54 protein-coding genes (1 of these 54 only partly in view) are annotated in these 56,346 nt (G+C 61.0%); 22 read left to right on the forward strand and 32 right to left on the reverse strand.

The window, feature by feature from the left end; genetic code table 11:
• On the forward strand, window positions 1-1,148 hold the 3' portion of the coding sequence (locus ACE3SE_RS09715; protein ID WP_374554922.1) for a lactate utilization protein B. The gene continues 244 nt to the left of window position 1, outside the view; 1,148 of the gene's 1,392 nt are visible here — the last part of the coding sequence; the start codon falls outside the window, past its left edge; it ends in the stop codon at window positions 1,146-1,148.
• Window positions 1,145-1,711 carry a LutC/YkgG family protein gene (locus tag ACE3SE_RS09720; protein WP_374554924.1) on the forward strand — a complete coding sequence of 189 codons (567 nt, stop codon included), beginning with the start codon at window positions 1,145-1,147 and terminating at the stop codon, window positions 1,709-1,711. The genes ACE3SE_RS09715 and ACE3SE_RS09720 overlap by 4 nt, the downstream gene beginning before the upstream one ends.
• A gap of 121 nt (window positions 1,712-1,832) precedes the next feature.
• On the opposite strand, the gene ACE3SE_RS09725 is transcribed toward ACE3SE_RS09720, so the two are convergent.
• From ACE3SE_RS09725 to ACE3SE_RS09765, 9 genes are all read right to left on the reverse strand, one after another.
• Window positions 1,833-3,251: a DEAD/DEAH box helicase gene (locus ACE3SE_RS09725; RefSeq protein WP_374554926.1), complete on the reverse strand. Its 1,419-nt coding sequence runs from the start codon at window positions 3,249-3,251 to the stop codon at window positions 1,833-1,835.
• A 121-nt stretch (window positions 3,252-3,372) separates the two neighbouring features.
• Window positions 3,373-4,293: a CobD/CbiB family protein gene (locus ACE3SE_RS09730; RefSeq protein WP_045845491.1), complete on the reverse strand. Its 921-nt coding sequence runs from the start codon at window positions 4,291-4,293 to the stop codon at window positions 3,373-3,375.
• Between the two features lie 98 nt (window positions 4,294-4,391).
• A complete protein-coding gene (locus ACE3SE_RS09735; protein WP_374554928.1) occupies window positions 4,392-4,856 on the reverse strand; it encodes a flagella synthesis protein FlgN in 465 nt (154 codons plus the stop codon).
• A gap of 24 nt (window positions 4,857-4,880) precedes the next feature.
• Window positions 4,881-5,180, reverse strand: a complete 300-nt coding sequence (flgM, locus tag ACE3SE_RS09740) for a flagellar biosynthesis anti-sigma factor FlgM (protein ID WP_062788124.1) — start codon at window positions 5,178-5,180, stop codon at window positions 4,881-4,883.
• A gap of 70 nt (window positions 5,181-5,250) precedes the next feature.
• Window positions 5,251-5,925: a flagellar basal body P-ring formation chaperone FlgA gene (gene flgA, locus ACE3SE_RS09745; protein ID WP_374554930.1), complete on the reverse strand. Its 675-nt coding sequence runs from the start codon at window positions 5,923-5,925 to the stop codon at window positions 5,251-5,253.
• Window positions 5,926-6,098: 173 nt separating this feature from the next.
• Window positions 6,099-7,508: a threonine synthase gene (thrC, locus tag ACE3SE_RS09750; RefSeq protein WP_131355682.1), complete on the reverse strand. Its 1,410-nt coding sequence runs from the start codon at window positions 7,506-7,508 to the stop codon at window positions 6,099-6,101.
• A gap of 67 nt (window positions 7,509-7,575) precedes the next feature.
• The gene (locus tag ACE3SE_RS09755) at window positions 7,576-7,923 is read right to left on the reverse strand and encodes a hypothetical protein (RefSeq protein WP_131355684.1); all 348 of its coding nucleotides are present in this window, start codon (window positions 7,921-7,923) and stop codon (window positions 7,576-7,578) included.
• Between the two features lie 52 nt (window positions 7,924-7,975).
• Complete coding sequence (locus ACE3SE_RS09760; RefSeq protein ID WP_374554933.1) at window positions 7,976-9,286, reverse strand: homoserine dehydrogenase; 1,311 nt, start codon at window positions 9,284-9,286, stop codon at window positions 7,976-7,978.
• 138 nt (window positions 9,287-9,424) lie between these two features.
• A complete protein-coding gene (locus ACE3SE_RS09765; RefSeq protein WP_131360836.1) occupies window positions 9,425-10,654 on the reverse strand; it encodes a pyridoxal phosphate-dependent aminotransferase in 1,230 nt (409 codons plus the stop codon).
• Window positions 10,655-10,899: 245 nt separating this feature from the next.
• On the opposite strand from ACE3SE_RS09765, the gene ACE3SE_RS09770 reads away from it, so the two are divergent.
• Complete coding sequence (locus ACE3SE_RS09770; protein ID WP_045845718.1) at window positions 10,900-11,268, forward strand: Mth938-like domain-containing protein; 369 nt, start codon at window positions 10,900-10,902, stop codon at window positions 11,266-11,268.
• A gap of 75 nt (window positions 11,269-11,343) precedes the next feature.
• Here ACE3SE_RS09770 and ACE3SE_RS09775 read toward each other — a convergent pair whose 3' ends face one another.
• Window positions 11,344-11,703, reverse strand: a complete 360-nt coding sequence (locus ACE3SE_RS09775; protein WP_199102013.1) for a carboxymuconolactone decarboxylase family protein — start codon at window positions 11,701-11,703, stop codon at window positions 11,344-11,346.
• Between the two features lie 131 nt (window positions 11,704-11,834).
• On the opposite strand from ACE3SE_RS09775, the gene ACE3SE_RS09780 reads away from it, so the two are divergent.
• The 5 genes from ACE3SE_RS09780 (at window position 11,835) to ACE3SE_RS09800 (ending at window position 17,189) form a co-directional block, all read left to right on the forward strand.
• A complete protein-coding gene (locus ACE3SE_RS09780) occupies window positions 11,835-13,250 on the forward strand; it encodes a sigma-54 interaction domain-containing protein (protein ID WP_374554935.1) in 1,416 nt (471 codons plus the stop codon).
• A gap of 293 nt (window positions 13,251-13,543) precedes the next feature.
• The gene (locus ACE3SE_RS09785; RefSeq protein ID WP_045845482.1) at window positions 13,544-14,935 is read left to right on the forward strand and encodes a GntP family permease; all 1,392 of its coding nucleotides are present in this window, start codon (window positions 13,544-13,546) and stop codon (window positions 14,933-14,935) included.
• Window positions 14,936-14,996: 61 nt separating this feature from the next.
• Window positions 14,997-15,773: a 3-hydroxybutyrate dehydrogenase gene (locus tag ACE3SE_RS09790; RefSeq protein ID WP_062788137.1), complete on the forward strand. Its 777-nt coding sequence runs from the start codon at window positions 14,997-14,999 to the stop codon at window positions 15,771-15,773.
• A 19-nt stretch (window positions 15,774-15,792) separates the two neighbouring features.
• Complete coding sequence (locus ACE3SE_RS09795) at window positions 15,793-16,506, forward strand: CoA transferase subunit A (RefSeq protein WP_045845717.1); 714 nt, start codon at window positions 15,793-15,795, stop codon at window positions 16,504-16,506.
• A gap of 2 nt (window positions 16,507-16,508) precedes the next feature.
• Entirely contained in the window at window positions 16,509-17,189 is a 681-nt protein-coding gene (locus tag ACE3SE_RS09800; protein ID WP_374554938.1) for a CoA transferase subunit B, read from the forward strand.
• A gap of 78 nt (window positions 17,190-17,267) precedes the next feature.
• Here the strand turns inward: ACE3SE_RS09800 and ubiB are convergent, their stop codons facing one another.
• The 6 genes from ubiB to queA are packed head-to-tail and all read right to left on the reverse strand — an operon-like array spanning window position 17,268 to window position 22,227.
• On the reverse strand, window positions 17,268-18,794 hold the full coding sequence (gene ubiB, locus ACE3SE_RS09805) for a ubiquinone biosynthesis regulatory protein kinase UbiB (RefSeq protein ID WP_374554940.1): 1,527 nt from the start codon (window positions 18,792-18,794) through the stop codon (window positions 17,268-17,270).
• A gap of 19 nt (window positions 18,795-18,813) precedes the next feature.
• A complete protein-coding gene (locus ACE3SE_RS09810) occupies window positions 18,814-19,392 on the reverse strand; it encodes a ubiquinone biosynthesis accessory factor UbiJ (RefSeq protein WP_374554942.1) in 579 nt (192 codons plus the stop codon).
• A 26-nt stretch (window positions 19,393-19,418) separates the two neighbouring features.
• On the reverse strand, window positions 19,419-20,048 hold the full coding sequence (locus tag ACE3SE_RS09815; protein ID WP_374554944.1) for a LysE family translocator: 630 nt from the start codon (window positions 20,046-20,048) through the stop codon (window positions 19,419-19,421).
• 11 nt (window positions 20,049-20,059) lie between these two features.
• Window positions 20,060-20,794: a bifunctional demethylmenaquinone methyltransferase/2-methoxy-6-polyprenyl-1,4-benzoquinol methylase UbiE gene (ubiE, locus tag ACE3SE_RS09820; RefSeq protein ID WP_045845476.1), complete on the reverse strand. Its 735-nt coding sequence runs from the start codon at window positions 20,792-20,794 to the stop codon at window positions 20,060-20,062.
• 2 nt (window positions 20,795-20,796) lie between these two features.
• Window positions 20,797-21,168, reverse strand: a complete 372-nt coding sequence (locus ACE3SE_RS09825; protein WP_045845475.1) for a gamma-butyrobetaine hydroxylase-like domain-containing protein — start codon at window positions 21,166-21,168, stop codon at window positions 20,797-20,799.
• A 27-nt stretch (window positions 21,169-21,195) separates the two neighbouring features.
• Window positions 21,196-22,227: a tRNA preQ1(34) S-adenosylmethionine ribosyltransferase-isomerase QueA gene (gene queA / locus ACE3SE_RS09830; protein WP_374554947.1), complete on the reverse strand. Its 1,032-nt coding sequence runs from the start codon at window positions 22,225-22,227 to the stop codon at window positions 21,196-21,198.
• A gap of 300 nt (window positions 22,228-22,527) precedes the next feature.
• Here queA and aroQ point away from each other — a divergent pair, with 300 nt between their 5' ends.
• The 7 genes from aroQ (at window position 22,528) to ACE3SE_RS09865 (ending at window position 28,080) form a co-directional block, all read left to right on the forward strand.
• Window positions 22,528-22,977: a type II 3-dehydroquinate dehydratase gene (gene aroQ / locus ACE3SE_RS09835; protein WP_045845473.1), complete on the forward strand. Its 450-nt coding sequence runs from the start codon at window positions 22,528-22,530 to the stop codon at window positions 22,975-22,977.
• Between the two features lie 34 nt (window positions 22,978-23,011).
• A complete protein-coding gene (gene accB / locus ACE3SE_RS09840) occupies window positions 23,012-23,476 on the forward strand; it encodes an acetyl-CoA carboxylase biotin carboxyl carrier protein (RefSeq protein ID WP_045845472.1) in 465 nt (154 codons plus the stop codon).
• 98 nt (window positions 23,477-23,574) lie between these two features.
• Entirely contained in the window at window positions 23,575-24,933 is a 1,359-nt protein-coding gene (gene accC, locus ACE3SE_RS09845; RefSeq protein WP_045845471.1) for an acetyl-CoA carboxylase biotin carboxylase subunit, read from the forward strand.
• Window positions 24,933-25,829: a 50S ribosomal protein L11 methyltransferase gene (gene prmA / locus ACE3SE_RS09850; protein WP_045845470.1), complete on the forward strand. Its 897-nt coding sequence runs from the start codon at window positions 24,933-24,935 to the stop codon at window positions 25,827-25,829. The genes accC and prmA overlap by 1 nt, the downstream gene beginning before the upstream one ends.
• Window positions 25,826-26,992, forward strand: a complete 1,167-nt coding sequence (locus ACE3SE_RS09855) for a DUF3426 domain-containing protein (protein ID WP_374554950.1) — start codon at window positions 25,826-25,828, stop codon at window positions 26,990-26,992. The genes prmA and ACE3SE_RS09855 overlap by 4 nt, the downstream gene beginning before the upstream one ends.
• Window positions 26,993-27,116: 124 nt before the next feature.
• Window positions 27,117-27,662, forward strand: coding sequence for a thiol peroxidase (locus ACE3SE_RS09860; RefSeq protein ID WP_374554952.1), 546 nt, complete (start codon window positions 27,117-27,119; stop codon window positions 27,660-27,662).
• A gap of 187 nt (window positions 27,663-27,849) precedes the next feature.
• On the forward strand, window positions 27,850-28,080 hold the full coding sequence (locus ACE3SE_RS09865) for a hypothetical protein (RefSeq protein ID WP_374554954.1): 231 nt from the start codon (window positions 27,850-27,852) through the stop codon (window positions 28,078-28,080).
• Between the two features lie 84 nt (window positions 28,081-28,164).
• Here the strand turns inward: ACE3SE_RS09865 and ACE3SE_RS09870 are convergent, their stop codons facing one another.
• The 10 genes from ACE3SE_RS09870 to ACE3SE_RS09915 form a co-directional block, all read right to left on the reverse strand.
• Window positions 28,165-29,169, reverse strand: coding sequence for an NAD(P)H-dependent glycerol-3-phosphate dehydrogenase (locus ACE3SE_RS09870; protein ID WP_045845466.1), 1,005 nt, complete (start codon window positions 29,167-29,169; stop codon window positions 28,165-28,167).
• A gap of 3 nt (window positions 29,170-29,172) precedes the next feature.
• Entirely contained in the window at window positions 29,173-29,619 is a 447-nt protein-coding gene (locus ACE3SE_RS09875) for an SH3 domain-containing protein (protein WP_374554956.1), read from the reverse strand.
• Window positions 29,619-30,071 (reverse strand): protein-export chaperone SecB, encoded by a 453-nt coding sequence (gene secB / locus ACE3SE_RS09880; protein WP_045845464.1) that lies wholly within the window; start codon window positions 30,069-30,071, stop codon window positions 29,619-29,621. Before secB ends, ACE3SE_RS09875 begins: the two co-directional genes overlap by 1 nt.
• 147 nt (window positions 30,072-30,218) lie before the next feature.
• Window positions 30,219-30,476: a glutaredoxin 3 gene (gene grxC, locus ACE3SE_RS09885; protein ID WP_045845463.1), complete on the reverse strand. Its 258-nt coding sequence runs from the start codon at window positions 30,474-30,476 to the stop codon at window positions 30,219-30,221.
• A 26-nt stretch (window positions 30,477-30,502) separates the two neighbouring features.
• Complete coding sequence (dacB, locus tag ACE3SE_RS09890; RefSeq protein ID WP_374554959.1) at window positions 30,503-31,915, reverse strand: D-alanyl-D-alanine carboxypeptidase/D-alanyl-D-alanine endopeptidase; 1,413 nt, start codon at window positions 31,913-31,915, stop codon at window positions 30,503-30,505.
• Entirely contained in the window at window positions 31,916-34,090 is a 2,175-nt protein-coding gene (locus ACE3SE_RS09895) for a primosomal protein N' (protein ID WP_374554961.1), read from the reverse strand.
• A gap of 490 nt (window positions 34,091-34,580) precedes the next feature.
• Entirely contained in the window at window positions 34,581-35,642 is a 1,062-nt protein-coding gene (gene hemE, locus ACE3SE_RS09900; protein WP_374554963.1) for a uroporphyrinogen decarboxylase, read from the reverse strand.
• A 62-nt stretch (window positions 35,643-35,704) separates the two neighbouring features.
• Window positions 35,705-36,625 (reverse strand): fatty acid desaturase, encoded by a 921-nt coding sequence (locus ACE3SE_RS09905; RefSeq protein WP_374554965.1) that lies wholly within the window; start codon window positions 36,623-36,625, stop codon window positions 35,705-35,707.
• Window positions 36,626-36,700: 75 nt separating this feature from the next.
• Window positions 36,701-37,222, reverse strand: a complete 522-nt coding sequence (locus ACE3SE_RS09910; protein WP_045845459.1) for a chromate transporter — start codon at window positions 37,220-37,222, stop codon at window positions 36,701-36,703.
• Window positions 37,216-37,779, reverse strand: a complete 564-nt coding sequence (locus ACE3SE_RS09915; RefSeq protein ID WP_374554967.1) for a chromate transporter — start codon at window positions 37,777-37,779, stop codon at window positions 37,216-37,218. The genes ACE3SE_RS09910 and ACE3SE_RS09915 overlap by 7 nt, the downstream gene beginning before the upstream one ends.
• A 76-nt stretch (window positions 37,780-37,855) precedes the next feature.
• Between ACE3SE_RS09915 and gcvA the strand changes: the two genes are divergently transcribed.
• Window positions 37,856-38,743 (forward strand): transcriptional regulator GcvA, encoded by an 888-nt coding sequence (gene gcvA / locus ACE3SE_RS09920; RefSeq protein ID WP_062789528.1) that lies wholly within the window; start codon window positions 37,856-37,858, stop codon window positions 38,741-38,743.
• Window positions 38,744-38,759: 16 nt separating this feature from the next.
• On the opposite strand, the gene ACE3SE_RS09925 is transcribed toward gcvA, so the two are convergent.
• From ACE3SE_RS09925 to mltA, 4 genes are all read right to left on the reverse strand, one after another.
• A complete protein-coding gene (locus ACE3SE_RS09925; RefSeq protein WP_374554969.1) occupies window positions 38,760-39,614 on the reverse strand; it encodes a hypothetical protein in 855 nt (284 codons plus the stop codon).
• Window positions 39,615-39,731: 117 nt separating this feature from the next.
• Window positions 39,732-42,866: an efflux RND transporter permease subunit gene (locus tag ACE3SE_RS09930; RefSeq protein ID WP_374554971.1), complete on the reverse strand. Its 3,135-nt coding sequence runs from the start codon at window positions 42,864-42,866 to the stop codon at window positions 39,732-39,734.
• A 10-nt stretch (window positions 42,867-42,876) separates the two neighbouring features.
• Window positions 42,877-43,953, reverse strand: coding sequence for an efflux RND transporter periplasmic adaptor subunit (locus ACE3SE_RS09935; RefSeq protein WP_374554973.1), 1,077 nt, complete (start codon window positions 43,951-43,953; stop codon window positions 42,877-42,879).
• Between the two features lie 76 nt (window positions 43,954-44,029).
• Window positions 44,030-45,277 carry a murein transglycosylase A gene (mltA, locus tag ACE3SE_RS09940; protein ID WP_374554975.1) on the reverse strand — a complete coding sequence of 416 codons (1,248 nt, stop codon included), beginning with the start codon at window positions 45,275-45,277 and terminating at the stop codon, window positions 44,030-44,032.
• 260 nt (window positions 45,278-45,537) lie between these two features.
• On the opposite strand from mltA, the gene ACE3SE_RS09945 reads away from it, so the two are divergent.
• On the forward strand, window positions 45,538-45,837 hold the full coding sequence (locus ACE3SE_RS09945; RefSeq protein ID WP_045845453.1) for a BON domain-containing protein: 300 nt from the start codon (window positions 45,538-45,540) through the stop codon (window positions 45,835-45,837).
• 407 nt (window positions 45,838-46,244) lie between these two features.
• Window positions 46,245-47,363, forward strand: a complete 1,119-nt coding sequence (locus ACE3SE_RS09950; RefSeq protein ID WP_374554977.1) for a porin — start codon at window positions 46,245-46,247, stop codon at window positions 47,361-47,363.
• A gap of 174 nt (window positions 47,364-47,537) precedes the next feature.
• On the opposite strand, the gene lysA is transcribed toward ACE3SE_RS09950, so the two are convergent.
• Window positions 47,538-48,773 (reverse strand): diaminopimelate decarboxylase, encoded by a 1,236-nt coding sequence (gene lysA, locus ACE3SE_RS09955; RefSeq protein ID WP_045845451.1) that lies wholly within the window; start codon window positions 48,771-48,773, stop codon window positions 47,538-47,540.
• 117 nt (window positions 48,774-48,890) lie between these two features.
• Here lysA and ACE3SE_RS09960 point away from each other — a divergent pair, with 117 nt between their 5' ends.
• The 4 genes from ACE3SE_RS09960 (at window position 48,891) to ACE3SE_RS09975 (ending at window position 54,916) form a co-directional block, all read left to right on the forward strand.
• On the forward strand, window positions 48,891-49,796 hold the full coding sequence (locus ACE3SE_RS09960) for a LysR family transcriptional regulator (RefSeq protein WP_374554979.1): 906 nt from the start codon (window positions 48,891-48,893) through the stop codon (window positions 49,794-49,796).
• 181 nt (window positions 49,797-49,977) lie between these two features.
• A complete protein-coding gene (locus ACE3SE_RS09965) occupies window positions 49,978-51,567 on the forward strand; it encodes a methyl-accepting chemotaxis protein (RefSeq protein ID WP_374554981.1) in 1,590 nt (529 codons plus the stop codon).
• A gap of 165 nt (window positions 51,568-51,732) precedes the next feature.
• A complete protein-coding gene (locus ACE3SE_RS09970; protein ID WP_374554983.1) occupies window positions 51,733-53,592 on the forward strand; it encodes a sensor histidine kinase in 1,860 nt (619 codons plus the stop codon).
• Window positions 53,585-54,916: a sigma-54-dependent transcriptional regulator gene (locus tag ACE3SE_RS09975; protein WP_045845448.1), complete on the forward strand. Its 1,332-nt coding sequence runs from the start codon at window positions 53,585-53,587 to the stop codon at window positions 54,914-54,916. Before ACE3SE_RS09970 ends, ACE3SE_RS09975 begins: the two co-directional genes overlap by 8 nt.
• Before the next feature lie 196 nt (window positions 54,917-55,112).
• On the opposite strand, the gene ACE3SE_RS09980 is transcribed toward ACE3SE_RS09975, so the two are convergent.
• Window positions 55,113-56,189: a type II asparaginase gene (locus tag ACE3SE_RS09980; protein ID WP_082696095.1), complete on the reverse strand. Its 1,077-nt coding sequence runs from the start codon at window positions 56,187-56,189 to the stop codon at window positions 55,113-55,115.
• Window positions 56,190-56,346 lie beyond the last annotated feature (157 nt).

Consider the following 56,346-nt stretch of genomic DNA (forward strand, 5'->3'; position numbering starts at 1 on the left):
TACACTGGGCAGCCGATGCCGACGAGCACAATCGCATCGTGCACGGCATTCTGGCAGCAAAACAGGTGAAGAAGCTGGTCAAGTCCAAGTCCATGCTGACCGAAGAGTGCGGGCTGAACCCCTATCTGGAACAGCGCGGCATCGAAGTGGTGGATACCGACCTGGGCGAGCGCATCGTGCAATTGCGCCACGAAGCCCCCAGCCACATCGTGATGCCGGCGATCCACCTGAAAAAAGAACAGATTTCCGAGCTTTTCCACAAGGAGCTGGGCACCGAGGCCGGCAATAACGACCCCACCTATCTCACCCACGCGGCACGGGCCAATCTGCGAGAGCACTTCCTGACGGCGGATGCCGGCCTGACCGGGGTGAACTTTGCCATTGCCGAAACCGGTGGCGTGGTGGTGTGCACCAATGAAGGCAATGCCGACCTGGGCACCAGCCTGCCGCCCATTCACATTGCCAGCATGGGGCTGGAAAAAATCATTCCCAAGCTGGAGCACTTGGGCGTATTCACCCGCCTGCTGGCCCGCTCGGCCATCGGTTCCCCGGTCACCACCTACACCTCGCACTTCCATCAGGCGCGCCCCGGTGGCGAGATGCACATTGTCATCGTGGATAACGGCCGTAGCGAGATTCTGGGCAATGAAGACTTCTACCAGAGCCTGCGCTGCATCCGTTGCGGTGCCTGCATGAATACCTGTCCGGTCTACCGGCGCAGCAGCGGCTTCAGCTACAGCTACATCATTCCCGGCCCCATCGGTTCCACCCTTGGCCCCAGCCGCGACATGAAAAAGCACGGCAGCATGGCCTTTGCCTGCAGTACCTGCGGCTCCTGCTCCAATGTCTGCCCGGTCAAGATCAACCTGCACGAACAACTGGTGCTGCATCGCAAGAAGGCGTTTGACCAGAACCTGCTGCCCGCCGGCAAGAAAATGGGCTTGCTGGCCATGCGCTTCCTTACCCAGCATCCGGCGCTGTTTGACCTGGGCGGCAAGGTGATGCGCAAGGTAGTGCCCATCATTCCGGAAAGCCTTACCCGCCACAGCGCCTGGAGCCGTGCCGGGCGCGATGTGCCACCCATGCCGAGCCAAAGCTTCAAGGAGCTGTACCAACAGCGCAGTAAGGACAAGGAGGGCCAACAATGAGCGCCCGTGACAAGATACTGGCCCGCATTCGCCAGAACCGGCCGCAAGCATCGGCCCTGCCGGATATTCACGCCGTACCGTTCATCCGTTACGACAACCAGTTTGAAGCGTTTGCCACGCTGATCCGCAATCTGGGTGGCGACGCAGTCCAGTTGCAGGATGGCCAGAGCGTGGCCGATGTCGTGGCCGCACGCTGGCCGAATGCCGGTCGCACCGTCGACCTGACCGTGGCGCAGCACGAAGAAGTGGATGATCCGCACGCATGGCACGATGTCGACGTCGCCATCGTCCCCGGCCAGCTGGCCGTGGCGGAGAATGCCACGGTGTGGGTCAGCCATCCGGACAACCGTTTCCGCTCGATTTACTTCCTCACCCAGAAGCTGGTCCTGGTGGTGCCGCGTGAGGCCATGGTGGACACCATGCGTGATGCCTATGCCCGCATCCAGCTGGCAGAGCATGGCTTTGGTGCCTTCATTTCCGGCTCGTCGCGTACCGCGGACATCGAGCAAAGCCTGGTGATGGGTGCTCATGGTGCCATGGCAGCCCTGGTGATATTTGTCTGATTTCTACGTATGGAGCATTTGCTTCCTTGGGCCCTGCGGGGCCTTTTTTTATGGCACGTCACCATGAAAAAACCGCCAGTCACAGGACAGGCGGTTTTGTGGTGTCACTGCAGTCAGGCGATCAGCGGCTGACTTCCACCTTGTAGCGCGGCGGCAGCAGCAGGGCCGGCACTTCGCGCTGCGCCTTGCGGCTGCGGCGGCTGCTGCCGACAGGCTTGATGGTTTTCAGGCCTTCGCCGGACTTGCCCGCCATCAGGGCCGATGCCGGTACCGACATCGGATCGCGCTGGCTTTCACGCGCCGGAGTACGGGTGCCCGAACGACTCTGTTCACGACCAGCATCACGGTCACGATCCCGCTCACGACGATGGGAAGACTCCTCGCGCGGCGCAGTCGAACCAGGCTCAAAGCCAGCCATCACTTGCGGCGTCAGCGTCTGGCGCGTCAGCTTTTCAATGGCTTCATGCTGACGGGTTTCTGCCGGGCTCATCAGCGAAATGGCCACACCACTGGCACCGGCACGACCAGTACGGCCAATGCGGTGTACATAGTCCTCCGGTGAGTTGGGCAGCTCGTAATTCACCACAAAGGGCAGTTCGCTGATATCCAGGCCACGTGCCGCTACGTCGGTAGCCACCAGCACACGCAGGCTGCCTTCCTTGAATGCCGACAAAATTTCCAGACGCGAGGCCTGTGCCTTGTCGCCATGAATGGCTTCGGCCACCAGGCCGTCGCGCTTGAGGTCACGCGCCAGCTGGTCGGCGCTGAGCTTGGTCTTGCAGAACACGATGACCTGGCTCATGTCACGGCTCTTGATCAGATGGCTCAGCAGATAACGCTTGCGACCGGCATCGACGGAATACACCAGTTGCTCGACTTGCTCGTTGGTCGCATTCTGGCGGGCCACTTCCACCGTTTGCGGGTCTTTCATGAAATCCGCAGCCAGCCGTTTGATTTCCGGCGCAAAAGTGGCCGAGAACAGCAGGGTTTGCCGCTCTTTGGGCAGCATGCTCATGATCTTGCGGATATCCTGGATGAAGCCCATGTCCAGCATGCGGTCGGCTTCGTCCAGTACCAGCACTTCCACCTTGTTCAGCTGTATGCTTTTTTGCTGGATGTGGTCCAGCAAACGTCCAGGGGTGGCAATCACCACTTCCATGCCACGACGCAGCTCGGCAGTCTGCGGGTCCATGTTCATGCCGCCAAACACGGTGGTGGCACGCAAAGGCAAATACTTGGTATAGGTTTTTACATTCACGCCAATCTGGTCGGCCAGCTCGCGCGTGGGCGACAGTACCAGCGCCCGCACCGGGTGCATGGCCGGGGAAACACTGGTATTGGCAAACTTTTTCAGCCGCTCCAGGATGGGGAGCATGAAGGCGGCAGTCTTGCCGGTACCGGTTTGAGCGGCAGCCAGCAAGTCACGACCGGACAGCACCAGCGGAATGGCCTTGGCCTGGATCGGTGTGGGCTCGGAATAGCCCTGTTCTTCAATGGCACGAAGAATCTCGGGCGACAGCCCGAGTTCGGAAAACAGCATGTGTGTGCTCCTGCAATTCGGTTGGGCGATGACATCGCAGCATGCGACGCATCCCCTTGTTCATGAACATGGCCTGGCCCAAATGGCAACGCCGCCCATCAGGGGCGGCGGCAGGCAGGCATCAGGCCATGTGGTTGGCAACGCTGAGCAACAGGATGACAAACAGCCATAGCAAGGCTGAACGCCAGACCAGGCCGACTGCGCTTTTCAGGAAGCCCGGATCGGCTTCGTCACCAAGGCCCAGTTCCGGCCGGAACTTGATGGTGTAATCCTGCCTGAGCGGATCGCCCAGCTTGACACCAAGAGCACCGGCAGCGGAGGCCAGCAGAATGCCATTGGCGTAGTTACCCCAGGTCCGGGCCTGGGAACGCCAACAGTAGACTGCATCTTCAAAATCGCCCATGACGGCAAAGCTGGCAGCGGTCAGACGCACCGGCAACCAGTCAAGCCAGGCAGCGGCACTGCCGGCAAAACGACCAAAACGGTCTTCATCGCCCTGACGGCTACCCCATTTCTGCCCCAGCATGCTGCACAGCCGGTACAGCAAGGCACCGGACGGGCCCGGCAGCAGGACAAACCAGAACATGGTGCCAAACACATGCCGGTAACTGTCCACCACACCCTGCTCGATTGCCAGGCGGGAAATCTCGCCAACGGACAATTCGGCAGAAGGATGCCCGGTCCAGCGTGTCAGCGCCATACGTGCATCCAGGTCACGCCCTTCGGTCAAGGCCAGCGAAATCTCGGAAAAGGCGCTGGAGAAATGACGGAAACCCATGGTGAGGTAGAGCACCAGCACATTCCAAAGAATGGCCAGCAGCGGGTTGGCCGCGTACAGGGCGTAGTACACCCCAAGGCTCAACAACACCGGAGGCAGGATGGCCAGCATCCACGCAAAGACACCATGCCGGTTGGCACCGGCATTCAGATTGCGTTCCAGATGATTGGCATAACGGGTGAAAACATGCCAAACGCGGTTGCGGTTGCCCAGTGGGCGCAGCTGCTCAAGTGCCAGCGCAATGATCAGGGAAATCAGGGTCATCAGAATTTGAATGGTGGTTTGCTCAGGCCCAGTGGCGAAGATACCACAAAGGGACAGGTACGCCCACCACATCGCATGTGGCCAGCCCTATGGGCAAGTCAGGCAGAGCCGAGAAAACGGCGTCCGCCGGCAGGTTGCGGCTGCTGTCCGCCACGGTCATAACTGAGCGTGGAAGCAGCCGCCTGACGCAGCGCGGCCAGGGAAGCTTCTACCTGGCCTAGCTGCTGCTCGATGAAAGTACCATTGAGCTGGTTGATGCCCTGGGCACGATGGATGAGATCTTCCAGTGCCAGCCAGGCCTGGCGTTCTTCGGGCTTGTCGGCCAGCCAGATGTATACGGTGTCGCTGTCGGACAGGCCAAGTGTCTTCATCAGCCGGGCGCGAGACTGAGAATGCATGGCCAGTTCATCCAGCACTTTGCTCTTGCTGTCCGCCAGGTCTTCCAGGCGGTGCACCTGGCCTGCAATCATCACCTGCTGCTCTTGTTGCAGCAGGTCGATCAAGCGTGTCACCTGCTCGGCTTCAGCACGGCACAGCTGGGCAAAACCTTGTTCTTGCGTCATTGCTGCCACACCCATCTGCAGTACTTACTGGTTCAGCAGTTCTTGGGTGGAGGCGATCAGGCTGTCGGCGATCTTGTCCGGATTCACCGAAAAGGTGCCCGCTGCGATCGCGTTCTTGATGGCATCAACCTTGGCCGCATCAAAGGCAGGCGTGGTATCTGCCTGGGCAGACAGCGCACTGATGCTGCTGGCCAGCGGATTGATCTTCACGCTATCGGTCGGGGTGGACCCGGATCCGGCAGCCGGAGCGCTGGTATCGCGCCGGGCCAGCTTGCTCTGACTGGCATAGGCGCCAACGGCACTTCCCGAGTTGTCGATTTTCATGGCGTGGCCTTCCAAACTAGCTAGGGGTTTCTCTATTATCGGCTGAAAAAGCAAACTCTTGAAATATTTATCAGTAACTCAGACTGACGCTGCCATCCGGCTGCACCATGCCGCGCACCACACGCCCACTGGACAGCCGCACCGACACCGCATCACCAACCGCAGCATTGTTATTGGCAATGCCTTCTGACAACACGCTAAAGCCGTCTCCCCCCGCCACCACCTTGACCGGCTGGCCGGCACGAATGGCATAAGGGGCATGAACCATGAAGCTGCGCAACCAACTGCCGGCAGGTGCACCGCTGCGCATGGTCTGGCCAATTGCCAGAGCCGGACTGGTCAGCACATTGCGCGCCATGGCCGGATTGGCCACCTCCACCAGTTTGACATCCCCTTCCTGCAACACTTCACCGGCGCTCACCGAGCGGGTCAGTACCACACCCAGTTGCTTTTCGTTGATGCTGACTGGCAGGCGTATGCTCCATCCGCTATCCGGACAGACAATCACCAAAGCCGTGTTGCCCGTGGTCTGCGCCGCATTGGACCAGTCCACCCGTGGCGATGCACAGGCAGGCAATACCAGTCGCCGGTCCAGTTTGCCCAGCTTGTAGCTGGCCTGACGCGGGGCCATTTCCTGCTGCATGAAACGGTCGGCCAGTTTTTCCAGCGCGGCCATATCCTGGCTGGCGGCTGCCTGCACAAGGCCGGGCAGCAGCCAGGCCAACATCAGAGGGGAGAATTTCATCCTGCCATTGTATCCGCTACGATCCTGCCTGCGTATCGCTACCGGCCCATGCGGTGATTGCCAGGCGGGACGGCCTTGCAAGCACAGCATTCTGAGTGAGAAATCCGCCGACAGTTGCGCCGACAGATAAAAAAACAGGCCACACGGGCCTGTTTTTTCAACAACACCAGCGCTTACTGCGCCAGTGTCTGTTCGACAAATGCCTTGACCTTGGCGGCATCGGCATCGAATACCACCACTTTTTGCGGCAGGTCTTCCAGACCATCAAAGCCGGCGGGGCGCGGCGGGTCACGATCCAGCGCTTCGCGGATGGTGTCGGCAAACTTGGCCGGCAGCGCGGTTTCCAGGCAGACAACGGTTTCACCCGGCAGACGCAGCTCGCGTGCCACCTTGATCCCATCAGCAGTATGAGTATCCACGACCACGCCATCCGTGGCGTCCACCGCACGGATGGTGGCCAGACGGTCGGCATGGCTGCTCTTGCCGGAAACAAAACCGAACTTATCCGCCGCCTCGGCCAGTCTGGCCGACAGATCAAAGCCCTTGCCGGCATCCACATCGGCCCACAATGCCTTCACGGCAGCACCGTCGCGACCGACCAGATCGAACACGAAGCGTTCGAAGTTGGAGGCCTTGGAAATATCCATGGACGGGCTGGAGGTGACATAGGTATTGGCCGTGCCGCGCGGACGGTAAGCACCGGTGCGGAAGAACTCGTCCAGTACGTCGTTTTCATTGGTGGCCACGATCAGGCGCTGCACCGGCAGGCCCATCTGGCGCGCGATATGACCGGCGCAGACATTGCCGAAGTTACCCGACGGTACGCAGAAGCTGACTTGTTCGTCATTGCTGCTGGTGGCGTTGAAATAACCCTTGAAGTAATACACCACCTGCGCCACTACGCGGGCCCAGTTGATGGAGTTGACGGTGCCGATCTGGTACTTGGCCTTGAAGGCGTGGTCGTTCTGCACCGCTTTCACGATGTCCTGACAGTCATCGAACATGCCCTTGATGGCGATGTTGTGGATGTTGGCATCCTGCAGGCTGAACATCTGCGCGCGCTGGAAGGGGCTCATCAGGCCATCCGGGCTGAGCATGAACACGCTGATGCCCTGCTTGCCGCGCATCGCATATTCGGCGGCGCTGCCGGTGTCCCCGGAGGTGGCACCCAGAATGTTCAGCGACTGGCCTTTTTTGCCCAGCACGTATTCGAACAGATTACCCAGCAACTGCATGGCCATGTCCTTGAAGGCCAGCGTCGGGCCATTGGACAGCTCCAGAATCACCAGGCCATCGGACAGGCGCTTGACCGGGGTGATGGCTTCGCTGCCAAACACTGCTGCGGTGTAAGTGCGGCTGACGATGTCCTTGAGGTCGGCCTCGGGAATATCGGTGGCGAACAGGCGGATGATTTCAAACGCCAGTTCGGCATAGGACAGACCGCGCCAGGCATCCAGCTGGCTGCGGCTGATCTGCGGGTAGCTTTCCGGCAGCGCCAGGCCACCATCGGGAGCCAGACCCATGAGCAGGATGTCGCTGAAACTTTGCGGCTGCATGCCGCCACGTGTGCTGATGTACTTCATGTGATGTGATTCAACCTGTACGAATGCAGAAGACGTTGCAAGAAGGATGGCCGCGGACAGATGAGCGTCAATCGGCGGCGCTGGCCTCCAGATGATGACTGCAAGCAGCGGAAGCTTCGGCCAGGCGCTTTTTGCCGCGCGGGTCGTCCTTGCGGATTTGCCCGGTCAGCACGCCCATGACTTCTTCCGAGCTGAAGGTATTGGCCAGATGCTCGCTGGCACACTGGCAGTACTTCTGGATCTGGACATCCGAGCGCTCGCTGGCACCATCCGATGCCGGCGTGCGCTTGATACAGCTGCGCATCAGGAAACCCTGCAGCAGATTATGCTGACCCGGTGTCAGTGGTGTTGCGTGCAGGGCCGATGCAGTCAGCGCACAGGCCATGCCCACTCCATTCATCCAGTACCTTGCCATTTGCAGCCATCCTGTCACCACCCCGCGCCCAGGCGCGGGGATGGCAACTGCTTTAGTCGTTGAGTTCTTCCATGCGCAGACGCACCACCTTGCCCGATACGCTTTCCAGCGCTTCGATGGCGGCGATGGCTGCATTGATGGCGCGTTCCTGCACACGATGGGTGAGGATCACCACTTCGGCATTGCCCTCGCTGGCCGAACCCTTCTGGATCAGCGCTTCGATGGAAATGCCGTTTTCTGCCAGCAGGCCGGTGATATTGGCCAGCACACCAGCGCGGTCGGCAGCACCGATGCGCAGGTAGTAGGAGCTGTAAACCTCATCAATCGGCAGGATGGGCAGGTTTTTCAGCTGGTCCGGCTGGAAGGCCAGATGCGGCACGCGATGTTCCGGGTCGGCGGTCAGCAGGCGGGTCACGTCGACAATGTCGGCCACCACGGCAGAAGCTGTCGGCAGTGCGCCGGCACCGGCACCGTAGTGCAGGGTCTGGCCGATGGCATCGCCCTTGGCCAGTACCGCGTTCATCACGCCGTTGACGTTGGCGATCAACTGGCTGGCCGGAATCAGGGTCGGGTGCACGCGCAGTTCCACGCCGGCATCGGTGCGGCGGGTAAAGCCCAGCAGCTTGACGCGGTAGCCCAGTTCTTCGGCGTACTTGATGTCGCGGCCATCCAGCTTGCTGATGCCTTCCAGATAGCAGCTGTCAAACTGCATCGGGATACCAAAGGCCAGCGCGGCCATGATGGTGAGCTTGTGACCGGCGTCGTGGCCTTCGATGTCGAAGGTAGGGTCGGCTTCGGCATAGCCCAGGCGCTGCGCCTCGGCCAGTACGTCAGCAAAGCTGGCACCCTTGTCGCGCATTTCGGTCAGGATGAAGTTGGAAGTGCCGTTGATGATGCCGGCGATCCATTCGATGCGGTTGGCCGACAGGCCTTCACGCAGCGCCTTGATGATGGGAATGCCTCCGGCAACCGCAGCTTCGAAAGCCACCATCACGCCCTTTTCCTGGGCGCGGGCAAAGATTTCATTGCCATGCACGGCCAGCAGCTTCTTGTTGGCAGTCACCACGTGCTTGCCGTTTTCGATGGCCTTGAGCACCAGCTCCTTGGCGATGGTGTCGCCACCGATCAGCTCGACCACGATGTCGACTTCCGGATTGTTGACCACCAGCATGGCGTCATCCACCACCGGGACGCCTTCGCCCAGCACTTCGCGGGCGCGAGCCACATCGCGGTTGGCGGCCATGCATACGCGGATGGGGCGACCGGCGCGGCGGCTGATTTCCTCGGCGTTACGCTTGAGTACGGTGGCGGTACCGCCACCGACTGTCCCCACTCCCATCAGGCCAATATTGATCGGCTTCATAACATTCTCCATGTCTGTCTCTAGTGTTTTGTCCCGGGCCGACGGCCTCTTGGCAAAACGGCGGTAGCCGGCTTGCCAGGAGGTCTTCAGTCTGAAAAACCCAGCCGACGGATGTGTATCCGTCGGCTGGATAGCGCATCAGGCGGTGCCGTGACGCTGGCGGTAACGCGCCAGGAATCGGGCAATGCGGCCTATCGCTTCGATCAGGTCATCCGAGTTAGGAAGGAATACCACGCGGAAGTGATCCGGCGCAATCCAGTTAAACCCGCTGCCCTGCACCAGCAACACTTTTTCTTCCTGCAAGAGTTCCAGGATGAACTGCTGGTCGTCGCTGATGGGGTAGATTTTCGGGTCCAAGCGCGGGAACAGGTACAAGGCCCCTTGCGGCTTGACGCAAGTCACACCCGGAATATCGGTGAGCAGCTTGTGCGCCAGGTCGCGCTGGCGGGCCAGGCGTCCGCTTGGAGCCACCAGGTCGTCGATGCTCTGGTAACCGCCCAGGGCAGTCTGGATGGCAAACTGCGCCGGCACATTGGCACACAAGCGCATCGAGGCCAGCATGTTCAGGCCTTCGATATAGTCGCGCGCGTGTTTTTTCTCGCCGCACAGAATCATCCAGCCGGCGCGGTAGCCACAGGCGCGATAGTTCTTGGACAAGCCATTGAAGGTGACCACCAGCAGGTCCGGCGCCAGCGAGGCGATGGAGGTGTGCTTGACTTCGTCGTACAGCACCTTGTCGTAGATTTCATCGGCGTAGATGATCAGCTGGTGCTGGCGCGCCAGATCGACAATCTGCTGCAACAGCGCCGGCGGATACACCGCACCGGTAGGATTGTTGGGGTTGATCACCACGATGGCGCGGGTATTGGGGGTGATCTTGGCGCGGATGTCATCGATGCTGGGGAACCAGCCCTGCTCTTCGTCACAGACATAGTGCAGCGCCTTGCCACCGGCCAGGCTGACGGCAGCCGTCCACAGCGGGTAGTCCGGTGCCGGCACCAGTACTTCATCGCCATTGTCCAGCAAGGCCTGCATGGCCATCACGATCAGCTCGGACACGCCGTTGCCGATGATGATGTCGTCCATGCTGACATTGGGCAGGTGTTTTTCCTGCGCGTAATGCATGATGGCCTTGCGCGCGGCAAACAGGCCTTTGGAATCGGAATATCCGGAAGCGGATGGCAGGTTGACGATGACGTCTTCGATGATTTCATCCGGCGCAAAGAAACCGAACGGCGCCGGGTTGCCGATATTCAGCTTGATGATGCGATGGCCTTCGTCTTCCATCTTCTTGGCATGCTCAAGCACCGGGCCACGGATGTCGTAGCAGACATTGGCGAGCTTCTGCGATTTGTGTACTGGCTGCATGGTGGCCTGTTTTTCCGTCACGGACCGCGCCCCGGCTTTGGCGGTGTGCTGGCGGCGGCGCGGCTTGTTGTCTTTCATTGGAGTCCCTTGTCTGTCCCGGCCACGGGCAAAGCGTACCTTGGCGGCTGGTCAGGGTATAATCCTATCCCAATCCGTGTTGCACTGCATGACGACGTGCGCGCCATACCGGCATGGCTGCAACAGCGCTGCGTGCTGATTTTTATTCCTTGCGGGAAATCCACTCCATGAAAATGCATCAGGCCCTGGGACTGGGCAAAAACCTGTTTACCGGCTACGGCGAAGGCCATGTGCTGATCAATGCCGAACGCCATGACGGCAACCTGATTGTCACCCCGGACAGCGTGCAGCCCTGGGGCGTGGCTGATTTTGCCAGCCTGACGGAACAGCATTTCAGCATGCTGCTGGAGATGCAGCCGGAGGTGGTGCTGTTCGGCTCCGGCGCCAGCCTGCGCTTTTTCCACCCCAAACTGATGGCAGCCCTGACCAATGCCGGTATCGGTGTGGATGTGATGGACACCCAGGCCGCCTGCCGCACTTTCAATATCCTGATGGCGGAGGACCGCCGGGTGATTGCCGCCATTCTGGCCATCTGAACCGGTCCTGCCATAAACGAAGCCCCGCATTGCTGTCATGCGGGGCTTTTGCTTGTATCTGGCAATCAGCTGGATTCAGACAGCCGCAGCTTTCTCGCCGCCAAACTCTTCAAACGCCTGCAAGGCTTCGGCAGCCGTCATCAAGGACGGACCACCGCCCATGTATACCGCCACTTGCAGCATTTCCATGAATTCCGCCCGGGTACAGCCCAGCTCCACCAGTGCCTTGCTGTGAAAGGCCAGGCAGCCCTGACAACGACTGGCAATGCCGATGGCCAGCGCAATCAGCTCCTTGGTCTTGTTGGATAGCGCACCCTCGGTATGGGCGGCACGACTCATCTGGCCGAAGCCTTTCATGGTGTCAGGAATTTCGCGACGGAATTCAGCCAGCTTGCTGCCCAAGTCTTGTGCCAGTGCGGTGTAATCGTGGCTCATTTTGCTCTCCCAATAAGTTACAAATTAATATTATATATTTTCATATATCATTGCAAGGCATGTTGGCACCGCGCCAGCACAAAATGCAGGCATGGTAATCTGGCTGCCTTGCACTCGCCCGAGGATGACCCGTGTCCCACACTCCCACCGCACTGGCCGACTACGATCATGTACGCCAATGGGCAATGCAGTCGCTGTTCCAGCACATGGACGACAGCTATCAGGGCACGGTCATCGTGGACGATCAGGCGCGCATCATCTGGATCAATGCCCGTTATGCCGAGCGCTTTGGCTTTGCCGACCCGGCCGCTGCGCTGGGCCAGCCGGTGGAAAACGTCATCCCCAACAGCCAGATGCGCGAAGTGCTGAGAACCGGCGTGCCGATGCTGCTGGACATCATGCCCACCGGCAGGGACCAGCTGGTGGTGATGCGGCTGCCGCTGAAGGATGGCCAGGGCAAGATCATCGGAGCGGTGGGCTTTGCCCTGTTCGACCAGATTCAATCACTGGCACCGCTGGTGGCCAAGTTTGCCCGGCTGGGCGAGGAGCTGGCGGCCACGCGCGAATCATTGGCGCAGGCGCGGCGTGCCAAATACAGTTTTGACGATTTTGTCGGCCACAGCAGCCAGATCAGCGAAGTCCGGCGTCAGGCCATGCTGGCCGCCCCGCTGGAAGGTGCGGTATTGCTGCTGGGCGAAACCGGAACCGGCAAAGAAGTGCTGGCGCATGCCATTCATGCTGCCTCGCCACGCGCCGGCAAGCCCTTGGTCAGCCTCAATATGGCGGCCATTCCCGACACCCTGCTGGAAGCCGAGCTGTTTGGTGCCAGCCCCAATGCCTATACCGGTGCGGACAAGAAAGGCCGCATCGGCAAGCTGCAACTGGCCGATGGCGGAACGCTGTTTCTGGATGAAATAGGCGACATGCCGGCCAGCCTGCAAGCCAAGCTGCTGCGCGTGCTGCAGGACAAGGAATTCGAACAGCTGGGTGCCAACCGCGTGCTGAGGGCGGACATCCGCATCATTGCCGCCACCTCGGCCCGGCTGGAAGAAAAAGTGGCTGCCGGCAGCTTCCGTGCCGATCTTTACTATCGGCTGAACGTACTCACCATCCAGCTGCCGCCCTTGCGCGCCCATTTGCAAGACCTGCCGGAACTGGCCGAGTCGCTGCTCGCCCAGCTGGCGCGGCACGGCCATGTGGCGCGCCAGCAGATCAGCCATGCCGCCCTGCAAAGGCTGGCCGCCTATCACTGGCCCGGCAATGTGCGCGAACTGCGCAATATCCTGGAACGTGCCAGCATGCTGGGGCGCGGCAGCCTGCTGGACGAAGAAGACATCAACGCCCTGCTGGGCAAGCCGAGCACTACTGCTGCCCCGGTCGGTGCCAGCTACCAGCAGCAAATGGCCCACTATGAGGCCCAGTTGCTACGCCAGGCCTTGCAAACCTGTCAGGGCCATGTGCCCAGCGCCGCGCGGCAATTGGGCATGGGCCGCGCCACCTTGTACAAAAAGCTGGCTGCACTGGGCATCAACCCAAGTGATTTCTGAAACGCAACCCGACCATTCCCGCTAGCCGTCTCCAAACAGAGACGGCGTCTACAAATCGAGACTTCCCCGCTTTTCCTGCTGCCACAAGGCTTTCCCGCCGTGCAGTACCGCTCAGCTCGTCTCCAAATCGAGACAACAAGCCAGCCTCCCGCCCTGAAATCACGGCAAATCATTGATTTAAAACAAACAGCAAATCTGGCACGCTTCCTGCAATATCAATGCACCGACATGGGGCAACCCCATGATCGTCCGGTCTTGCACAGGCCATACAACAATGATTGAGGAGAAACACCATGAGTTTTATCGTGGTCTTGCTGGCCCTGTTCTTCCTGATGCTGGCCGCCTATCGCGGCTACAGCGTCATCCTGATGGCACCACTGGCCGCCCTGGGCGCAGTGCTGCTGACCGACCCCTCCGCCGTGGCACCCGCATTCAGCGGACTGTTCATGGACAAGATGGTGGGCTTCATCAAGCTGTACTTCCCGGTGTTCTTGCTGGGTTCGGTATTCGGCAAGCTGGTGGAGATGTCCGGCTTTTCCAAATCCATCGTTGCCGCCGTCATCCGCTTTATCGGTGAAAAGCGCGCCATCGCCGTGATCGTGGCGGTATGTGCACTGCTGACCTATGGCGGGGTATCGCTGTTCGTGGTGGTGTTTGCCGTCTACCCCTTTGCCGCCGAACTGTTCCGCCAGAGCAATATCCCCAAGCGGCTGATTCCCGGCACCGTGGCACTGGGCGCGTTTTCCTTCACCATGGACGCCCTGCCCGGCACGCCGCAAATCCAGAACATCATCCCCACCACCTTTTTCAAGACCACCGCCTGGGCCGCCCCGGCACTGGGTATTTGCGGTGCGGTGTTCATCACCCTGGTGGGGCTGGCTTATCTGGAATGGCGCCGCCGCAGCCTGATGGCCAAGGGCGAAGGCTATGGCACCGATTTGCGCAACGAGCCGGAACACATCGACACCAGCAGCCTGCCCTCGCCCTGGCTGGCCATTGCCCCGCTGCTGCTGATCGGCATCAGCAACTTTGCCTTTACCCGCTGGATTCCCGCCTGGTACGGCAGCAGTCACGAACTGCATCTGGCCGGCATGGCCAAGCCGGTCACCACCCAGATTTCCACCGTCACCGCCATCTGGTCGGTGGAAGCCGCCTTGCTGCTGGGCATTGCCTTTGTCGCCCTCACCGCCTGGCCCGCCATCAAGGAGCGCTTTGCCGAAGGCAGCAAGGGAGCGATTGCCGGTGCCATGCTGGCCGCAATGAACACCGCCTCGGAATACGGCTTTGGTGCGGTGATTGCCGCCCTGCCCGGCTTCATGGTGATTGGTCATGCCTTGCAGAGCATTCCCAACCCGCTGGTGAATGCCGCGGTCACAGTCAGCACGCTGGCCGGTGTGACCGGCTCGGCTTCCGGCGGCATGAGCATTGCCCTGGCCGCCATGGGCGAGCAGTTCATCAGCGCCTGCCAGGCGGCGGGCATTCCGCTGGAAGTACTGCACCGGGTGGTGGCCATGGCCAGTGGCGGTATGGACACGCTGCCGCATAACGGCGCGGTGATCACCCTGCTGGCGGTCACCGGCCTCACCCACCGCGAGGCTTACCGCGACATCTTTGCCGTCACCCTGATCAAGACGCTGGCGGTGTTCTTTGTGATTACCGTTTTCTATCTCACCGGGCTGGTCTGATTCCATCAGGTAATCCCATCCACCGGCCCTGCACTACGCAGGGCCAGACAGGACGATCAACATGACAACACTGGCAGGCAAAACTGCGCTGGTTACCGGCTCCACCAGCGGCATCGGTCTGGGCATTGCCCTGGCACTGGCCGAAGCGGGGGCCGATATCGTGCTCAACGGCTTTGGCGACATCGAAGCTGCTCTGGCTCTGATCCGCAGCCATGGCGTGCAGGCCTGGCATCATCCGGCCGATTTGTCCGATCCGGCCCAGATTGACGCGCTGTGCGCCTTTGCCGCGCACGAAACCGGCGGCGTGGACATTCTGGTGAACAATGCCGGCATCCAGCATGTAGCCCCGATCGAAGCCTTTCCGCCCGCCCAGTGGGACAAGGTGCTGGCCATCAACCTGAGCGCGGTATTCCATACCAGCCGCCTGCTGCTGCCGCTGATGCGCCAGCGCGGCTGGGGCCGCATCATCAATATCGCCTCCACCCACGGGCTGGTGGCTTCCAGCGGCAAGTCTGCCTACGTGGCAGCCAAGCATGGCGTGCTGGGCCTCACCAAGACCGTGGCACTGGAAACTGCCCACAGCCCGGTCACCTGCAATGCCATTTGTCCCGGCTGGGTGCTCACCCCGCTGGTGGCACAACAGATTGCCGACCGCGCCAGCGCACAGGGCATCAGCCCGCAGCAGGCCCAGCACGATTTGCTGGCCGAAAAACAACCCTCCGGCCAGTTTGTCACCCCGGCGCAACTGGGCGCACTGGCGGTGTTTTTATGCAGCCCGGCTGGCGATGAGGTACGCGGTGCCGCCTGGGCCATGGATGGCGGCTGGACTGCCCAATAAGCAAAGCAAGGACAATACGATGAACAAGCTTTACCCGGATGCCGCCAGCGCACTGGCGGACATTGTGGCCGACGGCCAGACCATTGCCGTGGGCGGCTTCGGCCTGTGCGGCATTCCCGAAGCGCTGATCACTGCACTGCGCGACAGCGGCGTGCGCAATCTCACCGCCATTTCCAATAATGCCGGGGTGGACGGCTTTGGCCTGGGCCTGCTGCTGCAAACCCGGCAAATCCGCAAGATGGTGTCGTCCTATGTCGGAGAGAACAAGGAGTTCGAACGCCAGTACCTGAGCGGCGAACTGGAGCTGGAATTCACCCCGCAAGGCACGCTGGCAGAAAAACTGCGCGCCGGTGGCAGCGGCATTCCCGCCTTTTTCACCCGCACCGGCTACGGCACGCTGGTGGCCGAAGGCAAGGAAGTGCGCGAATTCAACGGCCACCCGCACATTCTGGAACAAGCGCTGTTTGCCGACATTGCCCTGGTCAAGGCCTGGAAGGCCGACCGGGCCGGGAACCTGGTTTACCGCCGCACCGCGCGCAATTTCAACCCGAATGTGGCGATGGCCGGACGCATCACCGTGGCCGAAGTGGAAGAAATTGTCGAAAACGGCATGCTGGACCCTGACGCCATCCACACCCCCGGCATTTTCGTGCAGCGACTGGTGCTGAATGCCCATCCCGAAAAACGCATCGAGCAGCGCACCGTGCGCGCCGCCGCCCTGACGGAGGCATGAACATGGCCTGGACACGCGAACAAATGGCTGCACGGGCAGCACAGGAATTGCAGGATGGCTTTTATGTGAACCTGGGCATCGGCCTGCCCACGCTGGTGGCCAACCATGTGCCGGACGGCATGGAAGTGTGGCTGCAATCGGAAAACGGCCTGCTGGGCATTGGCCCGTTTCCGACCGAGGACGAGGTAGACCCGGACCTGATCAACGCCGGCAAACAAACCATCACCACCCTGCCCGGCTCGGCCATTTTCAGCTCGGCCGACTCCTTTGGCATGATTCGCGGCGGCAAGATCAATCTGGCCATCCTCGGCGCGATGCAGGTCAGCCAGCATGGCGACCTGGCCAACTGGATGATTCCGGGCAAGATGGTGAAGGGCATGGGTGGCGCAATGGACCTGGTGGCCGGTGTCGGCAAGGTGGTGGTGCTAATGGAACACACGGCCAAGAAAAAGGACGGCACGGAAGAAGCCAAGCTGCTGGAGCGCTGCACCCTGCCCCTGACCGGCGTGGGGGTAGTCAGCCTGATCATCACCGATCTGGGCGTGATCCGGGTGGAAGCAGACGGCCTGCATCTGCAAGAGCTGGCACCGGATGTCAGCGTGGTGGATATCCGCGCCCGCACCGCCGCACCGCTGCATGTACCGGCCGCCCTGCAGGCAAGGGAAAGCGCCATCGTAGGCTAAATCAGCTTCACATCTGCCATGAAAAAAGCACGCGTCTGACTACCAGAGGCGTGCTTTTTTACTGCCGGCCCGCAAGGGCTAGAGCAAGGATTTGACCAGCAAGGCGGTCAGCAGGATGGCAATCAGGCTGAGCAGGAAGTTCTGTCGTTTCTGCTCACGCATCAAATGCATATAACCCTCCACCAGCAAATCGCTCTTGGCTGCCGACAAGGCCTCGTTCAGCTTGCGCGGCAGCGTGGGCAGGGTGGTGGCCCATTGCGGGGCCTCCTGCTTGAGTGTGCGCAACATGCCACGCCAGCCGATCTGCTCGTTCATCCACTTGGTGAGGAAGGGCTTGGCGGTGTCCCACAAGTCCAGCTCCGGATCCAGCTGGCGGCCCAGGCCCTCGATATTGAGCAGGGTTTTCTGCAGCAATACCAGCTGCGGCTGGATTTCCACATTGAAGCGGCGGCTGGTTTCAAACAGGCGCAGCAGCACCAGGCCAAAGGAAATCTGCGACAGCGGCTTTTCAAAGATGGGTTCGCACACCGTGCGCACCGCAGCTTCCAGCTCTTCGGCGCGTGTTTCTTTCGGCACCCAGCCCGATTCGATATGCGCGGTGGCCACCCGGTGGTAGTCACGGTTGAAGAAAGCCAGGAAGTTGACTGCCAGATAATGCTTGTCCTCGTCGGTCAGGCTGCCGACGATGCCGAAATCCAGCGCGATATAGCGGCCATCCTCCGCCACGAAGATATTGCCCGGATGCATGTCGGCATGGAAAAAACCGTGACGGAATACCTGGGTGAAGAAGATTTCCACCCCGAAGCGCGACAGCTTGCGCAGGTCCACGCCCTGCTCGCGCAGGCGCTCGATCTGCCCTACCGGCGTACCGTGCATCCATTCCAGCGTCAGCACCTGCCGGTTGCTGTAGTCGTAAAACACTTCCGGCACGATCAGCATGTCCGAACCGGTAAAGTTGCGGCGCAGCTGGGAGGCATTGGCTGCCTCGTGCATCATGTCCAGTTCGTCGTGCAGGTATTTGTCGAACTCGGCCACTACCTCGCGCGGCTTCAGCCGCTTGCCGTCGATGAAGAAGCGTTCCACCCAGCCCGCCAGCGTGGCCATCAAGGCCAGGTCCTGCTCGATCACCGGCTGGATGCCGGGGCGCAATACCTTTACCGCCACTTCGCGGCCACGGCTGCCATCCGGCTGTTTCAGCCAGGCCTTGTGTACCTGTGCCACCGAGGCACTGGCCACCGGGGTGATCTCAAAATCGACATACAAATTTTCTACTGGCTGGCCGAAGCTCTGTTCGATCACCTGCCGTGCCAGTGCGCCGTCAAACGGGGCGACACGGTCCTGCAAATGGGCCAGCGCGTCGGCATAGTCCGGCGGCAACAAATCGCGCCGGGTGGACAGCACCTGGCCGAACTTGACGAAAATCGGCCCCAGGCTCTCCAGCGCCAGCCTGACCCGCTCGGGCAGCGGTGCGCTGACATCGCGCGGCACCGGGCACAGTTTCAGCAAACCATGCACAAAACCCAGTCGGGAATGACCCTGAAAGAAATCATCCAGACCATACCGGTACAGCGTGGAAACAATCTTGAAAAAACGCGAAATCCGCATAATGAGAACGGGCTTGCCCTTATTCCTTGGTTTGCGCTAGCGCCGCTTCCAGCCGCGCCAGTCGTTTTTCGCTGCGCGCCACATCGTCACGCAGGCCATCCACTGCGGCCACAAAGCCGCCTACTGCCTGACGGCTGGCCAGCATGGGGGCTTCTTCCCGCAGGTGTTCCACCCAGTTTTCCAGCAAACGCCAGGCAATCTCACCCTTGAAGCCCAGCGAGGCACGCGCCACACGCTGCAGGCGATTGGCGGCGACATCGCCCACCAGCCGGGACAAATCCTCACCGGCATCCCAGCGCAGGCGGGCCAGCAAGCGGCCCACTGCGGCGGCCAGTTCGGCATCGCCTTCCAGCACCACATCGCTCAGCGCCGGGTCGCGCCCGCTGGCAGCAGCCAGCGCCGCGGCATGACTCAGGCGGATGGTGGCTTCCGGCTCGCCCTCGCAGGCGGCCAGCCAGCCTTCTTCGGTCACCACCCCGCGCACCGTCATCGGTGCCAGCACCACGCCCAGTCGCCGCCCGGCATGGGCTGCCAGTTCGGCACGCACGGCGGGCTGCTGGTTGAGCAGATGATTGAATACTGCAATCTGAATGCGCATCGCGTCTTCTCCGGAACCGAGCCAGCTCAGTGTTTCAAGCGGGCAAACAAGAGATTGATACCCAGCAGGATGAACAGGCCACCACACAGCTGATCCAGCCGCTGTGCCACGCCCTTGCGTCGCAGCCAGTCACCCAGCCGCGCCGACAGCAAGGCCAGCAAGGTGCACCAGGCGAGGCCGGTGGCGACAAAGCTCAGCCCCAGAATGACAAAAGACAGCGCGGTGGCACCCGGCTTGACGAACTGCGGCAGGAAGGCGAGGAAAAACAGCGCCACCTTGGGGTTGAACAGATTGGTGAAGAACGCTTCACGCAGGATCTTGCCCGGACGCGCGGCTTCCAGCCGGGCTGCATCGCCAGCGACACTGCTGCCGGGGAGGCGCAGCATCTTCACCCCCAGCCACAGCAAATAGCCGGCTCCCAGCAGCTTTACCGCCAGAAAGGCCATGGCAGATGTCGCCAGCAGCGCCGACAGGCCAAAGGCCGCCAGCAGGGTATGGCCCAGACTGCCAAGGCCAATGCCCAGCGCCGACAACAGCCCCACCTTGCTGCCCTGTGCCGTACTGCGGCCCAGAATGTAGAAGGTGTCCGGGCCGGGCGTCAGGTTAAGCAACAAGCCTGCCGCCATGAAGGCCCACAGATTGGTGATGCCATCCATGGCGTGCGTCCTTACAGTTTGTAGCCCTTGTGCAGCGCTACCACGCCGCCGGTCATATTGTGGTAGTCCACCTTGCCGAAACCGGCTTCCAGCATCATGGCCTTCAGGGTTTCCTGATCCGGATGCATGCGGATGGATTCGGCCAGGTACTGGTAGCTGTCGGCATCGCCGGCCACCATCTTGCCCATCACCGGCAGCGCCTTGAAGGAATAGAAGTCATAGAAGGGCGACAGCGGCTTCCATACCTTGGAAAACTCCAGCACCATCAGCTTGCCGCCCGGCTTGAGCACGCGGCACATTTCCTTCAGCGCGGCGTCCTTGTGCGTCATGTTGCGCAGGCCGAAGGCCACCGACACGGCATCGAAATAATTGTCCGGGAACGGCAGTTTTTCCGCATCGGCCAGCGATACCGGCAGAATCAGGCCTTCATCCAGCAGACGGTCGCGCCCCACGGTCAGCATGGAGCTGTTGATGTCGGTCAGCCACACTTCGCCCTTCTTGCCCACGCGCTTGCTCCAGCCGCGCGCCAGGTCGCCGGTGCCGCCGGCAATGTCCAGCACCTTGTCACCGGGTTTCACGCCGGAGGTGGTGAGGGTGAAATGCTTCCACACGCGATGCAGGCCACCGGACATCAGGTCGTTCATCACGTCGTACTTCTTGGCGACAGAGTGGAAAACCTCGGCTACCTTGCCGGCCTTTTCACTCTCGGCCACCGTCTTGAAGCCAAAATGCGTTTCTTGATCCATATTCACTCCCTGCTCGCGCCAGCGGCGGCGAGGCGATTCAAATAATCCTGCCAGTACGCGGTCTGCTGCGTGCCCAGCTCGTAAAGGTAAGACCAGCTATAGAGGCCGCTATCGTGGCCGTCATCAAAGGTGATCTTCAGCGCGTAATGACCAACCGGCTCCAGCGCGGTGATGCCGACATGGCGCTTGCCGGTTTGCAATACTTCCTGCCCCGCGCCGTGTCCGCGCACTTCGGCCGAAGGCGAGTACACGCGCAAATATTCGGCTGGCAACTGGAAACGGGCACCATCCTCGTAACTGATTTCCAGCGTGCGGGACACTGCATGCAAGGTGATTTCCTGCACTTGCGGGCTATCGGGAGTCAATCCTGCCATGTCTGCCTCATCTGTGGGGTAAGGGGTTCAGCCCTGTTCGTCCTTGCGCTCCAGCAGCATGGCGTCGCCATAGCTGAAGAAGCGGTATTCCTGCTGCACTGCATGGGCGTAGGCCGCACGCATTTCCGCATAACCGGCAAAGGCCGACACCAGCATCAGCAGGGTGGATTTGGGCAGGTGGAAATTGGTGAGCAGCCGGTCCACCACGCGGAAGCGGTAACCGGGGGTGATGAAGATGTCGGTTTCGCCACGGCCAGCCACCAGTTCGCCACTACGGGCGGCGGATTCCAGCGCGCGCATGCTGGTGGTGCCAACAGCCAGCACCTTGCTGCCACGGGCATGGGCGGCCTGGATCAGATCGTAAGTGCGTTGCGGCACATCGTAGATTTCGCTGTGCATCTTGTGGTCGGCAATGTTTTCCACCCGTACCGGCTGGAAAGTGCCTGCGCCCACATGCAGGGTGACATAGGCCAGCTCCACGCCCTTGGCTTGCAGGGCGGCCAGCATTTCCTCGGTAAAGTGCAGGCCGGCAGTCGGTGCCGCTACTGCGCCTTTTTCCCGCGCATACACGGTCTGGTAGCGCTCGTCGTCCTCACCCTCCGCCGTTCTCTCTATATAGGGAGGCAGCGGCAGCTTGCCGGAGGCGTCCAGAATGTCGAACAGATTGTCCTCGGCCAGGAAGCGCAGCTTGAACAGCTCGCCTTCGCGACCCAGCATTTCGGCTTCCCAGCGTTCGGCAAAAATCAGCCGGGTGCCGGGTTTGGGCGATTTGGAAGAACGGACATGCGCCAGTGCAGTGTGCTCGTCCAGTACCCGTTCAATCAGTGCTTCAATCTTGCCGCCACTGGCTTTTTCGCCGAACAGCCGCGCCTTGATGACACGGGTGTCGTTGAACACCATCACGTCGCCCGACGTAAGCAGGCTGGCAAAATCGGCGAACTGGCCGTCGCTGAGGGTAGAGCCGGCAACGTGCAGCAAACGGCTGGCACCACGCACCGCAGGCGGGTGCTGGGCAATCAGGTGATCAGGCAGGTGGTAATCAAAATCAGACAGCAGCATGGTGTGAAGCTCGAATCAAAACCGGCAAATTATACCTGCGACCGCCTGCCCCGGCACGGACTTGTTCGGCCCGGGGTGGAATTTGAGCTTGATCAAGGGTATGTGGCAAGAAACTGTAAAAAATTTGCCACCGTTTAAAATGCGGTTCACTGTAGTGCTTTCGCTCGAAATGGCGGGCTTTCCGGGGAAACCGGCAGTTAGTTTCACACATCAAACAACCGTTTGAAATACTGGAAAAGCTAGACATCGTGTCGCCATTTGCGGCAAACTCGCGCCCATGTTGAACTCAGGAGCAAAGCTTTGACCGGAAAAATCCTTGTGCTGCACGGCCCCAATCTCAATCTGCTTGGAACACGGGAACCACAGCACTATGGCCGGGACACGCTTGCCTCCATCAACCAGCGGCTGACCGAACAGGCCGAAGCCGCCGGTTTCGAGCTTGAGGCGCTGCAAAGCAACGCCGAACACCTATTGATCGAACGCGTTCATGCCTGCATGACAGACGGAACGTCGTTCATCATCATCAATCCAGCGGCCTTCACCCACACCAGCGTTGCCCTGCGTGACGCCATTTCCGGGGTGAAGGTGCCATTCATAGAAGTTCACCTGTCCAACGTCCATGCCCGCGAACCCTTCCGCCATCATTCGTATTTTTCGGATCTGGCAGTCGGCGTGATTTGCGGCCTGGGCGCCCAGGGCTATGAACTGGCACTTGCGCACGCCATCCGGCGTCTGTCTGCGCAAGCCTGAACATAATAAAGTACATCCCATCCGAAGGATTACCATGGATCTGCGTAAACTGAAGAAACTGATCGATCTCGTCGAAGAATCCGGCATTGCCGAACTCGAAGTGACCGAAGGGGAAGAAAAAGTCCGCATCACCCGCGTATCGGCCAATGCACAGCAAATTGCCTACGCCCAGCCGATGATGCAAATGCCGATGCAACAGCAGGTTGCCGCTCCGGCTGCTGCCGCACCGGCCGCCGCTGCCGAAGCCCCGGCTGCCGCCAACAATGCCAATGCACTGAAGTCGCCGATGGTAGGCACCTTCTACCGCTCCGCCAGCCCGGGCTCCAAGCCCTTCGTGGAAGTTGGCCAGAGCGTGAATGCCGGTGACACCCTGTGCATCATCGAAGCCATGAAGCTGATGAACGAAATCGAAGCCGACCGTTCCGGCGTGGTGAAGGCCGTACTGGCCGAAGACGGCCAGCCGGTTGAATACGGCGAGCCGCTGTTCATCATCGAGTAATTCTCTCTGCCTCGCTAATAGACGCCAGAGATGACAGGGGCACGACACCGCGTCAGTGCCCCTGTTGTTTGACGCGCCACCCAACGGACGTCCATACCATGTTTGAAAAAATCCTGATTGCAAACCGCGGCGAAATCGCCCTGCGCATCCAGCGCGCCTGCCGCGAAATGGGCATCAAGACCGTGGTCGTGCATTCCGAAGCCGACCGTGAAGCCAAATACGTCAAGCTGGCCGATGAATCGGTCTGCATCGGCCCTGCTCCGTCGACCAAAAGCTACCTGAACGTACCGGCGCTGATTGCTGCCGCCGAAGTGACCGACGCCCAGGCCATCCACCCGGGTTATGGCTTTTTGTCGGAAAACGCCGACTTTGCCGAACGCGTGGAACAATCCGGCTTCGTCTTCATCGGCCCGCGCCCGGAAACCATCCGCCTGATGGGCGACAAGGTATCCGCCAAGGACGCCATGATTGCCGCTGGCGTACCTTGCGTGCCGGGTTCCGACGGTGCCCTGCCGGATGATCCGGCCGAGATCGTCAAGATTGCCAAGAAAATCGGCTTCCCGGTGATCATCAAGGCCGCCGGTGGTGGTGGTGGTCGCGGCATGCGCGTGGTGCATACCGAAGGCGCACTGATCAACTCGGTACAGATGACCCGTACCGAAGCCGGTGCGGCATTCGGCAACCCGACTGTCTACATGGAGAAATACCTGCAGCAGCCGCGCCATATCGAAATCCAGATCCTGGCCGACGAATACGGCAATGCCATCTACCTGGGCGAGCGCGACTGCTCCATGCAGCGTCGTCACCAGAAAATCATCGAAGAAGCACCGGCTCCGGGCATTACCGACGAGCAGCGTCAGCGTATTGGCACCGCCTGCGCCGAAGCGTGCAGCCGCATTGGCTACCGTGGGGCCGGTACTTTCGAGTTCCTGTTCGAAAACGGCGAGTTCTACTTCATCGAGATGAACACCCGCGTACAGGTAGAACACCCGGTGACGGAAATGATCACCGGTGTGGACATCGTGCAGGAGCAGATCCGCATTGCTGCCGGCGAAAAGCTGCGCTACAAGCAAAGCGACATCGTGCTGCGCGGCCATGCCATGGAATGCCGTATCAACGCCGAAGACCCGTTTACCTTCGTACCGTCGCCCGGCAAGATCGAAAGCTATCACCCGGCTGGTGGCCCCGGCATCCGTATCGACTCGCACATCTATCAGGGCTACACCGTGCCGTCGCATTACGACTCCATGGTGGGCAAGCTGATTTCCTACGGTGACACCCGCGATCAGGCCATGGCCCGCATGCGCGTTGCCCTGTCGGAAATCTCCATCTCCGGCATCAAGACCAATATCCCGCTGCACCAGGAATTGTTCATGGATGCCGCCTTCCAGCGTGGCAGCACCAGCATCCACTATCTGGAAGAGCGCCTGTCGCAAATGAAAAAGGGAGACGCATAATGGCCTGGCTGCAAGCCACCATCGATACCGATTCGGCGGTGGCCGAACGCCTGGCCGATGCGCTGATGGATGCGGGTGCGCTGTCGACCGCCATTGAAGACGCCCTCGCCGGTACCGACCAGGAGCAGCCCATCTTTGGCGAACCCGGCATGCCGGTGGACAAGCTGTGGAACCACAGCCGCATCATCACCCTGTTTGCCGAAGATGCCGACGTGGCCCTGCTGATTGCCGCTGCCTGCAACGCCTGCAAGCTGGGCATGCCGGTTTACAAGACCGAGCGCGTGGAAGAGCAGGACTGGGTACGCCTGACCCAGTCCCAGTTCGAGCCTATCCGCATCTCGGACCGCTTGTGGATCACCCCCACCTGGCACGACGCCCCGGCACCGGATGCGGTGAACCTGCAACTGGACCCGGGCCTCGCCTTCGGTACTGGCAGCCATCCCACCACGCGACTGTGCCTGCAGTGGCTGGATGCACATGTTGCCGGCGGTGAAAGCGTACTGGACTACGGCTGCGGCTCCGGCATCCTGGCCATTGCCGCGCTCAAGCTGGGTGCAGGCAGTGCCGTGGGTGTGGACATCGACGCCCAGGCCGTGCGCTCCAGCCGCGACAATGCGGACCAGAACAATGTGACTGCCACCTTCTGCCTGCCGGATGCCAATCCGGCTGCCCAGTACGATGTGGTGCTGGCCAACATTCTGGCCAATCCGCTGCGCATGCTGGGTCAGCTGCTGGCCAGTCATGTGAAAACCGGTGGTAAAATCGTGCTTTCCGGCATTCTTGCCGAGCAAGCCGACGAACTGTCTGCGATTTATGCGCAGTGGTTTACCATGGACACTCCGGTGTTCGATGAAGGCTGGACCCGACTGACAGGAACCCGACGCCCAAGCGTATGAGCTACACCACACAGTGCCCGAGTTGCCAGACCCGTTTCAAGGTTAACGATACGCAGCTAGCCGCCGCCAAAGGCCTGGTTCGCTGCGGGCGCTGTGCGCATGTATTCAACGCTACCGAGCATTTTGTCAGTACCGAACCGGCGACCCCGCCGGTTCTGACCCAGCCAGAGGTGCCAGGCCCGGCACCTGCCCCGTCTCCTGCAGCACCCAGCCCACTGGTGCCACCGCCGTCATCGCCGCAGGCGCACGACCCGATGGACGATTTCGAGCTGGAATTGCCCGACTTCGACCCACAGACTGCCGCCGAAACACCGGTCAGCGATGACTTCAATCTGGACATCGCGCCAGAAGGCGACATGGCTGCGGCTGACACCGAGCAACAGCGCAGCGAAGCGGAAGAATTCCAGCGCGCACTGGCCGAAGCCCTCAACACCCGACGCGCTCCCGCAGCTACTGCTGCCTACGCTGCAAGCCCGGTCGATGCCGAAGAGGACAAGGGCTTGCCCGATGTCTTTGGCAAATCACGCCGTGGCAACGAGGAAAACATCCCCCCTGCCACCACACCGGACAGCACCGAGCCCGAAGTACCGGCCAGCGCCGGCATGGAACTGCCGCATCAGGACGCCAATGCAGCCCACGACAGCGAACATGCTGATGAAGCCGCAGTCGGCAAGGCCCGCAATCCGCTGCTGACCGTGTTGATGGTCTTGCTGGCGACCGTCGCCACCCTGCTGCTGGCAGGCCAACTGGTGTATTTCAACCGCACCCGGATTGCAGCTGAAGTTCCGGAAGCCCGCCCGGCGCTGGAAGCATTCTGCTCGCTGGCCGGTTGCAAGGTGCCCTGGCCCAGCGACATTGCGCAGATCCGTACCGAATGGTCGGAACTGGCTTTCGTGCCGGAACATCCCAATCTGGTCCAGCTGTCCGCCACACTGAAGAACCACGCGGCGTTTGCCCAGAATTACCCGATGCTGGAAGTGTCGCTGAAGGATGCGGACGACCAGGTGCTGATCCGCAAGGTGTTTGCACCCAAGGAATACCTGAAGGCGGACGACCTCAAGCTGCAACGCTTCAATGCCAACAGTGAGGTGAAGATCACCATGCGGCTGGACATCGGCAAGGTACGCGCCATGGGTTACAGCCTGTACTGGTTCTATCCCTGATTCTGCGCCCAGCAAAAAAGCGGCCCTGGCCGCTTTTTTTACGTCATTGGTCAACAAAACCAGTAATCGACCTTGTTTTTGGCGCCATGCTGTCCACCATGAGGATACGGACAAGGAGACAAGCATGAGCGATTTCATTCTGCAATACGGTGACGAAGACATCCCTGTCGCCGGAGACTTCCCGCAGGCAGGACAGTTTCTGCCCAGCTTCATGCTGGTGGATGACCAGAAACGCGACCTGGCGCTGGAGAACTTTGCCGGTCAGCCCAAGGTCATCATCACCCTGCTATCGGTGGATGAAGACGAGCACGCCGGACTGGCGCTATTGCAGGACACCCGGCGCTTTCTGGAAAGCTGGCCGGAACTGGCCATTATCGTCATCACGGTGGATTCGCCCTCCTCGCTGCTGCGCTGCCGTCAGGCGCATGGCCTGCCCGGCGTGAGCCTGCTATCCACCCTGCGCGGGCGCGACTTCCACAAGCAGTACGGCGTACTGGCAATGGGCTATCCCTTGAGCGGCTATACGGCACCAGCCATCCTGATTGCCGATGGTGATAACCTGATCCACTACGCCGAACGCCTGCACCACACCACCGACCGTTTCAACCAGCATGCCATTGCCGCCCTGCTGGCAGCTGAACCGGAGCCGGGCTCTACCACACCCCGGTAAAGCAGACTGCAACACGCTGCTACTACGGGCCGCAGTGACAAACTGCCGGCCCGTAAGTTTCCTCAAATTAAACACCAATAGTAAACAAATGATTAAATTAAATGGTATTTATTGAAAAATAAATGGTCAATATACTGTACTCAAGCTGTCAGACACAGCAGATAACGCACTTAGCAAGGAGCACAGTATGAAAACCGCCGCCATCGCCCTGATTACCCTGATTGCCAGCAGCGCAGCATTTGCCCACGACACCAACAACAACCCGCCGGCCCCGGACAGCGTGGCTGCCTGGCAAGCCGAACAGCAAGCCATCAAGGCGCAATTTGACAAGCTGCCGGCTGCCGAGCAGCAGCGCATCCAGAAAATGAATGCCTACTGGGACGCGCAAAGCATGCGTGAAAACCAGCGCACTCACTGAGCCCGATCAGGCCGTGCGGCTGGCACTTGCCAGCATGAAAAAAGCCTCCACGACGGAGGCTTTTTTCATGCTTGAAGGCGGGCATCATTGCAATGCACCGCCACCTTCAGACTTGGGTGCGCGGCTGAGCAATCCCTCCACCACCCGGTGCGGGTCATTGCCCTGATACAGCAAGCCGCATACCGCAGCGGTAATCGGCATTTCCACTTCCAGCCGTTCGGCCATGGTCAGCACCTCACGCGCGGTGCTCACGCCTTCGGCCACATGGCCCAGCTCGGCCAGAATGCTGTCCAGCGACTTGCCCTCTGCCAGCTTCAGGCCCACCTGCCGGTTACGCGACAGCGCGCCGGTGCAAGTCAGGATCAGATCGCCCATGCCGGCAAGGCCCATCATGGTTTGCTGGCTGGCACCCAGAGCACTGGCCAGACGGGTGATTTCCGCCAGCCCGCGGGTAATCAGCGCGGCGCGCGCATTCATGCCAAAACCCAGTCCATCCGCCACACCGGTGGCAATGGCCATCACATTCTTTACCGCACCACCCACTTCCACCCCTACCAGATCATCATTGGCATACAGGCGCAGCAGCGGGCTGTGCAATTCGCGGGCGATACGACGGGCAAACTCGGCATCGTCCGACGCAATGGTGACGGCAGCGGGCAGGCCTTCGGCCACTTCACGGGCAAAGCTGGGGCCGGACAACACACCGCAGGGGTGATCCGGCGGCAACTCTTCGGCCACCACCTGATGCGGCAGCAGGCTGGAACCCGCTTCAAAGCCCTTGCAGGCCCACAGGATGGGCGGCAAACCGGATGACAGCGCAGTCAGCGCCCGCAGCGTGGGGCGCAAACCGGCAATCGGGGTGACGATCAGGATCAGCTCGGCATGCTGGATGGCACGCGGCAATTCGGCAGTCAGGGTAATGGAGTCGGGAAACCGGCAATCCGGCAGATAGCGACGGTTCACGCGCTCGGCTGCCAGTTCGGCCATCAGGGCGGCATCGCGTCCCCACAGGCTGACATCATGATGACGGGCAAACGCCATGGCCAGGGCACTGCCCCAGGCTCCGCTTCCCAGAATGGCCAGTTTCATGATTTACAAACCCCACAGATCGCTGATGCGGGCATAACCGCCACTGCCGTCACGGTGCTTGATACGCACCCAGCCGTCCTTGGGGGCTTCCTGCCATTGCAATACGCCATCGCGCGCGACAGAAAACAAGGGTTTTGCATCGGCAGCCGGTGCATCACGCACCACGGCCTGGTCGGCGGTCACCAGCAACCAGCGTTGCGAGGACAATGCCGCCAGCGGTATCCAGGCGATGCCGCCGGTGGCATCACGCACGCGTGACCATTCCTTCTGGCTGGACAGGACCTCCACCGGGTAGTAGCGGCTGACCACAAACAGCTTTTTGGCACTCAGCGCAGGCGCCTCGTACAGCGCCACGCCGGTTTCCTTGACCGAACGGAACTCCAGTGCCTGGGCTGGCAGGGCAATGAACCCGGCCAGCATGGCGGTGACAGTGACGAGGCGGCGCAGCATCAGGCGTTGCCGGCTTCGGCTTGCTGGGCACGCTGTTGCATGTACAGCGCTTCGAAGTTGATCGGCGACAGCAGCACCGGCGGGAAGCCGGCACGGTTTACCAGGTTGGACACGGTTTCACGCGCATACGGGAACAGGATGTTCGGGCAGGCCACGCCGAGAATCGGTTCGATGTCTTCGGCCGGTACGTTTTCGATGCGGAAGATGCCGGCTTCGGTCACTTCGCACAGGAACATGGTTTTTTCCGGCAGTTTGGCCGTTACGGTCACGGTGAGGGCAACTTCGAAGAAGCCATCGTCAATCTGCTTGCCTTCGCTGGCCAGTTGCATGTCGATTTCCGGCTGGGCGGCTTCCAGGTATACCTGCGGTGCATTCGGCACTTCCAGGGACAGGTCCTTGACGTAGATCTTTTCGATGGAGAAAACCGGTTGCAGCTCTTGTTGTTCGCTCATGTCTTGTCTCGCTCAGGGCCGCACGCAGCGGCCGGTTGGTCAGAAAATCAAGCTCGCATCATCGCATGAAAGCACGTCAGGCCACCAGAGGGTGCCCGTGCTATCCCTGCTGTACTTGCCCGCTGCCTGATGTGGGCTTGATGGCGGTCAATCCGCCAGCAGGATGTCCAGCTTGCCGGCCTGGTTCAGGGCCACCAGATCGTCGCAGCCACCCACATGGGTGTCGCCGATATAAATCTGCGGCACGGTGCGGCGGCCGGTACTGCTCATCATGCGGTCGCGGGCTTCCGGGTCCAGGTCGATGCGGATTTCTTCAATGCCGGTCACGCCCTTGCTGGCCAGCAATTGCTTGGCACGAATGCAGAACGGGCAAACCGCCGTGGTGTACATGGTGACGTGTTTCATGAAAAACCTGTTGATGCGTGGTGGGTTCAGGGTTGCATTATAGCGTCAGCCGGGGCAGGCGCGCTGCGGTCGAAGCGGTGAATCAGGTCGGCCACCACGGCATCCAGTGCGCCGGCCATGGCTGGCGCACGCGGGCTGTTGACGATGGCCACCATGGCAAGTCGTCGGCCATCTGCCGCCTGCCAGTAGCCGGCCAGGGCCTTCACGTCTTTCAGCGTGCCGGTTTTCATGCGCAGACGCGGGCCGATGCTGGCAAAGCGGCGCTTGAGCGTGCCGTCTTCACTTGCCAGCGGCAAGGAGGCCATCAATTCGTTGCCATAAGGGCCGCGGGCGGCATTGAGCAATACCTGGCCTAGCAGGCGGGCCGATACCCGTTCACGGCGCGACAAGCCGCAACCGTTCTCCAGCACCAGCGCATCTGCCGCGATATGTTGCTCGGCCAGCAGGCTGCGCACCACAGCCTGGGCATCGGCCGGGGTATCGCCGCTTGTTGCCGCCTCGCGCCCCAGCGTCAGGAAAACCGTGCGCGCCATGGTGTTGTTGCTGTACTTGTTGATGTCGTTAAGCGCCGTGGTGAGTGGCTCGGACTGGAATTGCGCCAGCGTGCGGGCATTGGCCGGTGCGCGGCCCAGTGCCATGCCCTGCGGGCCACTGCCGCCCAGCTCTTGCCACAAGGCGGTGAAACTCTGTGCGGCAAAGTCGTTGTGATCCAGCACGTTGACATAGGCCTGGCTGCCATCACAGGCAGCGGGCAGCTTGCCACTGACTTCAAGCTGGCTGCCCTGCTCTCTGATGTGCACCCACTGGCGCACATCCGGGCAAGTGGCTGCGGTGTCACCGCCATTGCTCAGCCTCGTCTGCAGGCTGACTCCGGCCAGTGGCGGGTCCAGCACTACGCGTGTGCCGTTGCTGTCGTTGAAAAAACGCAACCAGGCCACTTTCAATGCGACGAGGTGGGCGTCTGGCTCGACGGTGAAGGATTTGCCTTCGTCCCCGCCAAAATTTTCGGCCGTACCTATGCTGCTGAAGGCGCTTTTGTCCAGCAGCAGCCGGCCATCAATCTGGCGGATGCCACGCAGGCGCAGGTCGTGCAGCAGGCTGCGCAGATTGGCCATGCCAAAGCGTGGATCGCCCGCCCCTACCCACACCAGGTCCCCTTTGAGCACACCGTCCTGTACCGGTGCGGCGGAGACCAGCCGGGTGGTCCAGCGGTAGCCGGGGCCCAGCCGGTTGAGCGCAGTCCAGCTGGTGAGCAATTTCATGGTGGAAGCCGGGTTGACCGGCACATCTGCACGCAGGCTGGCCAGCTCCGGGCCGCCTTCTACCGGAGCGGCCCAGACAGCCACTTCATCGGGTTTGAGTCCGTGCAGGTCAAGCGCGGCGGCAGTGGCAATGTGGCAGGACAGCGCCAGTGCCACAACGGGGAAAAACACCTTCATTTACATCTCCTGCGGGTCGACATCCAGCGACCAGCGCAAACCCCGGCCATACTGGCGTGCCAGTTGATCCAGCAGCGGGGGTAATTGATCGAGAAACTGGTGCAGTTGCTGACGGTTGGCACATTCCAGCACCAACTGGGCCCGCTCGCGGTTGGCCAGCCGCACCATCAGCGCCGGGGCCGGGCCGGAAATCAACACGCCAGCAGCGAGGTTTTGTACCTGGCTGCGTATCTGGGTAAGAAAGGCTGTGGCCTGTGCCAGTTCGGTGGCATCGGCGCGCAGCAGGGCCTGATGTACCGACGGCGGAAAAGCTGCCTGACGGCGTTCTTGCAGCAGGCTGGCGGCAAAGCCATCAAAATCGTGCGCCACCAGTGCCTGATACAGCGGGTGATCCGGCCATTGCGTCTGCACCAGCACTTCACCGGGGGCATCGGCCCGGCCAGCGCGGCCAGCCACCTGGGTGAGCTGGGCGAACAGGCGTTCGGAAGCGCGATAGTCAGCCGAATACAAACCGCCATCGGCATTCAGCACGGTCACCAGCGACAGGGTGCCAAAGTCGTGGCCCTTGGCCAGCATCTGGGTACCGACCAGCATGTCCACCTCACCGGCATGCACCTGGCGGTAAATCTCTTCCCAGGCTTGTTTGCGCTGGGTGGTGTCGCGGTCTATGCGCAGGATGCGCGCAGTGGGAAACAGACGCCCCAGTGCGGATTCCAGCCGCTGCGTGCCCTCGCCCAGCGGCTTGATGTCCGGCGCACCGCACTCCGGGCAGGCATGGGGTACTGCCTCTTCCCAGCCGCAATGGTGGCAGCGCAGCTTGCGCTCCAGCAAATGCAGCACCAGCCGGGTGGAGCAGCGCGGGCAGCCGCTGGTCCAGCCGCAGTCACTACAGGCCAGCACCGGGGCAAAACCACGCCGGTTGATGAACACCAGGCTCATCTCGCGCCGCTCCAGCCGGGCTGCCAGGGCCTTGATCACCGGATCGGACAGTCCTTCGGTCAACTTGGCACGCCGGGTATCCACCAGCCGTACCTGCGGCAGCCTGGCGGCACCATGGGCCCGCTGGCTGAGCTTGAGCCGGCGGTAGCGGCCGGCTTCGACATTGGCCACGGTTTCCAGACTGGGCGTGGCGCTGCCCAGAATGATGGGCAAGCCGGCCCGGTGCGCGCGCCAGATAGCCAGATCACGTGCATGGTAGCGTAAGCCGTCCTGCTGCTTGAACGAGCCATCATGCTCTTCATCCACCACGATCAGCCCCAGGCGCGGCATGGGGGTGAATACCGACAAGCGGGTGCCGATCACGATATCGGCACGTCCTTGCCAGGCATCCAGCCAGTTGCGCAGGCGCTCGCCTTCCGCCAGCTGGCTGTGCTGTACCGCAATGCGGGTGGCGGGAAAACGCTGGATGAAGCGCTCCACCAACTGGGGGGTAAGGTTGATTTCCGGCACCAGTACCAGCACTTGCTGCCCGGCAGCCAGGCTGTGGGCAATGCGCTGCAAATAGACTTCGGTCTTGCCACTGCCGGTGATGCCATGCAACAGCCAGGGCTGGAAACCGCCGGGCTGCGCCAGCAAGGCATCCAGTGCGGCCTGTTGGTCTGCATTCAGTTGTGGCGCACTGCCCAGCTGCAAGGCAGGCTTCTCTGCCGTCACACGCTGCACCAGCCCTTCGGCCAGCCAGTCCGCCAGAATCTTGCCTGCCTGCGGTGTGACCAGCCGGGCTTGTGCCTGCGTAAGCGGGCCATCGCACAAGGCCTGCCACAAGGCCAGGCGTGCCCGCTGCCGTGCAGGAGGCTGGCTTGCCTGCCCCTGATCGCTCAGGCCAAACGGACGTTCATCGACCGGGGTGATATCGCGCGCTTCACGCAGGCCGGTGGGCAAGGCGGTGAACAGCGTCGGCCCAAGGGGATAGTGGTAATAGGCAGCGGCAAATTCGGTAAGGGCCAGGAAATCCGCCGGTAGTGGCGGCAAGCCGTCAAATACCTGATCAATCACTTTGAGCTGGCTGTCGGACAAACCCTCTGGGGGTATGCCAGTGACGGCTACGCCACACAGCTGTCTTTTGCCAAAGGGAACCGCCACCCGTTGACCAGGTATGACATCAAAATGAGACAGGTAGGTAAATGCGCCAAACAGGGGCAGATCAACCACCACCTGAACTCTCTGAGAACCCACGGTAAATTTTCCCTTTACTGCAAAGCCAAGGCCGACAAGGCTTTGCGCCATCTATGCACAGAAGCTGTGGATATCTTTGTGAACAACTCTGCATCCTGGCATGGAAAGGCCATTAAATCAGCATTTCCATTAGATTGCACAAAAATTAATCAGAAAAATATTTCTTTTAATTTCAACAACTTACATACATTGCACTAATTTTGCCCATCGGACTTGACAATTTGTCTCCAAGGGCTATTGCAGTGTGCATAACTCCGAGAACAACAGTCGGTGCAACTGTCAACACCCCTTTCAAGCATGCCATCCATTTACAGCAGGATGCAGCCAAAACCACAAGGGAAAACGGGGTATACCCCCACCCCAAAATGCAGGAGAAAAGATACAGCAAGCGCGGAAAATCGAAAAACAATTGGAAATCAGGCAGGAAATAAAGCTTGGATTCTTGCAAATGGGCAGGCCGGGGCAGCATGCCCCAACCTGCCGGCAAGACTTACTGATGGTAAGGACGCGACAGACGATGTACCGCTTCAACCAGTGCCGCGGCATGAGCCGGGTCGGCATGCTGGGAAATGCCATGCCCCAGGTTGAACACATGGCCGGAGCCCTGACCATACGCCGCCAGAATGCGGCCGGCTTCCGCCTCGATGGCAGCAGGCGAACCAAACAGGGCGTTCGGGTCGAAATTGCCTTGCAGTGCCACCTTGTCACCCACACGCGCACGGGCCAGGCCAATGTCGGTGGTCCAGTCCAGGCCGACACAGTCCGCACCGATGGCGGCGATGTCTTCCAGCCATTGACCGCCATTCTTGGTGAATACGATCACCGGCACGCGACGGCCGTCGGCTTCGCGCTTCAGGCCGGACACGATGCGCTGCATGTAGGCCAGCGAGAATTCCTTGTAGGCTGCATGACTGAGCGCACCGCCCCAGGTATCGAAGATCTGCACCGCCTGGGCACCGGCGTCGATCTGGGCATTCAGGTAGTCGGTCACGGTCTGGGCATTGACCGCCAGAATGTGGTGCAGCAGTTCGGGACGGCTGTACAGCATGGCTTTCACGTGGCGGAAGTCATCCGAACCACCGCCTTCAATCATGTAGCAGGCCAGGGTGAAGGGGCTGCCGGAGAAGCCGATCAGCGGCACGCGACCATCTAGCGCCTTGCGGATGCTGGACACGGCGTCGAACACGTATTGCAGCTTGTCCAGTACCGGCACGTGCAGTGCGCGGATGGCTTGCTCGTCGCGCAGCGGGCGTTCGAACTTGGGGCCTTCGCCCTCGGCAAAGTACAGGCCCAGGCCCATGGCATCCGGCACGGTGAGAATGTCGGAGAACAGAATGGCGGCATCCAGCGGGAAGCGGTCCAGCGGTTGCAGGGTCACTTCGGTGGCGTAGTCCGGGCTGGTGCACAAGCCCATGAAGCTGCCCGCGCGCGCGCGGGTGGCGCGGTATTCCGGCAGGTAACGGCCAGCCTGGCGCATCATCCAGATGGGGGTATATTCAACCGGCTCCTTCAGGAGCGCACACAGGAAAGTGTCATTCTTGAGCTGGGTCATGTCGGTGTGGGCTTACTAGCCTGGCGTAATGAATTCAGCGGCATTATACCCATCCCTGACTTCTACAGGGGTATTACCGGCAGATGGTCTCTGGCCTGAAGCTGCCATTGCTCGCCCCATAGCCGCTCAAGATAATCCCCGTCCCAGCCCTCACTGGTGCTGGCAAACTGCTGCGGCAGCGCTTGCCAGGGCAAATGCGGCCAGCGCTGGTGCACGCCGCGCAGATGGCTGTTGAGCAAGCCGTAGCCCAGCCAGCGCGGCAAGAACAGATTGGCCGCCCGACGCGGGCAACCCAGCGCCTGGGCGGCAAAGCAGACATGGTCGGTCAGGGAAATCAAGAGCGCGCGCAACAGCAGTGCCAGCCACAGCATCCAGTCATGCTGGCCGTACACCAGCAAGGACAATAGCGGCAACAGCAGTGCCAGCGCGGCATCGGTGCGCGCAGTGGACAGACGGCCACAACGCTGCATGCGCACATGCAGGCGCGGCCACAAGGCAAAGTGGCGACACAAAAACGGCCAGCGCGCAGAGCCGGGCACGAACAACAGCAACAGGCTGCCACACCATGCCAGCAGGTAGGCACCGCCGCACATGCGCAGGATCAGCAGCAACTGGCGCATCCAGTAGCGTTCACGGGTGGGGTCGTACACTTCAACCTGATGCCAGCGGCTGCGGCTGTAACGGTGGTGCAGTTGATGCGCCTGCCGCCACACATCGAATGGCAGGCCCAGCGTGATACCCATCAGCCGGCCTGTCAGCCGGTTATGGCGGGCGGATGGCAACAGGTGGCCATGTGCCGCCTCATGCAGCAATTGCCAGCGCAGCGGAATCAGCAGCAAGGTCAGCAACAGCATCAGGCCGCAGGCCGGATGCAGGCACAGCACCGCCACCGGAACAGCCACCAGCTCCACCAGGCACAGGCGCAAGGCCAGCAGGGTCAGCAACAGGTTTTGCCGGGCAGGTGTCAACGACCACAGGCGCATGGTTTCTCCGTCAGCGTGCAAGCCATTCAGTCTGCCCACACTGCGTGAAACACTGATGACGCACCGGGCAAAGCTTCAGATCCACCCCAGCCAGCCAAGCAAAGCCCCGCCAGCGAGCAGCCACAGCGGATTGATGCGGCTGCGCCAGGCAATGACAGCGACTACGCCGCACAGCAGCCAGCCGGTCCAGCGGGCATTGGCCGCCTCGCTCATCAGCATGGCACTGCCCGCCACCAGGCCGATGGTCAGCGGGGCCAGCCCGCGCTCGATGGCCCTTCGCCACGGCGAACCATGAAAGCGTTGCCACAAGCGGGTGACGTAGTAACACAGCAGCGAGGACGGGCCGCACATGCCCACGGTGGCCACCAGCGCACCGGCCAGGCCAGCCACTTTCCAGCCAATCAGGCTGACCACCAGCACATTTGGTCCCGGTGCTGCCTGGGCGATGGCAAACAGGGCGGCAAACTCCTGGCCGCTCATCCAGTGATGGCTTTCCACCACATAGCTGTGCATGGCCGGAATCAGCGTCACTGCGCCGCCCACCGCCATCAGCGAAAACAGGGAAAAACTGGCCAGCAAGGACAGCAGGATCAACATGGCTCATCTCCAGAGCGCTGGCGACGCCGGGCCAGCCATACCGACAGCGGCCCCAGTGCCAGCAACACCGGCAGCAAGGGCCAGCGCAACACGCCGACCGCCACAAAGGTGAGCATGGCCAGCAGCACCGCCTGCCAGTGCACTTCCAGTTTCTGGCCCATGCGCAACACCATGGCCAGCAACAGGCCTGCCGCCGCCGAGGCCAGCCCGTGCAAGGTGCCTTGCACGTCCGGCAGGCTCTGGTAATGGTCGTACAACATGGCCATGGCCAGCACGATGATGAGCGGCGCCAGCATCAGCCCGGCCACAGCCAGCCAGGCACCGACCACACCATGAAAGCGCGAGCCGATGGCGATGGACATATTGACGATATTGGGCCCGGGCAGAATCTGCCCCAACCCCAACAGTTCGGTAAACTCTTCCTCGTTCAGCCAGCGGCGTTGCTGCACCAGCATGCGGTGCGCCAGAGGCAGCACGCCGCCAAAGCCGCTCAAACCGATGCTGAAGAAACCCAGAAACAACTGGCGGCGCGTAGGAATGACAAGTGATGGATTCATAGTGCAAGGCTAGCCCGCCAACGCCGCCAGAACAAACGAGTTTTTATGGCATTCTTTGTGAGCTAAACTCACCAGCATGAATCGCCGTCTACCTCCACTCAATGCACTCAAGGCCTTTGAATCTGCTGCACGACAAGGCAGTTTCACCGCTGCAGCCGAAGCCCTGTATGTGACCCACGGTGCCATCAGCCGCCAGATCCAACAGCTGGAGGACTGGCTGGGTGTCAGCCTGTTCGAGCGCCATGGCCGCCGGGTGCGGCTATCGGCCGCCGGTCAGGCTTATCTGCCCGCCATCCAGACCGCGCTGGACGGCATTGCCAGCGCCACCGAAAAACTGCAGGCGCGCCAGCAGGGGAAACGGCTGAACATCAATGTCACCCCCACGCTGGCCATGCACTGGCTGCTGCCCAGGCTCACCCGCTTCCAACTGCGTTACCCTGGGGTGGAATTGCGCCTGGCGACATCGGATGCCAGCATCAACAACCAGAATGCCGACTTCGACATTGCCATCCGTCGCGGCAAGGACCACTGGCATGGCTTTGTCTCTCATGCCTTTCTTACCGAGCGGGAAATCCCGGTATGCAGCCCGGCCTTGCTGGCGCGCCTGCCCATCCGGCAGCCTGCCGACCTGGCCCGGCACACCTTGCTGCATTCGGAAACCAGGCCTGTTGCCTGGGCACGCTGGCTGGCTGCTGCCGGGGTGCCCGGCTTGCAGTCGGCCGCCGACCAGCATTTCGATCATTACTACCTGGCCTTGCAGGCTGCGGTGGACGGGCTGGGCGTGACGCTGGGCGCGCTGCCGGTGATAGAAAGCGAACTGGCCAGCGGCAAACTGGTGGCACCACTGGCGGGGCCGGAAATTGCGGTACGGGGTTATTCCTGGGCCGTACCGCAATCACTGGTGGGCGATGAACTGGTCACCGCCTTTTGCCAGTGGCTGGAAGAAGAAGGGCAACAACACTGATATGCCAGTACCGGCATCAAGGCCGGTACCACAGGGCGCGGTCCTGCAAGGGCGTGGCCGCTGGCAACTGCGGATTGGGCAATGCAATTTCCTGCCGTTTGCCCAGTGCCAGCTGCGACAGCAACTGGCCGTTATAGCGCTGGAACAGCTGGTTGAAACGGCCATCCTTCAATGCCTTGCGCAGGCCCTGCTCCAGTTGCGCGGCCAGTTCCGGTTTGAGCGGGCTGACAAAAAAATACATGGCCGTGGGATAGTGCAGCACCAGGTTGCGGTCGATCAGCAAGCCCTTGGCCACTGGCAAGGCGGCTTCGCGCTGGACTTCCATCACACTGCGCGGGAAGTAGTCAAAGCGCTTGCGTTGCAGCATGGGAAACAGATTGCCGTAATCCTGGCTGGTCAGCACCTGCAAGCCGGCATTGCGCAGGATGGCAGTATCCGGCCAGTCCGCCACCTGCCCGGCCACCAGCCGGGACAGCTGCGTCACATCACGGACACCGGCCAGCACGTCTGGCTGGCTGGCATTGACCAGCGCCACCCGCCAGCCCAGCAAGCCTTTGTCCAGCGGAATGCGGATGGGAATGGCCTGTTGCTCACGCTCGCGGCTGGTCATGCCCCAGAACAGGTCAATGCCACCGTCCCGCTTGCCCATCTGTACCATGGCACGCGACTGGTTCATGGCGGCGGCGGCTTGCAGCTGGCAGCGCAGCTCCGCCTCGTCACAGGCCAGTTGCAACAGGGAAAGCATGTAGGGCAGGTGCGGGTCTTCCAGCCCGGACACCAGCGCATAACGCAGCGGGACTGGCGGCACCGCAGCCAGTGCGGACAGTGACAACAGCACAGCTAGCAAACAGCTGGCAAAGCAGCGGTACATGACGTTCTCCCCAGGCCTTCCGCAACCGTTCGGCTGCGGGTCGGAAAACCGGATGCTTCAGACAGAATCAAGAATCCGATTATAGAAAACGAAGCTGTTGTCTAGCTGACCTTTGGGTCAGTCCTTCCTTGCACCATCTTCCCCGGCCGGCTGCTGACTGCCGGCTGCCAGCCTGCGCCGCAAGAACTGGCGCACACCATCCAGATAGCTGTACACCACCGGCAACACCAGCAAGGTCAGCACGGTGGAACTCACCATGCCGCCGATGATGGCAAAGGCCATCGGGGCGCGTGTTTCCACCCCTTCCCCGCTGCCGACGGCCATGGGAAGCATGCCGAAGATCATGGCCAGGCTGGTCATCATGATGGGCCGCAGCCTCACCCGGCCGGCAGCAATGATGGCCTCGGTACGGGCCATGCCCTCGCGGCGCGACTGGTTGATGAAATCCACCAGCAGGATGCCGTTCTTGGCGCACAGGCCCATCAGCATGATGATGCCGATGACGGAGAACATATTGAGCGTGGAACCGGACAGCCACAGCGCCACGAACACGCCGACAAAGGCCAGCGGCAGCGCCACCATGATGGCCAGCGGCATGGTGAAGCTGCGGAACTGGGCAGCGAGGATCATGTAGATGAAGATCACCCCCATGGCCAGCGCCTGCAAGGCATAGCCCAGCGACTCTTCCATGTCGCGCCGCTCGCCTTCTTCGGCCAGGCTGACCCCGGCGGGCAGCTTGAGACTGGCGGTGATCGTGCTGATATCGGCAAAAGCCGAACCGGCATCGCGCCCGGCGATATTGCCGGTGACCGTCACCTGGCGCAGCAGGTCGACCCGGTCGATCTGGCGCGGGCTGAGCCCCGGACTGAGCCGGGTCACCGTGGACAGCGGCACCATGCTGGCGGCGCCATTGGCATCGGCCCGTCCTGCCACGGTAATGATGTCCAGCAAGGCATTGCTGCGCTCGGCACGCGGCACTTGCAGCAGCACATCGTAGTTTTCCCCGTCCGGCGCTTCCCAGGTGCTGACCACATCCCCGGCCAGCAGCTGCGACAGCGTGCTGCCCACCTTGTTGAGGTCCACCCCCAGGCTGGCGGCGGCATCGCGGCGTACTTCCAGCTTGATGGCCGGGTCGGCATCGGACAGGCTGCTTTGCAGATCGCCCACCCCTCTTACCCGTGCCAGGCGGCTCATCAGCTGGCTGGCAGCGGCATCCAGCTCGGCAAGACTACTGCCGCGCAAGCCGATGCTGATGGGCTTGCCACCAGGGCCTTCCTTGCCCATTTCCTCGATGGACTCCACCTCCACGCCAGCCACACGGCCCGCCTTGGCGCGGGCCTGCTGCATCAACGAAAACAGGCTGTGCCGGCGGCTGTTCTTGTCCCCCAGGTCCACCACCAGTTGGCCGTCACTCTTGCTGGCGCCAAAGCTGCTGCTACCGGCCGTCAGCTGGATGGAACGCACATCAGGCAGCTGACGCAGCAGGGCTTCCAGCTCGCGGCCCTTGGCCACGGTGTAATCCAGCGAGGAGCCGGGAGCCGTCTTGAAGGACAGCGAGAATTTGCCCTTGTCCTGACGCGGCATGAATTCGCCGCCGATATGCGGCAACAGCATGAAGCTGCCCAGCAATAGCAGGACAGCCAAGGACAACACGGTCTTGCGATGCGCCAGCGACCAGCCGATGACGCCCACATAGCGCTGTGCCAGCCGGTCGAGCGAAGCCTCGAACCAGTCCAGCATGCGCCCTAGCGGGCCACGGTGCCGGTCGCCATGCTGGTGCGGGTCCGGCCAGATGGAAGACAACATCGGGTCCAGCGTGAAGCTGACCAGCATGGAAATCAGCACGGCTACCGTTACGGTGAGGCCGAACTGGTGAAAGAACTTGCCGATGATGCCGCTCATGAAGCCTACCGGCAGAAACACCGCCACCACGGTAAGGGTGGTGGCCAGTACCGCCAGGCCGATTTCATTGGTGCCATCCAGCGCCGCCTGCACATGGTTCTTGCCCAGCTGGCGATGACGCACGATGTTTTCCCGCACCACGATGGCGTCGTCAATCAACAGGCCGATAGACAGGGACAGTGCCATCAGCGTCATCAGGTTGAGGGTGAAGCCCAGCGCCTGCAGGGCAAACAGGGTGCCCACCAGCGCCACCGGCAAGGTGAGGCCGGTAATCACCGTACTGCGCCAGCTGCCCAGAAACAAGAATACGATCAGCACTGTCAGCGCCGCGCCTTCCAGCAAGGTGGCCTCCACATCGGCCAGCGACTTTTTCACCTCGGCGGACTTGTCGTAGGTGAAGTGCACCTGGGTGCCGGCCGGCATGCGGCCTTGCATGGCATCGATCACCTGCTTCACGCCATTGGCCACTTCCACCACATTGGCCCCACGCGCCGCCCGGATATCGATACCCACCCCGGGTTTGCCATCAATCAAGGCCGTGCTGCTGGCTTCGGCTTCGGCATCGCTGACACTGGCGACATCCGACAGCCGGATGGGGCTGCCATTGCGGTAACCGGTGACCAGGTTGGCAAAGTCTTCCGGCGACTTGAGCTTGCCACTGACCCGCACATTCAGCTCGTTGCTGGCACTGCTGACCGCCCCGGCCGGGAAGTCGCGGTTACCGGCGCGGATGGCATCGGCCACTTCCTGCAAAGACAGGCCGCTGGACTCCAGCCGGTAAGGGTCGACATCAATGCGGATTTGCCGCCTCAGCCCGCCCACCACCTTGGCTTCGCCCACGCCGGACACCATCTGCAGGCGTTTTTTCAGCGTGTTTTCCAGCCAGGTGGTCAAGCTGCGTTGCGACACCTGGTCCGAACTGAAGGTGATGGACAGCAAGGGCTGATCGTTAGGATTGAACTGCGACACCGACGGCGTGCCGATTTCACGACGGAAGCGGCCCTGCACGCCGCCCACCCGGTCGCGCACATCCTGTACCGCCACGGCCGGGTCCACCGTCAGCGCAAACTCCACCACGATGGTGGAATTGCCTTCAAACGAATAGGAACGGATGTGCTTGATGCCATTGATGGTATTGATGGCCTCTTCCAGCGGGCGGGTGACTTCGCTTTCCACCACTTCGGGCGAGGCACCGCCATAAGCGGTGCTGACCACGGCCACCGGGAAACGGATGTCCGGCAGCTCTTCCACCGGCAGTCGCGTCCAGGCAAACAGTCCCAGCACCAGCAGGGACAGCATCAGGACGGTAGCGAAATAGGGATTGCGCACGCTGACGCGGGTCAACCACATGCCATTCCCCTTATTTGAGATCGGTCGGCAGGATCACGGCATCGCCGCTGCTCACGCCCAGCAAGGGCGCTGCCAACAGCACTTTGCCAGCAGCCAGGCCGGCCACGGCAACCTTGTGTTCGGTCTGCGACCATAACAACACACGCACCGGCTGGCGCTGCAAGCGCCCCTTCTCCACCAGCATCACCCAGGGATGGCCGGACAAATCCTGTACCGCATCCTGCGGCAGCACCACCTGCCCGCGCTCTTCATGCAATACCAGGCCGCCCTTGGCAAACTGGCCGGCCTTGAGGCGGCCATCCGCATTATTCACCCGGATGTAAATCAGGAAGCTGCGGGTGCCGCTTTGCGCCACCGGATTAACCCGCACCACGTCCCCCAGCACTTCATCCGGCAGGCCTTCCACACTGAAACGTGCCTGCTGCCCCGCCTTGATTTGACCTATCCACTGCGATGGCACGCTGGCGCTAAGCTCCAGCACTGACAAATCGGCAATGGAAAACAGCCGGGCATTGCGGGCCGCTATTTCACCGGGATTGATCTTGCGTTCGTACACCACGCCCGCAATCGGCGCACGGACCACACTGTCCGCCTGCTGGCGGCGGGCACGCGCCAACTGGCTGGATTGCGCCTGCAATTCGCCCTGGCGCACGGTGTATTCGCTTTCCGCCTCGTCATAAGCCAGCTGGGAGATAAAGCCCTTTTGCAGCAGTTCGTGCTGTTTATCCAGCTTGATACGCGCCAGTTTCAGTCGCGACTGATTGGCCGCCAGCTGGGCCTGTTGCTCGGTCACCGACTGATCCAGCGATTCGGAATCCAGCCGGGCCAGCACCTGGCCGGGTTTTACCATCTCCCCTTCCCGTACCAGCACCTGCTCCACCCGGGCTTCCACTTCGGCAGCGATGCTGCTGCTTTTCAGCGCCGTCAGTGTCCCGGTGAACGGCAAGGTGTCACGCAGCACACCGGGCCGTGCCACCACCACATCGGCCCGCGACAATGTCCGCGCCATGGTCTGTGCAGCAGAGGCAGAGGCTGGCTTGTCCGCCGCGCCCCCGTCCTGCGCACCATGGCAAGCGGTCAACATCATCAGCAAAACGCACCACCCCAAGCTGGCTGACTTCATTGTTTCAAGCTTCCACTTTTTATTGTTGTACCGGCATTGCTCACTGCAGTGCCGCCATGGAAGGCGTCATGCCTTTGGGCAGCAACATCCACAGCTTGCCGTTCTGTTTCATCCTGCCGGCATACATGCCGGCCTCACTGCCAAAGCCCCAGAACAAATCGGCCCGCGCCGCACCGCGAATGGCGTTGCCGGTGTCCTGGGCATGTACCAGCCGCGCCAGCGGCTGTGCACTACCCGGCCAGCTGGTGGACAGGAAAACGGGAGTTCCCAGCGGGATATAACGCGGATCCACCGCAATGCTGTAACCACCGGTCAGCGGAACCCCCAGCGCACCAGCCGGGCCGCTGTCGCCACCGGGCAGGGTCTTGAAAAACACATAGCTGGGATTGACGTCGAACAGCGCCTGCTGACGTCCCGGGTTGGCCTTGATCCAGGCCTGGATGCCCTGCATCGAGGCATTGGCCAGCGTCATTTCCCCTTTATCCACCAGCCATTTGCCGATGGACTGGTAGTTGTAGCCATTTTGTTCGGCATAACCCAGGTGCAGGAAACTGCCATCTTCCAGCTGAATGCGGCCCGACCCCTGTACCTGCAGGAAGAACAGTTCCACCGGGTCTTCCACCCAGGCCAGTACCGGGGCGCTGGCCACCCCCTTGCCCTGGGCGATTTCTGCGCGGGTGTAATACGGCAGCAAGCGGTTACCTGCCAGACGGCCCTTGAGCTTGCCGCTGCGGTTATCAGCCGGGAAATCTGCCGGGTGGATTTCGATTTCTCCGCTACCGGCCTGGGTCTTGCCCGGCAGCCATTGCAATCGGTTATGCGCCACCTTGCGTGCCACCAGCACACTGTTGCCACGCGCTGCCGGCGGGAAATCCAGCACCAGCAAGTCGGCGGGCACACCATATACCGGCCATGGCGTGCGCGCGCTGCGCGTGCGGCTGCCATTGAGCAAGGGTTCGTAATACCCGGTTATCAAACCATTGCCATTGCCCGCATCCTGTACCGCCCAGGCATTGAAGCGCTGTTCGAAAAACTGGCGGACCTGTCCCTCGTCTTGTTCGACAACACGGGAGGCATCGCTACACACTGGCTGCCAGGCGGACTTGCGCGCCAATACCTTGCAGCTTTGCAACAAGGCTTGCAGGGTATCGCCGGTGCGCTGCTGTTGCCAGTAGGGCAAGGCTGACGGGCTGAGCGGGCCACTGCCGACAGACGACGGTGGGGTTGACGTGGTGGAGCAGGCGGCCAGCCAGATAAGCGGCAGCAGTAACAGCAAGCGTCTGAACATGATTTGCAACATCGAGAAGATAGGTAAGAAAAACCGGCAGCCAGCACCGGTCGCCCATGTTACCGCGCAGCGGAACAAGCTGCACGGACAAGGCCTTGGGACCATCAGCGTGCTTGCCGGTTCTGCTGGACGCGCATTTCATTGAGCTGCAACAAAAATGCAAACAAAGCTGGCTAACATGGCGTGCACAACATCATTCACTGGCGCGCTACTACAAGCTTGGCCAGGCCATCACTCAGCTTGAAGCAAGGAGATATCCGATGAAACGCCTTTTCGCCCGTTCCGCCCTGTTGGCTAGCCTGGCCCTGTTCATGGGTTCGCACGCTGTCATCGCCCACGCCGAAGACGCCCCGGTCAGCGATGAACAACTGGCAAGCAACGTCAAGAACGCGCTGGACAGCGACCCGGAACTGAAGGCCCTGAATCTGCATGTAGTCAGCAAGAAGCAGGAAGTCACCATCGACGGCAAGATGACCGACGACCAGCAAATGTACAAAGCCGGCGTGATTGCCGAAAAAGTACCCGGCGTCAAATTTGTCATCAACAACATGAATATGTAAGCGTCTGGCTGCACCCGCTTGCCGCACGCCCCCGCCTGCCGGGGGCGTTTGCATTGTGGCCGGCTGTGCATGAAATTTCTGCAGCAGTAGTCTGATTGGCAGCATTACGGCCATCCACTTGCCAATCAACATGCTGAATTTTCCTGGCGACTACCCACTTTCCAGGCACTCTGTACAGTCCTTGCCGGCCCACAGCAGCACCGTGGCCAGCAGTGTCGCCGAAATTGAACGGTAATTAAACGAAAATACCGCTGAAAACAGGCAAATTATCGTAAAAACACGCTAACGGCCCACCAATCCCTGAGCCATTGACGCCAGACATGCCGGATTTGCACACTCTGCCCCGCACCGACCTTCCCCTTGTTCAGCGGAAGGTTTTTTTGTCCCGTCACCTCTCAGGAAACATCATGTCCAGCCGCATCCTCTCCTGCACCCTGCTCAGCTTGCTTCCAGCCATGGCCATGGCTGAGACCACTTTGTACGGCAGCCTGCGCGTTGGTATCGACAGCATGCAAAGTGTAGATACCCGCTTCAAGCGCACCACCGGCATAGACGACTTCAGCAGTCGCATCGGTTTCAAGGGCAATGAACAGCTGGATGGTCAGCTGCAAGCCATCTGGCAGGTGGAAACCGGACTGGCCATGGACGGCATGCCTACCGGCGGCACTGGCAGCGGCACCCTGGCCAACCGCATGAGCTTTATCGGCGTGCAGGACAGCTGGGGCAGGCTGCGTGCCGGCTATCTGGATGATGTGCTGACCAGCACCCAGGCGACCGACATCTTTGCCAGCCCGCGCCGCGAGGCCAGCAGCGGCATTGCCTACCCGCTGTATGAAGCCCGCGATATTTTCGGCAGCAACAATTACGGCGACAGCCGCGCCAAAAACAGCCTGCGTTACGACAGCCCGCGCTGGAAGGGCATGGAGGCATCACTGCAATATGGCGCAGGCGAAAGTCAGCGTGCCAGCCGCAAGGCCAGCGAAACCTGGGGCTTGCGGCTGGGATATGCCGATGCCGGCTATTTCATCAACTATGCCTGGATGACCCGGCTGAACACGGTTGATACCAATAACAGCGCCATTCACCGTGTGGAGATGGGTTATCGCGGTGCAGCGCTGCAACTGGCGGCCACCGTGCAGAAAATCCGCCTGTATGGCAATGCTCATCAAAACAAGGATGGCAGTAATGATTTCGAGATTCCCGGCATCCTGCAGCAAAGCAATATTGCCAAGACCGGGAATAACAAGCTGAGCAGCCAGGTGGTGGCGCTGACTGCCGGTTATCAGCTGGGGGCGTTCAAACCCATGCTGCAGTACTCACACCGAGGCCGGGTTTACATGGATGGCCAGCATCTGAACTGGTCGGCCAATCAGTGGGCTGCCGGCGTGGAATACACCCTGAGCAAGCGCAGCCTGCTGCAAGCGGGTTACGGCGCGGTACGGCAGAATGCCGGGGGACAAAGCGCGCTGGCCTGGAGCAAATCCAGCGCCAGCACCGCCTGGATGATGATGCGGACCGATTTCTAAGCAAACCCGCGCAGTAGCATTGTGCAAGGGATGAGAGAGATCTTTGGCCAGGCCAAGGATCCTTCTCCCGTCCGCCACGCGGAAGCGGCATGCAAACCATCATCCGCGTGAGCAGATACCTGCCCTTTGTGCATTGGGTGGAATACGCAAATCACCCCCACCGCAAAGCCGGATTTACACCGTCTCCAGCGCCAGCAGCTCGGCCATGGTTTGACGGCGACGGATCAGCCTGGCCTCATCGCCATCCAGCAGCACCTCCGGCAACAGCGGGCGGCTATTGTAATTGGAGGACATGGTGGCACCGTAGGCACCGGCATCATGGAACACCAGCCAGTCGCCTACCCCGGCTGCAGGCAGCTGGCGGCTTTCCACCACGCCGCCTTCCTGCTGGGTGAACACATCCCCGGACTCGCACAGCGGGCCGGCCACTACCGTCGGCACGGCACCGGACTTTTCGGTGCCATTGCGCTCCAGTACCGAAATGGCGTGGTAGCTGCCGTACAGGGACGGACGCATCAGGTCGTTGAAGCCGGCATCCACCAGCACAAAGTGGCGGCTGCCCATATCCTTGACCGCACGTACCTCGGCCACCAGCGCGCCGGACTCGGCCACCAGGAAGCGGCCCGGTTCGATCTCCAGACGCACCGCGTGACCCAGCAGCTGTTCCACTTCCTTTCGCGCGCTGTCCCACAGCTGGAAATAGTGTTCGGTATCAATGCGGCTGTCACCGTCGCGATAGGGAATGGACAGGCCACCACCGGCGGAAATGGCTTCGATATCCTGTCCCAGGCTGCGCACCAGCTCCACCATGGCACCGCACACCTGTTGCAGATGGCCATAATCCACCCCGGAACCGATATGCATGTGGATGCCCACCAGCTTGAGACCACTGGCAGCAATCACCTGCAGTGCCTGCGGCAGGTCGGCATGCCAGATGCCATGCTTGCTGTTTTCACCGCCGGTATTGGTCTTGTGGCTGTGGCCATGGCCAAAACCGGGGTTGATGCGCAGCCATACCCGATGGCCGGGCGAGCGTTCGCCCAGTTGGCGCAGCATGTCGATGCTGCCTGCATTCACCACGATGCGCTCGGCCACCACCTTGTCCAGCGTGGCACGATCCAGCACGTCGGCGGTGAACACCACCTCGGAAGGTTCCGCCGAGCTCAGGTCGTAACCGGCCAGGCGCGCCCTTTCGATTTCCCCCAGCGACACGGCATCCACCATCACACCCTGCTCGCGCATCAGGCGCAGGATATGGGTATTGGAGTTGGCCTTTTGCGCATAACGGATGACATCAAACTGCTTGAGCTGCGCAATGCGTTCACGGATGACTTGTGCGTCATACACCCACAGCGGAGCGGAAAACTGTTCGGCCAGTGCGGCCAAGCGGGAGGGGGCAAAGGTTTTCATGTCAATCCATTCATGGTTTTCCAGCAGTGTGAGGCCTGTATGGACAAAAATAAAATATCAATTCATCGCCATGTCTTTCATTTATGATATGACTATTCCCTGCCTGAACAAGCTGCCATGTCCTTCAACCTGCGCCATGTGGAAATTTTCCACGCCATCATGACCAGCGGCAGTGTGACCGAAGCGGCCACCTTGCTGCATACCTCCCAGCCCACCATCAGCCGGGAACTGGCCCGGCTGGAACAGCTCAGCGGTCTGGTGCTGTTCGAACGGGTGCGCGGACGCTTGCGCCCTACCTTGCAAGCCTTGCAGTTGTTTGAAGAAGTGCAGCGTTCCTATCTGGGCCTGGAGCGGATTGTCAGCACCGCCCAGGCCTTGCGCCACTTCGACACCGGTCAGCTATCCATTGCCTGCCTGCCCATGTTTTCCCAGGCGGTGCTGCCTGCGGCATGCCAACGCTTTCTGGCCCGTTATCCCAAGGTAAAGCTGAATATCACGCCGCAGGAATCTCCCCTGCTGGAAGAATGGCTGGCCGCTCAACGCCATGATCTGGGCCTGAGCGAAAGCCATATCCAGCCACCGGGCACCAGCCAGCAACAGCTGTTTTGCGCTGACGAAGTGGCAGTACTGCCCGACACCCATCCGCTATGCAGCAAGTCGGTACTGGAGCTCAGCGATTTTGCCGGGCAGCCGTTCATCAGCCTGTCCGCCAGCGATATCTATCGTCAGCAACTGGACATGCTGTTTGCCAATGCCGGGGTCACACGGCAACTGGTGCTGGAGACCCACAGCGCGGCATCAGTGTGCTGCATGGTGCGCCAGGGCATTGGCATGGCAGTGGTCAATCCGCTCACCGCGCAGGAATATGCCGGGCAAGGTGTCTGCATTCGCCCGCTGGCCGTTTCGCTGCCGTTCCGGGTCAATCTGATTCGCCCGCTGCACCGTCCTGCGTCGGCACTGGTTGAGCATTTTGCTGACGAGTTGTGTGCCGTCCTGGCCAGTCATCACCCACAAATTTATTGATTTACAAATAATTTCAAATACAGATATCAAATAGTCTTTGCAAAATAATGATTATGGCATTAACTTTTTCAGCTATACCGCAATCAGTGCTCCGTTTTTTGGGAGTGAGACCGGCTGCTGAGCAAGCTTGTGTAATAGCCAGCCGGGCACCGGATGCTCCGTCATTTTTCAGAGATCAATCATGCGTAATAATCAGCCTGTCACCCAGCATGAGCTGTTTTTGCATCCCAAACGGCCCATCGTCACCAAGACCGACCTCAAGGGGCTGATTACTTACGCCAATCGTGCCTTCATCGAAATCAGCGGCTTTACCGAGGATGAGCTGATTGGTCAGCCACACAATATCGTCCGGCATCCGGATATGCCTGCCGAGGCATTCGAGGACTTGTGGCGCACGGTGGAAGCCGGCCACCCCTGGCGCGGCCTGGTGAAGAACCGCAGCAAGCAGGGTGACTATTACTGGGTGGATGCCTATGTGACGCCGATCCGGGAGAACGGCAATACGGTGGGTTACATGTCGGTACGCAGCGCACCGGACAAGCAGCAATGCCAGCAAGCCGAGCAGTTGTATGCCGAAATCCGTGCCAAGCGCAGCCCCTTCCCGGTCACCCGCCAGCACAAGGGGCTCTCCATGCAGCGCCTGCTGTTGCTAGCCATGCTGCCGCCGATTCTGGCCTTGCTGGCCCAATTCATCCTGCCGGACAGCATCGTCCACGGCATTCTCAATGTAGGCAGCATCCTCTGGCTGATTGGCGCAGCCTTCTTCATTTACCAGGGCATCGCCGCACCATTGGCACAGGCCAAACAAGGACTGGGCAGGCTGGCGGAGGGCAATTTCAAGGAGCCGATAGCGCAGTCCGGCTGCCAGGACATGCGCCAGATGATGGAAATGCTGGAAACCATGCGCATCAATACCCGTGCTGTGCTGGCCGATGTGGTGACCGGCGCGCATGACATCAGCCAGGCGGCAACCGCCACCCATACCGAAGCCTCCCATCTGGAAAAGCGCGGTGAACACGCGCTGGAAGGCATCACCCGCGTTGCCGCCGCGCTGGAACAGCTATCGGTATCGGTGAATGAGATTTCCCTCACCACACAGGCTGGCGCAGGCCATGCCAGTGCGGCCACCCGGCTGGCAGATCAGGGCGAGGACAAAATGCGCGAAACCAGCCAGGCCACCCGCCAGGTGATGGGCGAGTTCGAACATACCCGCGATGCCATTCTGGTTCTGGAAAAGTCGGCGGAAGAAATCGGCTCGGTCACCTCGGTAATCAAGGAGATTGCCAACCAGACCAACCTGTTGGCGCTGAATGCCGCCATCGAAGCTGCCCGGGCCGGAGAACAAGGGCGCGGCTTTGCCGTGGTGGCCGATGAGGTACGCAAACTGGCGGAGCGCACTGCCGGCAATACCCTGGAAATCGAACAGTCCATCAATGTGCTGCACGAACGTACCCGCCAGGTACTGCAAAACGTCCAGCAGGCACTGAACAAGGTGGAAGGCGTGGAAAGCGCCATCAGCACCGCCAGTGAAAGCCTGGAAGCCATCCGCGAAGCCAATCAGGGCGTGTCGGCTTCTGCCGCCAATGTGGCCGAGATGCTGCAACAGCAGTCCTCGGCCTCCACCGAAGTGGCGCAGAACATGGAAACCATGAGCGTGCTGACCGAGCAGAACAGCCACAGCATTGCCACCACGCGTGAAGTGGCCCAGCAATTGCACACCACCGCGCATGATCTGAAGCGACTGGTCAGCCACTTCGAGCGTCATCTGTGAGCCAGTCAGCATCCACGCGAAGCGCCATGCTTTTGCTACAATAGCTCCGGCCCTGTCAACTGGGGCATCACTGATCTGAACAAGGCGGCCCTGGGCCGCCTTGCTGTGTTTTACGGCCAGCAGACCGCCAGCCGGGCAACTTTCGACCTCAGGATTGGATTTCGCTTGAAACTGCGTACCGTGCTACGAATTGCGCTGCTATTGGTGTTGATGGACATTGCTGCCGTCAGTGCCTTTCGCGCCAGCGTGGACGGCTCGCTGGAAGAACTGCGTGCGGCCAATACCCAGCGGCTGGAGCTGTATGCCAATAGCCTGGAAAGTGAAATCGGGCATTACGCCCGCCTGCCCAGCCTGCTGGGCCTGTCCCCCTATGTAGACCGTTTGCTGCATGCCCCGGACGATGTCCAGCGCCAGCAGGCCGCCAATGATTATCTGGAACGCCTGAGCCAACGCACCGGTGCCAGCGCCATTTACATCATGGATGACAAGGGCGTGGTCAAGGCCACCAGCAACTGGCGTCAGCCGGACAGTTATCTGGGCGAGAACGACGCATTCCGCGCCTACTTCACCGATGCCATGAACGGCCAGCCCGGCCGCTTTTTTGGCGTAGGCACCACCCGTAGCGAAGCCGGTTACTATCTGTCGGAACCGTTGAGCAGCCACGGCCGCATCATCGGGGTGGCGGTGGTGAAGGTGAATATGGAATACCTGGAAAAGCTGTGGCGGGAAAACAAGACCACGGTGATGGTATCGGACCAGAACGGCGTGGTGATTCTGGCCACCGAACCGGGCTGGAAATTCAATACGCTCAAACCCTTCAGCAAGGCCTTGCAGGACGCGTTTGACCGCAATTTGCAGTACAACCGCAAACGACTTCCGCCACTGGGGCTGGAAGAGCGGCGCAGCCTGGGCAATGGCAGCCACATCTACCGGCTGGAACAGGGAGGACGCAAGCCGCTCAGCCGCCTGGCCTACCCGCGGGACATGCTGGGCCAGTCCTTGCAGCTGCCGCTGTCCAACTGGCGGCTCACCGTGCTGTCCAGCCTGGACCCGGTCTACCAGCTGGCCTACAACCGGGCCGCGCTGGCCGCAGTGCTGACACTACTGAGCCTGACCGGCATTCTGTGGCTGAACGAGCGCCGTCGCCGCCTGCGCGACAAGCTGGCCGCGCGCGAAGCGCTGCAGCAAGCCTACCGGGAGCTGGAACGCAAGGTGGAAGAACGTACCGCCGACCTGTCGCTGACCAATCAGCGACTGCAAGAAGAAGTCAGCGAACGTATCCGGACCGAACAGCATTTGCGCCAGACGCAGGACAATCTGGTGCAGGCAGGCAAGCTGGCAGTACTGGGCCAGCTGGCTACCGGTGTGGCGCACGAACTGAACCAGCCGCTGGCGGCACTGCGCACCTTGTCCGGCAATGCCATCAAGTTTCTGGAGCGCGCGCAAACCGACACGGTGCGAACCAATTTGCAAACCATCTGCCAGCTGGTGGACAAGATGGGCGAAATCACCAGTGCGCTGAAAAGCTACTCGCGCAAGTCCACCAACAGCCTGGGTACGGTAGACATCAGCATGGCCATCGACAGCGCCCTGTTACTGCTGCGCAACCGGCTGGAGGGAAGCAGCATCCAGATTCTGCGCCCCAATGCCCCGGAACCCTGGCAAGCGCGTTGCGACCCCAACCGCTTTGAACAGGTGCTGGTGAATCTGCTGGCCAATGCACTGGACGAGCTGCAACAACGCCCGGAAGGGCAGATTGAAATCAGCGGTCATCGCACGCCCACCCAGCTGGTGCTGCAAATCCGCGATAACGGCCCCGGCCTGCACGAGTCGGTGCGCGCCCAGCTGTTCGAACCCTTTGTCACCACCAAGCCCGCCGGTATCGGCCTGGGCCTGGGGCTGACCCTGAGCGCCGGCATCATTGCCGAAGCCGGTGGCAGCCTGAGTGCCGACAATCACCCGCAGGGCGGTGCCGTGTTCACCATCACCCTGCCGCTTGCCACAAAGGAAAACCGTCATGTTTGATGGGATGAAAGTGTTGATCGTCGAAGATGATCCGGACGTGCGGCTGGGCTGCGAGCAAGCGCTGATGCTGGAAGGCCTGGATGCCCGCGGCGTGGCCAGCGCCGAGCAGGCACTGGCGCTGCTCACCCCCGGCTTTCCCGGCGTCGTGGTCAGCGACATCCACCTGCAAGGACAGGATGGCATGGCGCTGATGCGCAACTTGCTGGCCCGTGATGCCAGCCTGCCGGTGATCCTGATCACCGGTCATGGCGATGTCAGCCTGGCGGTACAGGCCATGAAAGATGGCGCTTACGACTTCATCGAAAAGCCCTTCTCCCCGGAGCGCCTGCACGATGTGGTGTGCCGTGCCATGGAGCAGCGCCGCCTGAGCCTGGAAGTGGAAAGCCTGCGCCGTCAGCTGCAAGACAAGCAAAGCCTGGAATCGCGCCTGATCGGCCGCTCGCCGGCCATGGAAAAAGTGCGCCGCATGATTGCCGACCTGGCCGATACCTCGGCCAATGTGTTGATCCTGGGCGAAACCGGCACCGGCAAGGAGCTGGTGGCGCGTTGCCTGCATGAAATCAGCCGTCGCCAGAAGCACAACTTTGTCGCCGTCAATTGTGGCGGTCTGGCGGAAAACCTGTTCGAGAGCGAGATTTTCGGCCACGAGGCCCATGCCTTCACCGGGGCCGCCAAACGCCGCATCGGCCGTATCGAATATGCCAATAACGGCACGCTGTTCCTCGATGAAATCGAAAGCATGCCGCTACCGCTGCAAATCAAGATGCTGCGCGTGCTGCAGGAACGCACGCTGGAGAGGCTGGGTTCCAACACCCCCATTCCGGTGGACTGTCGCGTGATATCGGCCACCAAGGCTGACCTGAAAGCCATGGGCAATAACGGCAGCTTCCGTAGCGACCTTTACTACCGGCTGAACGTGGTCACGCTGCAACTGCCGCCGCTGCGCGAACGCCGCGAGGATATTCCGCTACTGTTCGAGTATTTCCTGCTGCAATCGGCCAGCCGTTTCGACCGCCCCACCCCGCAACTGGAAGCCCATGAACAGGCCGAACTGCTGGCCTACGACTGGCCGGGCAATGTGCGCGAATTGCGCAATGTGGCCGAACGCTATGTGCTGGGCATTCGCACGCCATTGTCGGAATCCGGCGAGCCAAGCCAGAGCCTGCCGCTGGCCGAAACCGTGGAAGCGTTCGAACGGGCACTGATTGCCGAGGAATTCCGTCGCCACGGTTACAGCCTGAGCCGTACCAGCGAAGCGCTGAAAGTGGCCAAGACCACCCTGTTCGACAAACTGAAAAAATACGGCCTGAATCAATCGGGTTGATGCCCGGCTGATGGCCGGGCTGATGACATGCCCGCAGTCCCGGCCGGCACCGGGCTGCAGGCATAAAAAAAGCGGCCACCGGGGCCGCTTGCCAAAGGCTGCTTGATCAGTCGCCACACCATGCTGTCGCTGCGGGGGGATCACACCAGGGGTGTCGCAGTCGACAGACAGGCCGGTGCAGCGCCTGTCAGCCAGCTCAATAGGTGTAGAACATGCGTTGCAGTTCTTTGGTGTCGTGGGTCTTGGTCAGACCCAGCATCAGCAGGATGCGGGCTTTTTGCGCATTCAGCGTGTCGCTCACCACCAGGTCTTCCTGGTCGTCATTGGCTTCACCATTACGCGCCACGATACCGCTACCCACGCGCGAGCTGCGTACCACGATCACACCCTTCTTACGGGCGTCACGGATGGCAGGCATCATCTGGGCGGCAATACTGCCATCGCCCACACCGGCTTGCACGATGCCCTGGGCACCGGCAGCAATGTCGGCATCCATGGCCACGCGGTCCATGTTGGCGTAACCGTAAACGATGTCGACACGCGGCAGGCTGTTCAGCTTGGAGATGTCAAATTCGGTATCCGCAGTGTTCTTGCGGGTGGACATGCGGTAGAAGTGCGGCTTGTTGTCCTGCATGTAACCCAGATAACCCAGTTCTGGCGTCTTGAAGGTGTCGGTAGTGGAAGTGTTGGTCTTGGTGACTTCGCGGGCGGCGTTGATCTGGTCGTTCAGCGCAACCAGCACACCCTTGCCAACCGCATCCTTGCTGCCAGCCAGAATCACGGCGTTATACAGGTTGATCGGACCATCTGCACTGATGGCGGTGGACGGACGCATGGAGCCAACCACAACCACCGGCTTCTTGCTCTTCACCACCAGGTCCAGGAAGTAAGCGGTTTCTTCGATGGTATCGGTACCGTGGGTAATCACCACGCCGTCCACATCCTTCTGGGCCAGCAGTTCGTTCACACGCTTGGCCAGCTTCAACCACACTTCATTGGTCATGCTTTCGCTGGCGATCTGGGCAACCTGTTCGCCACGTACATCAGCCACCTTGGACAGCTCGGGCACGGCGGCAATCATCTTGTCCACGCCCAACTTGGCTGCGGTGTAACCAATGGTGGTGGTGCTGGTAGCGCCAGTACCGGCGATGGTGCCACCGGTTGCCAGAATCACCACGTGCGGCTTGGCCGCATCAGCCGCCTGGGCGGACTGACCACACAATGCAGCCATGACAGCTGCGCTGGACAACAACATTTTGAAGGTTTTTTTCATGTCTCTTCCTTTGTAGAAAGACAAGTGGGAGATGACGTTGCCGGGGAGCAACTCACTGCAGCGATCCCCCCGTCACCAGCTTGTCCGCCTGTATCGGCAGCTTTGGCTGGGCGGGGAGTCTCGCCTGATTTCTTATTTGTTCATGCGTGGCAGGGAC

The sequence above is a fragment of the Aquitalea pelogenes genome, assembly GCF_041914625.1.
Taxonomy (GTDB): Bacteria; Pseudomonadota; Gammaproteobacteria; order Burkholderiales; family Chromobacteriaceae; genus Aquitalea; species Aquitalea pelogenes.

What these genes read in the sequence shown, in the direction of transcription:
- hemE (WP_374554963.1), bottom strand. Translation starts at nt 35,642, where the DNA reads ATGACCCAGCTCAAGAATGACACTTTCCTGTGTGCGCTCCTGAAGGAG.
- ACE3SE_RS09960 (WP_374554979.1), top strand. Translation starts at nt 48,891, where the DNA reads ATGTCCTTCAACCTGCGCCATGTGGAAATTTTCCACGCCATCATGACC.
- ACE3SE_RS09720 (WP_374554924.1), top strand. Translation starts at nt 1,145, where the DNA reads ATGAGCGCCCGTGACAAGATACTGGCCCGCATTCGCCAGAACCGGCCG.
- queA (WP_374554947.1), bottom strand. Translation starts at nt 22,227, where the DNA reads ATGCTGCTGTCTGATTTTGATTACCACCTGCCTGATCACCTGATTGCC.
- ubiE (WP_045845476.1), bottom strand. Translation starts at nt 20,794, where the DNA reads ATGGATCAAGAAACGCATTTTGGCTTCAAGACGGTGGCCGAGAGTGAA.
- mltA (WP_374554975.1), bottom strand. Translation starts at nt 45,277, where the DNA reads ATGTTCAGACGCTTGCTGTTACTGCTGCCGCTTATCTGGCTGGCCGCC.
- ACE3SE_RS09910 (WP_045845459.1), bottom strand. Translation starts at nt 37,222, where the DNA reads ATGTTGATCCTGCTGTCCTTGCTGGCCAGTTTTTCCCTGTTTTCGCTG.
- gcvA (WP_062789528.1), top strand. Translation starts at nt 37,856, where the DNA reads ATGAATCGCCGTCTACCTCCACTCAATGCACTCAAGGCCTTTGAATCT.
- ACE3SE_RS09815 (WP_374554944.1), bottom strand. Translation starts at nt 20,048, where the DNA reads ATGGATGGCATCACCAATCTGTGGGCCTTCATGGCGGCAGGCTTGTTG.
- ACE3SE_RS09975 (WP_045845448.1), top strand. Translation starts at nt 53,585, where the DNA reads ATGTTTGATGGGATGAAAGTGTTGATCGTCGAAGATGATCCGGACGTG.
- grxC (WP_045845463.1), bottom strand. Translation starts at nt 30,476, where the DNA reads ATGAAACACGTCACCATGTACACCACGGCGGTTTGCCCGTTCTGCATT.
- ACE3SE_RS09965 (WP_374554981.1), top strand. Translation starts at nt 49,978, where the DNA reads ATGCGTAATAATCAGCCTGTCACCCAGCATGAGCTGTTTTTGCATCCC.
- accB (WP_045845472.1), top strand. Translation starts at nt 23,012, where the DNA reads ATGGATCTGCGTAAACTGAAGAAACTGATCGATCTCGTCGAAGAATCC.
- ACE3SE_RS09860 (WP_374554952.1), top strand. Translation starts at nt 27,117, where the DNA reads ATGAGCGATTTCATTCTGCAATACGGTGACGAAGACATCCCTGTCGCC.
- ACE3SE_RS09795 (WP_045845717.1), top strand. Translation starts at nt 15,793, where the DNA reads ATGAACAAGCTTTACCCGGATGCCGCCAGCGCACTGGCGGACATTGTG.
- ACE3SE_RS09825 (WP_045845475.1), bottom strand. Translation starts at nt 21,168, where the DNA reads ATGGCAGGATTGACTCCCGATAGCCCGCAAGTGCAGGAAATCACCTTG.
- secB (WP_045845464.1), bottom strand. Translation starts at nt 30,071, where the DNA reads ATGAGCGAACAACAAGAGCTGCAACCGGTTTTCTCCATCGAAAAGATC.
- ACE3SE_RS09945 (WP_045845453.1), top strand. Translation starts at nt 45,538, where the DNA reads ATGAAACGCCTTTTCGCCCGTTCCGCCCTGTTGGCTAGCCTGGCCCTG.
- ACE3SE_RS09925 (WP_374554969.1), bottom strand. Translation starts at nt 39,614, where the DNA reads ATGTACCGCTGCTTTGCCAGCTGTTTGCTAGCTGTGCTGTTGTCACTG.
- ACE3SE_RS09810 (WP_374554942.1), bottom strand. Translation starts at nt 19,392, where the DNA reads ATGCGCATTCAGATTGCAGTATTCAATCATCTGCTCAACCAGCAGCCC.
- prmA (WP_045845470.1), top strand. Translation starts at nt 24,933, where the DNA reads ATGGCCTGGCTGCAAGCCACCATCGATACCGATTCGGCGGTGGCCGAA.
- ACE3SE_RS09760 (WP_374554933.1), bottom strand. Translation starts at nt 9,286, where the DNA reads ATGAAGCCGATCAATATTGGCCTGATGGGAGTGGGGACAGTCGGTGGC.
- ACE3SE_RS09770 (WP_045845718.1), top strand. Translation starts at nt 10,900, where the DNA reads ATGAAAATGCATCAGGCCCTGGGACTGGGCAAAAACCTGTTTACCGGC.
- ACE3SE_RS09950 (WP_374554977.1), top strand. Translation starts at nt 46,245, where the DNA reads ATGTCCAGCCGCATCCTCTCCTGCACCCTGCTCAGCTTGCTTCCAGCC.
- thrC (WP_131355682.1), bottom strand. Translation starts at nt 7,508, where the DNA reads ATGAAGTACATCAGCACACGTGGCGGCATGCAGCCGCAAAGTTTCAGC.
- ACE3SE_RS09935 (WP_374554973.1), bottom strand. Translation starts at nt 43,953, where the DNA reads ATGATGTTGACCGCTTGCCATGGTGCGCAGGACGGGGGCGCGGCGGAC.
- ACE3SE_RS09800 (WP_374554938.1), top strand. Translation starts at nt 16,509, where the DNA reads ATGGCCTGGACACGCGAACAAATGGCTGCACGGGCAGCACAGGAATTG.
- dacB (WP_374554959.1), bottom strand. Translation starts at nt 31,915, where the DNA reads ATGAAGGTGTTTTTCCCCGTTGTGGCACTGGCGCTGTCCTGCCACATT.
- ACE3SE_RS09855 (WP_374554950.1), top strand. Translation starts at nt 25,826, where the DNA reads ATGAGCTACACCACACAGTGCCCGAGTTGCCAGACCCGTTTCAAGGTT.
- lysA (WP_045845451.1), bottom strand. Translation starts at nt 48,773, where the DNA reads ATGAAAACCTTTGCCCCCTCCCGCTTGGCCGCACTGGCCGAACAGTTT.
- ubiB (WP_374554940.1), bottom strand. Translation starts at nt 18,794, where the DNA reads ATGCGGATTTCGCGTTTTTTCAAGATTGTTTCCACGCTGTACCGGTAT.
- flgA (WP_374554930.1), bottom strand. Translation starts at nt 5,925, where the DNA reads ATGAAATTCTCCCCTCTGATGTTGGCCTGGCTGCTGCCCGGCCTTGTG.
- ACE3SE_RS09735 (WP_374554928.1), bottom strand. Translation starts at nt 4,856, where the DNA reads ATGACGCAAGAACAAGGTTTTGCCCAGCTGTGCCGTGCTGAAGCCGAG.
- ACE3SE_RS09785 (WP_045845482.1), top strand. Translation starts at nt 13,544, where the DNA reads ATGAGTTTTATCGTGGTCTTGCTGGCCCTGTTCTTCCTGATGCTGGCC.
- ACE3SE_RS09730 (WP_045845491.1), bottom strand. Translation starts at nt 4,293, where the DNA reads ATGACCCTGATTTCCCTGATCATTGCGCTGGCACTTGAGCAGCTGCGC.
- ACE3SE_RS09980 (WP_082696095.1), bottom strand. Translation starts at nt 56,189, where the DNA reads ATGAAAAAAACCTTCAAAATGTTGTTGTCCAGCGCAGCTGTCATGGCT.
- ACE3SE_RS09905 (WP_374554965.1), bottom strand. Translation starts at nt 36,625, where the DNA reads ATGCGCCTGTGGTCGTTGACACCTGCCCGGCAAAACCTGTTGCTGACC.
- accC (WP_045845471.1), top strand. Translation starts at nt 23,575, where the DNA reads ATGTTTGAAAAAATCCTGATTGCAAACCGCGGCGAAATCGCCCTGCGC.
- ACE3SE_RS09725 (WP_374554926.1), bottom strand. Translation starts at nt 3,251, where the DNA reads ATGCTGTTTTCCGAACTCGGGCTGTCGCCCGAGATTCTTCGTGCCATT.
- ACE3SE_RS09875 (WP_374554956.1), bottom strand. Translation starts at nt 29,619, where the DNA reads ATGCTGCGCCGCCTCGTCACTGTCACCGCCATGCTGGCCGGGTTCATT.
- ACE3SE_RS09775 (WP_199102013.1), bottom strand. Translation starts at nt 11,703, where the DNA reads ATGAGCCACGATTACACCGCACTGGCACAAGACTTGGGCAGCAAGCTG.
- flgM (WP_062788124.1), bottom strand. Translation starts at nt 5,180, where the DNA reads ATGAAAATCGACAACTCGGGAAGTGCCGTTGGCGCCTATGCCAGTCAG.
- ACE3SE_RS09865 (WP_374554954.1), top strand. Translation starts at nt 27,850, where the DNA reads ATGAAAACCGCCGCCATCGCCCTGATTACCCTGATTGCCAGCAGCGCA.
- ACE3SE_RS09870 (WP_045845466.1), bottom strand. Translation starts at nt 29,169, where the DNA reads ATGAAACTGGCCATTCTGGGAAGCGGAGCCTGGGGCAGTGCCCTGGCC.
- ACE3SE_RS09915 (WP_374554967.1), bottom strand. Translation starts at nt 37,779, where the DNA reads ATGAATCCATCACTTGTCATTCCTACGCGCCGCCAGTTGTTTCTGGGT.
- ACE3SE_RS09765 (WP_131360836.1), bottom strand. Translation starts at nt 10,654, where the DNA reads ATGCAGCCAGTACACAAATCGCAGAAGCTCGCCAATGTCTGCTACGAC.
- ACE3SE_RS09930 (WP_374554971.1), bottom strand. Translation starts at nt 42,866, where the DNA reads ATGTGGTTGACCCGCGTCAGCGTGCGCAATCCCTATTTCGCTACCGTC.
- ACE3SE_RS09790 (WP_062788137.1), top strand. Translation starts at nt 14,997, where the DNA reads ATGACAACACTGGCAGGCAAAACTGCGCTGGTTACCGGCTCCACCAGC.
- ACE3SE_RS09755 (WP_131355684.1), bottom strand. Translation starts at nt 7,923, where the DNA reads ATGGCAAGGTACTGGATGAATGGAGTGGGCATGGCCTGTGCGCTGACT.